Annotated in this window: 55 protein-coding genes (1 of these 55 running past the window's edge); 26 read left to right on the forward strand and 29 right to left on the reverse strand. The window is 40.7% G+C overall.

The genetic code is table 11. From position 1 onward, the window contains the following. Nucleotides 1-297: 297 nt before the first annotated feature. The gene (locus tag ACH63V_RS07830) at nt 298-1,776 is read left to right on the forward strand and encodes a sodium-dependent transporter (protein ID WP_311070136.1); all 1,479 of its coding nucleotides are present in this window, start codon (nt 298-300) and stop codon (nt 1,774-1,776) included. 12 nt (nt 1,777-1,788) lie between these two features. Beyond that, nucleotides 1,789-1,932 carry a methionine/alanine import family NSS transporter small subunit gene (locus ACH63V_RS07835; RefSeq protein WP_151762191.1) on the forward strand — a complete coding sequence of 48 codons (144 nt, stop codon included), beginning with the start codon at nt 1,789-1,791 and terminating at the stop codon, nt 1,930-1,932. 43 nt (nt 1,933-1,975) lie between these two features. Here ACH63V_RS07835 and rsmB read toward each other — a convergent pair whose 3' ends face one another. Beyond that, nucleotides 1,976-3,280 carry a 16S rRNA (cytosine(967)-C(5))-methyltransferase RsmB gene (gene rsmB, locus ACH63V_RS07840; RefSeq protein WP_396463168.1) on the reverse strand — a complete coding sequence of 435 codons (1,305 nt, stop codon included), beginning with the start codon at nt 3,278-3,280 and terminating at the stop codon, nt 1,976-1,978. Further along, nucleotides 3,277-4,239 (reverse strand): methionyl-tRNA formyltransferase, encoded by a 963-nt coding sequence (gene fmt / locus ACH63V_RS07845; protein ID WP_396463169.1) that lies wholly within the window; start codon nt 4,237-4,239, stop codon nt 3,277-3,279. Before fmt ends, rsmB begins: the two co-directional genes overlap by 4 nt. 348 nt (nt 4,240-4,587) lie before the next feature. Between fmt and ilvD the strand changes: the two genes are divergently transcribed. The 3 genes from ilvD to ACH63V_RS07860 all read left to right on the forward strand — a co-directional run bounded on the left by ilvD (nt 4,588) and on the right by ACH63V_RS07860 (nt 8,831). After that, nucleotides 4,588-6,417: a dihydroxy-acid dehydratase gene (ilvD, locus tag ACH63V_RS07850; RefSeq protein ID WP_022576132.1), complete on the forward strand. Its 1,830-nt coding sequence runs from the start codon at nt 4,588-4,590 to the stop codon at nt 6,415-6,417. Between the two features lie 314 nt (nt 6,418-6,731). Then, nucleotides 6,732-8,021: a hypothetical protein gene (locus ACH63V_RS07855; RefSeq protein WP_396463170.1), complete on the forward strand. Its 1,290-nt coding sequence runs from the start codon at nt 6,732-6,734 to the stop codon at nt 8,019-8,021. A gap of 78 nt (nt 8,022-8,099) precedes the next feature. Further along, a complete protein-coding gene (locus ACH63V_RS07860; protein ID WP_019458620.1) occupies nt 8,100-8,831 on the forward strand; it encodes a sulfite exporter TauE/SafE family protein in 732 nt (243 codons plus the stop codon). Here ACH63V_RS07860 and ACH63V_RS07865 read toward each other — a convergent pair. The 4 genes from ACH63V_RS07865 to ACH63V_RS07880 form a co-directional block, all read right to left on the reverse strand. Continuing rightward, complete coding sequence (locus tag ACH63V_RS07865; protein ID WP_311070130.1) at nt 8,828-9,730, reverse strand: LysR family transcriptional regulator; 903 nt, start codon at nt 9,728-9,730, stop codon at nt 8,828-8,830. The two genes, ACH63V_RS07860 and ACH63V_RS07865, sit on opposite strands and share 4 nt — an antisense overlap. A 79-nt stretch (nt 9,731-9,809) precedes the next feature. Then, complete coding sequence (locus ACH63V_RS07870) at nt 9,810-11,105, reverse strand: solute carrier family 23 protein (RefSeq protein ID WP_311070129.1); 1,296 nt, start codon at nt 11,103-11,105, stop codon at nt 9,810-9,812. A gap of 298 nt (nt 11,106-11,403) precedes the next feature. Then, a complete protein-coding gene (gene ppc / locus ACH63V_RS07875; protein WP_396463171.1) occupies nt 11,404-14,088 on the reverse strand; it encodes a phosphoenolpyruvate carboxylase in 2,685 nt (894 codons plus the stop codon). A 171-nt stretch (nt 14,089-14,259) separates the two neighbouring features. Continuing rightward, nucleotides 14,260-14,883 (reverse strand): TetR/AcrR family transcriptional regulator, encoded by a 624-nt coding sequence (locus tag ACH63V_RS07880; protein WP_396463172.1) that lies wholly within the window; start codon nt 14,881-14,883, stop codon nt 14,260-14,262. A 148-nt stretch (nt 14,884-15,031) separates the two neighbouring features. Between ACH63V_RS07880 and ACH63V_RS07885 the strand changes: the two genes are divergently transcribed. From ACH63V_RS07885 to dnaJ, 4 genes are all read left to right on the forward strand, one after another. Continuing rightward, nucleotides 15,032-16,138 carry an efflux RND transporter periplasmic adaptor subunit gene (locus tag ACH63V_RS07885; protein WP_396463173.1) on the forward strand — a complete coding sequence of 369 codons (1,107 nt, stop codon included), beginning with the start codon at nt 15,032-15,034 and terminating at the stop codon, nt 16,136-16,138. Further along, complete coding sequence (locus tag ACH63V_RS07890) at nt 16,135-19,260, forward strand: efflux RND transporter permease subunit (protein ID WP_396463174.1); 3,126 nt, start codon at nt 16,135-16,137, stop codon at nt 19,258-19,260. The genes ACH63V_RS07885 and ACH63V_RS07890 overlap by 4 nt, the downstream gene beginning before the upstream one ends. A 139-nt stretch (nt 19,261-19,399) precedes the next feature. After that, on the forward strand, nt 19,400-19,777 hold the full coding sequence (locus tag ACH63V_RS07895; RefSeq protein ID WP_002053984.1) for a hypothetical protein: 378 nt from the start codon (nt 19,400-19,402) through the stop codon (nt 19,775-19,777). A gap of 104 nt (nt 19,778-19,881) precedes the next feature. Further along, on the forward strand, nt 19,882-20,994 hold the full coding sequence (dnaJ, locus tag ACH63V_RS07900; protein ID WP_263612597.1) for a molecular chaperone DnaJ: 1,113 nt from the start codon (nt 19,882-19,884) through the stop codon (nt 20,992-20,994). A gap of 114 nt (nt 20,995-21,108) precedes the next feature. On the opposite strand, the gene ACH63V_RS07905 is transcribed toward dnaJ, so the two are convergent. Continuing rightward, on the reverse strand, nt 21,109-21,477 hold the full coding sequence (locus ACH63V_RS07905) for a hypothetical protein (RefSeq protein ID WP_396463175.1): 369 nt from the start codon (nt 21,475-21,477) through the stop codon (nt 21,109-21,111). A gap of 184 nt (nt 21,478-21,661) precedes the next feature. Between ACH63V_RS07905 and dapB the strand changes: the two genes are divergently transcribed. Together dapB and ACH63V_RS07915 are read left to right on the forward strand one after the other, a co-directional pair. Then, a complete protein-coding gene (dapB, locus tag ACH63V_RS07910) occupies nt 21,662-22,483 on the forward strand; it encodes a 4-hydroxy-tetrahydrodipicolinate reductase (RefSeq protein ID WP_002053870.1) in 822 nt (273 codons plus the stop codon). Between the two features lie 51 nt (nt 22,484-22,534). Next, complete coding sequence (locus ACH63V_RS07915) at nt 22,535-23,188, forward strand: START domain-containing protein (RefSeq protein WP_396463176.1); 654 nt, start codon at nt 22,535-22,537, stop codon at nt 23,186-23,188. A 41-nt stretch (nt 23,189-23,229) separates the two neighbouring features. On the opposite strand, the gene ACH63V_RS07920 is transcribed toward ACH63V_RS07915, so the two are convergent. Both ACH63V_RS07920 and dkgB read right to left on the reverse strand, forming a co-directional pair. Continuing rightward, nucleotides 23,230-24,420 carry an MFS transporter gene (locus ACH63V_RS07920; protein ID WP_396463177.1) on the reverse strand — a complete coding sequence of 397 codons (1,191 nt, stop codon included), beginning with the start codon at nt 24,418-24,420 and terminating at the stop codon, nt 23,230-23,232. Nucleotides 24,421-24,424: 4 nt separating this feature from the next. Next, the gene (dkgB, locus tag ACH63V_RS07925) at nt 24,425-25,228 is read right to left on the reverse strand and encodes a 2,5-didehydrogluconate reductase DkgB (protein ID WP_396463178.1); all 804 of its coding nucleotides are present in this window, start codon (nt 25,226-25,228) and stop codon (nt 24,425-24,427) included. Nucleotides 25,229-25,348: 120 nt separating this feature from the next. Here dkgB and ACH63V_RS07930 point away from each other — a divergent pair, with 120 nt between their 5' ends. After that, on the forward strand, nt 25,349-26,251 hold the full coding sequence (locus ACH63V_RS07930) for a LysR family transcriptional regulator (protein WP_396463179.1): 903 nt from the start codon (nt 25,349-25,351) through the stop codon (nt 26,249-26,251). On the opposite strand, the gene ACH63V_RS07935 is transcribed toward ACH63V_RS07930, so the two are convergent. Continuing rightward, nucleotides 26,235-26,609: a hypothetical protein gene (locus ACH63V_RS07935; protein ID WP_396463180.1), complete on the reverse strand. Its 375-nt coding sequence runs from the start codon at nt 26,607-26,609 to the stop codon at nt 26,235-26,237. The two genes, ACH63V_RS07930 and ACH63V_RS07935, sit on opposite strands and share 17 nt — an antisense overlap. Before the next feature lie 90 nt (nt 26,610-26,699). Here ACH63V_RS07935 and ACH63V_RS07940 point away from each other — a divergent pair, with 90 nt between their 5' ends. Continuing rightward, a complete protein-coding gene (locus tag ACH63V_RS07940) occupies nt 26,700-28,124 on the forward strand; it encodes a PLP-dependent aminotransferase family protein (RefSeq protein ID WP_396463181.1) in 1,425 nt (474 codons plus the stop codon). Between the two features lie 2 nt (nt 28,125-28,126). On the opposite strand, the gene ACH63V_RS07945 is transcribed toward ACH63V_RS07940, so the two are convergent. The 8 genes from ACH63V_RS07945 to ACH63V_RS07980 form a co-directional block, all read right to left on the reverse strand. Continuing rightward, nucleotides 28,127-29,155 (reverse strand): NAD(P)-dependent alcohol dehydrogenase, encoded by a 1,029-nt coding sequence (locus tag ACH63V_RS07945; protein WP_396463182.1) that lies wholly within the window; start codon nt 29,153-29,155, stop codon nt 28,127-28,129. Nucleotides 29,156-29,193: 38 nt separating this feature from the next. Next, the gene (locus ACH63V_RS07950) at nt 29,194-29,754 is read right to left on the reverse strand and encodes a DNA-3-methyladenine glycosylase I (protein WP_396463183.1); all 561 of its coding nucleotides are present in this window, start codon (nt 29,752-29,754) and stop codon (nt 29,194-29,196) included. Between the two features lie 30 nt (nt 29,755-29,784). Continuing rightward, a complete protein-coding gene (locus tag ACH63V_RS07955; protein WP_001287364.1) occupies nt 29,785-30,030 on the reverse strand; it encodes a hypothetical protein in 246 nt (81 codons plus the stop codon). A 9-nt stretch (nt 30,031-30,039) separates the two neighbouring features. Then, nucleotides 30,040-30,576: a M23 family metallopeptidase gene (locus ACH63V_RS07960; protein ID WP_346800179.1), complete on the reverse strand. Its 537-nt coding sequence runs from the start codon at nt 30,574-30,576 to the stop codon at nt 30,040-30,042. A 47-nt stretch (nt 30,577-30,623) separates the two neighbouring features. Continuing rightward, the gene (gene mutY, locus ACH63V_RS07965) at nt 30,624-31,658 is read right to left on the reverse strand and encodes an A/G-specific adenine glycosylase (protein ID WP_396463184.1); all 1,035 of its coding nucleotides are present in this window, start codon (nt 31,656-31,658) and stop codon (nt 30,624-30,626) included. 139 nt (nt 31,659-31,797) lie between these two features. Beyond that, nucleotides 31,798-32,160, reverse strand: a complete 363-nt coding sequence (locus tag ACH63V_RS07970; protein WP_002053765.1) for an HIT family protein — start codon at nt 32,158-32,160, stop codon at nt 31,798-31,800. Nucleotides 32,161-32,347: 187 nt separating this feature from the next. Beyond that, nucleotides 32,348-33,085: a dienelactone hydrolase family protein gene (locus ACH63V_RS07975; RefSeq protein WP_311087302.1), complete on the reverse strand. Its 738-nt coding sequence runs from the start codon at nt 33,083-33,085 to the stop codon at nt 32,348-32,350. Between the two features lie 171 nt (nt 33,086-33,256). Next, entirely contained in the window at nt 33,257-33,415 is a 159-nt protein-coding gene (locus tag ACH63V_RS07980; protein ID WP_000490267.1) for a DUF1328 domain-containing protein, read from the reverse strand. Between the two features lie 194 nt (nt 33,416-33,609). On the opposite strand from ACH63V_RS07980, the gene ACH63V_RS07985 reads away from it, so the two are divergent. From ACH63V_RS07985 to ACH63V_RS07995, 3 genes are all read left to right on the forward strand, one after another. Continuing rightward, nucleotides 33,610-34,068 carry a YcgN family cysteine cluster protein gene (locus tag ACH63V_RS07985; protein WP_263614890.1) on the forward strand — a complete coding sequence of 153 codons (459 nt, stop codon included), beginning with the start codon at nt 33,610-33,612 and terminating at the stop codon, nt 34,066-34,068. A 111-nt stretch (nt 34,069-34,179) separates the two neighbouring features. Continuing rightward, the gene (locus tag ACH63V_RS07990) at nt 34,180-35,349 is read left to right on the forward strand and encodes a PQQ-dependent sugar dehydrogenase (protein ID WP_396463203.1); all 1,170 of its coding nucleotides are present in this window, start codon (nt 34,180-34,182) and stop codon (nt 35,347-35,349) included. A gap of 105 nt (nt 35,350-35,454) precedes the next feature. Beyond that, nucleotides 35,455-36,720 carry a replication-associated recombination protein A gene (locus ACH63V_RS07995; RefSeq protein ID WP_263614887.1) on the forward strand — a complete coding sequence of 422 codons (1,266 nt, stop codon included), beginning with the start codon at nt 35,455-35,457 and terminating at the stop codon, nt 36,718-36,720. A 14-nt stretch (nt 36,721-36,734) separates the two neighbouring features. Here the strand turns inward: ACH63V_RS07995 and ACH63V_RS08000 are convergent, their stop codons facing one another. The 5 genes from ACH63V_RS08000 to dapA form a co-directional block, all read right to left on the reverse strand. After that, nucleotides 36,735-37,574: a formate/nitrite transporter family protein gene (locus ACH63V_RS08000; RefSeq protein ID WP_396463185.1), complete on the reverse strand. Its 840-nt coding sequence runs from the start codon at nt 37,572-37,574 to the stop codon at nt 36,735-36,737. Nucleotides 37,575-37,886: 312 nt separating this feature from the next. Then, the gene (locus ACH63V_RS08005; RefSeq protein ID WP_263614885.1) at nt 37,887-38,090 is read right to left on the reverse strand and encodes a hypothetical protein; all 204 of its coding nucleotides are present in this window, start codon (nt 38,088-38,090) and stop codon (nt 37,887-37,889) included. A gap of 191 nt (nt 38,091-38,281) precedes the next feature. Next, a complete protein-coding gene (gene purC, locus ACH63V_RS08010; RefSeq protein WP_108679651.1) occupies nt 38,282-39,001 on the reverse strand; it encodes a phosphoribosylaminoimidazolesuccinocarboxamide synthase in 720 nt (239 codons plus the stop codon). A gap of 36 nt (nt 39,002-39,037) precedes the next feature. Further along, the gene (locus tag ACH63V_RS08015) at nt 39,038-39,637 is read right to left on the reverse strand and encodes a lipoprotein-34 precursor (NlpB) (RefSeq protein ID WP_396463204.1); all 600 of its coding nucleotides are present in this window, start codon (nt 39,635-39,637) and stop codon (nt 39,038-39,040) included. A 15-nt stretch (nt 39,638-39,652) separates the two neighbouring features. Further along, nucleotides 39,653-40,546, reverse strand: coding sequence for a 4-hydroxy-tetrahydrodipicolinate synthase (gene dapA, locus ACH63V_RS08020; RefSeq protein WP_311070107.1), 894 nt, complete (start codon nt 40,544-40,546; stop codon nt 39,653-39,655). A gap of 329 nt (nt 40,547-40,875) precedes the next feature. Here dapA and pncA point away from each other — a divergent pair, with 329 nt between their 5' ends. Together pncA and ACH63V_RS08030 are read left to right on the forward strand one after the other, a co-directional pair. Further along, nucleotides 40,876-41,520 (forward strand): bifunctional nicotinamidase/pyrazinamidase, encoded by a 645-nt coding sequence (gene pncA, locus ACH63V_RS08025; protein WP_006581544.1) that lies wholly within the window; start codon nt 40,876-40,878, stop codon nt 41,518-41,520. Nucleotides 41,521-41,574: 54 nt separating this feature from the next. Next, nucleotides 41,575-42,537, forward strand: coding sequence for a bile acid:sodium symporter family protein (locus ACH63V_RS08030; protein WP_396463186.1), 963 nt, complete (start codon nt 41,575-41,577; stop codon nt 42,535-42,537). A gap of 4 nt (nt 42,538-42,541) precedes the next feature. Here ACH63V_RS08030 and ACH63V_RS08035 read toward each other — a convergent pair whose 3' ends face one another. Further along, nucleotides 42,542-43,012: a DUF523 domain-containing protein gene (locus tag ACH63V_RS08035; RefSeq protein ID WP_396463187.1), complete on the reverse strand. Its 471-nt coding sequence runs from the start codon at nt 43,010-43,012 to the stop codon at nt 42,542-42,544. Nucleotides 43,013-43,534: 522 nt separating this feature from the next. On the opposite strand from ACH63V_RS08035, the gene hppD reads away from it, so the two are divergent. Then, complete coding sequence (gene hppD / locus ACH63V_RS08040) at nt 43,535-44,590, forward strand: 4-hydroxyphenylpyruvate dioxygenase (protein WP_396463188.1); 1,056 nt, start codon at nt 43,535-43,537, stop codon at nt 44,588-44,590. A 65-nt stretch (nt 44,591-44,655) separates the two neighbouring features. Here hppD and ACH63V_RS08045 read toward each other — a convergent pair whose 3' ends face one another. From ACH63V_RS08045 to fahA, 4 genes are all read right to left on the reverse strand, one after another. Continuing rightward, nucleotides 44,656-45,435: an IclR family transcriptional regulator gene (locus ACH63V_RS08045; protein WP_396463189.1), complete on the reverse strand. Its 780-nt coding sequence runs from the start codon at nt 45,433-45,435 to the stop codon at nt 44,656-44,658. A 298-nt stretch (nt 45,436-45,733) separates the two neighbouring features. Then, nucleotides 45,734-46,282, reverse strand: a complete 549-nt coding sequence (locus ACH63V_RS08050; protein ID WP_209045337.1) for a VOC family protein — start codon at nt 46,280-46,282, stop codon at nt 45,734-45,736. Between the two features lie 16 nt (nt 46,283-46,298). Then, nucleotides 46,299-46,931: a maleylacetoacetate isomerase gene (gene maiA / locus ACH63V_RS08055; protein WP_396463190.1), complete on the reverse strand. Its 633-nt coding sequence runs from the start codon at nt 46,929-46,931 to the stop codon at nt 46,299-46,301. Continuing rightward, entirely contained in the window at nt 46,918-48,225 is a 1,308-nt protein-coding gene (fahA, locus tag ACH63V_RS08060; protein ID WP_396463191.1) for a fumarylacetoacetase, read from the reverse strand. The genes maiA and fahA overlap by 14 nt, the downstream gene beginning before the upstream one ends. 358 nt (nt 48,226-48,583) lie before the next feature. Between fahA and ACH63V_RS08065 the strand changes: the two genes are divergently transcribed. The 3 genes from ACH63V_RS08065 (at nt 48,584) to zigA (ending at nt 52,225) form a co-directional block, all read left to right on the forward strand. Continuing rightward, a complete protein-coding gene (locus ACH63V_RS08065; protein WP_396463192.1) occupies nt 48,584-49,972 on the forward strand; it encodes an amino acid permease in 1,389 nt (462 codons plus the stop codon). Nucleotides 49,973-50,130: 158 nt separating this feature from the next. Next, a complete protein-coding gene (locus tag ACH63V_RS08070) occupies nt 50,131-50,811 on the forward strand; it encodes a YcbK family protein (RefSeq protein WP_396463193.1) in 681 nt (226 codons plus the stop codon). Nucleotides 50,812-50,959: 148 nt separating this feature from the next. Beyond that, nucleotides 50,960-52,225 (forward strand): zinc metallochaperone GTPase ZigA, encoded by a 1,266-nt coding sequence (gene zigA, locus ACH63V_RS08075; RefSeq protein WP_396463194.1) that lies wholly within the window; start codon nt 50,960-50,962, stop codon nt 52,223-52,225. Between the two features lie 32 nt (nt 52,226-52,257). Here zigA and ACH63V_RS08080 read toward each other — a convergent pair whose 3' ends face one another. Further along, nucleotides 52,258-53,370 (reverse strand): acyltransferase family protein, encoded by a 1,113-nt coding sequence (locus tag ACH63V_RS08080; protein ID WP_396463195.1) that lies wholly within the window; start codon nt 53,368-53,370, stop codon nt 52,258-52,260. Between the two features lie 353 nt (nt 53,371-53,723). Between ACH63V_RS08080 and hutC the strand changes: the two genes are divergently transcribed. The 4 genes from hutC to hutH all read left to right on the forward strand — a co-directional run. After that, entirely contained in the window at nt 53,724-54,476 is a 753-nt protein-coding gene (hutC, locus tag ACH63V_RS08085; protein ID WP_005066641.1) for a histidine utilization repressor, read from the forward strand. Further along, nucleotides 54,473-55,048: a HutD family protein gene (locus ACH63V_RS08090; protein ID WP_396463196.1), complete on the forward strand. Its 576-nt coding sequence runs from the start codon at nt 54,473-54,475 to the stop codon at nt 55,046-55,048. The genes hutC and ACH63V_RS08090 overlap by 4 nt, the downstream gene beginning before the upstream one ends. A gap of 251 nt (nt 55,049-55,299) precedes the next feature. Further along, nucleotides 55,300-56,976, forward strand: a complete 1,677-nt coding sequence (hutU, locus tag ACH63V_RS08095) for a urocanate hydratase (RefSeq protein WP_002054061.1) — start codon at nt 55,300-55,302, stop codon at nt 56,974-56,976. A gap of 87 nt (nt 56,977-57,063) precedes the next feature. Next, nucleotides 57,064-57,671: the beginning of a histidine ammonia-lyase gene (gene hutH / locus ACH63V_RS08100; protein WP_039245890.1), read on the forward strand. Its footprint extends 931 nt past the window's final position; the window shows 608 of its 1,539 coding nt (coding positions 1-608); it begins with the start codon at nt 57,064-57,066; its stop codon lies off the right edge, out of view.

A 57,671-nucleotide genomic window follows, 5' to 3' on the forward strand; every position in this document is an offset into this window, starting at 1 on the left:
GCTAAAAAATAACCAATCTGAATAAAAATCTCTAAAAAACGTAAAATTTCAGACGGAAATTACAGTAAAAATAAATAAAAACAGGTATTGTTCAGTTATATAGGAGCAAAAAATGGACAAAAATCTTTAAGGAAGAATTTTCTATTTTTGCTTGTTTGACATGAAAATAAAAATACTCAAAAGGTGCCTTTTATTCTCTATCAAACGCAAAAGTATTCTTTGGTTCTTTTTTTGCGTGCGGAATAACAATCAACAAAAGCAGTAAAAATAAGCAATCTTTTTAAAATTAGGTGTTCTATGACAGATTCTCGTGAAAACTGGACGTCACGATCTGGTTTTATTATTGCAGCCGTTGGTTCGGCTGTCGGCTTAGGTAATATTTGGCGTTTCCCCTACGTTGCTTATGAAAATGGTGGTGGTGCGTTTCTTATTCCTTATTTACTTGCACTCATTACAGCAGGTTTACCATTACTATTTTTAGATTATGCGGTAGGCCATCGTAGTAATGGGTCACCTCCTAAAGCGTATCGAGCTTTGTTTAAAGGAGGAGAAACATTAGGATGGTGGCAGGTTTGTGTCTGTATCATCATCGGTTTGTACTACGCAAGTGTACTGACTTGGGCTGGTAGTTATATTTATTTCTCTATTGGTCAGATGTGGGGCAGTGACCCGGAAGGCTTCTTCTTCAATACCTATTTACAAACCTCAAAAGCGACTGGTTTTGATTTACAGTTTGTAAGTCATTTATTCTGGCCGATTGTTGGAATTTGGGCACTGACTTTAATCATTTTATATGGTGGAGTGAAAAAGGGTGTTGAATTATCTAACAAGATTTTCATGCCTTTATTGTTTGTTTTATTTACCATTTTAGTGATTCAGTCATTGCGTTTGCCGGGCGCGGTACAAGGCTTAAATGCTTTCTTTACACCGAACTGGTCTGCCATGATGGACTATAAAGTTTGGTTAGCAGCTTATGGTCATACTTTCTTTTCACTCTCCGTTGGTTTCGGGATTATGGTGACCTACGCATCATACTTAAAACCAAAAACCAATTTAACTGGCTCAGGTCTTATTGTCGGTTTTGCAAATGCATCGACAGAGATTTTAGCGGGTATTGGTATCTTTGCGGCGCTTGGCTTTATGGCACATGCTGCAGGTACTGAAGTTAAAGACGTCGTGAGTGGTGGTATTGGACTCGCATTTATTGCTTTCCCTAAAATTATTTCAAGTTTAGGGTCGGGTGCTGACCTATTTGGTCTTTTGTTCTTCTCTTCATTATTTGTAGCTGGTATTTCTTCAATGGTCAGTATTTTAGAAGTGCCGATTGCTGCAATGCAAGATAAGTTGAAGTGGGGACGCAAGAAAGCTGTAACCATTATTGGTGGCGGTAGTGCGCTTGTATCAATTATTTTATTCTCAAGTGTAAATGCAATTAAGCTTGTTGATATTGTTGACCACTTTATTAATAACATTGGGATTATTGGTGGCGCATTATTATCGATTATTAGTGTAGCTTGGTTTAAACGTTCAGCACTTAAAGAGCTTCGTGACCATGTAAACCGCATTTCAACCATTCAATTGGGTAAAGGCTGGGATTTCACTTTAACAGTCATCACTTCTTTAATCTTATTAACAACACTCTCTATGACTGTTTTTAATTTGATCAAAAATGGCTATGATACTTATAGTATGAGCTTACAAGGTGTATTCGGCTGGGGTAGTGTGATTTTCTGTGCAGTCGTAGCTATCGTGTTAAGTAAAATGAAAGATCGCTAGGAGGATAAAATAATGAATACTTCGGCAATCGTGATGTTAATAATTTCGATGGTGTTTGTATGGGGTGGACTGGCTTTATCCATCTTACATTTAGCAAAGCATCCTGAAGAATTAGATGAAGTTTTAGATGAAGTAAAAGATCAGCATACACTTTAAGATACTGATCTAGTAAAAAAGCAGGCATAACGCCTGCTTTTTTTTATGCAATTTTTTGGATTTTACAATAATAGAAACCATCACCAGATTGTGCTTGTGGCAATAATTGTCTGCCATGGGTTTGTTCAATTCCCCAAGCTGCTTCGATTTTCACTTCTTTTGCATCGGTATGTTCTGCAAAGAAGTCGATCATCTGTTGTTCATTTTCAGCTTTTAAAATTGAACAGGTGATGTAGAGCAATGTGCCGCCAACTTTAAGTTGTTGCCACATGTGTTCCAAAATCTGCTTTTGTAGCTCAATGGTTTGCGCTATATCGGTAGATTGACGCAATAGACGTATGTCAGGATGACGTCGAATTACACCTGTCGCAGAACAAGGCGCATCAAGCACGATACAATCTACGGGTTCAGCCGGAGTCCACTTAGTCGCATCCGCAGCCAGAATTTCAGTATGGCTTTGGTCTAGCTGTAGTCGATTTAAGTTTTCAGTCACACGCACTAAACGACTCGCATCCTGATCAATGGCGATTAACTGTGCTGGTTTAAATTTTTCCAGCAAGTGAGCTGTTTTACCACCCGGAGCAGCACATGCATCAATCACCGTTTTATTGTTTAAATTAGGCAATAGGGTTGCACATAGCTGCGCATGTTCATCTTGTACAGAGAACCAGCCCTGTTCAAAACCAGGTAACTGAGTGATTTGTACAGATTGCTCAAGAACAATACCTGCTTCAGACAGAGCACATGCACGTGCCTGAATATCTAAACTTTGTAGTTTTGCTAAATAAGCATCTCGACCAATGTGTCGCTGGTTCACTCGTAAGGTTAAAGGTGCAACTTGTTTTAACGATTGGCAGAGCGCTTCGGTTTGTTCTCCCCAATCCTTTTTTAAGCGTTTAAAAAGCCAACTTGGTAAGCCATGTGCTTGCTGTAAACCTTGTTCAAAGTCATCAGTTTCGCGAGTTGCTCGGCGCAAAATTGCATTAACAATACCACTGAGTGCAGGGAAACCAAGTTGTTTAGTCGCATCGACTGTTTCCGAGATGGCTGCGTGCGCTGCAATACGCGTGCATAAAACTTGATAAAGACCAACGTATAGACAGGTTTCTACTGTCTCATTGTTTAAAGGTTTGCTGAGCAACGGTAAGCTAATTGATTTAAGTGCAAACCATTGGCGTAGCGTACCTAGAACAAGCTCATGAAACAAAGCACGATCACGCTCTGCAACTTGATTGAGCTGTGTATTTAAAATACTAGCAAGTGATTGCCCTTGCTGAACTTTTAGTAACGTTTGGACGACTTGAGCACGTAGGTTAAAACGTGATGAATTTGAATTAACCTGACTCATGGCAGAATCTGTCCTACGTGAAGTTTTTGAGTTTGTGCAATTTGTTGAGCATTTAATGCTTTACCACCCGGCCATTGCACACTCGTCAAACAAATAAATGTATTTTCACCGCAAGCAACATGCACGCCTTGTTTATCAATTGCAATAATTTCACCAGCTTGGGTATTTGCTTTGCTTTGACTAGAAACGGTTGAGTTCCAAACACGCAGCGCATTGTTTTCATCAAGTTGAACAAAAGCGACTGGCCAAGGGTTAAATGCACGGATATTTCGGTCAATTTGAACAGCATCAATTGACCAATCAATACGAGCTTCTGACTTTACGAGTTTATGAGCATAGACCGTTAAACTTTCGTCTTGAACTTCGCGTTCTGCCAAATATTTTTGTAGTGTTTCTTCTGACTCGAGTACCGCACAAATTGCTGTTGCACCTTGATCTGCAAGTTTGTCATGCAAAGTCGCAGAAGTATCTTCGGCAGTGATTGGGCAATAGGTTTTATACATCATATCGCCTGTATCTAAACCGGCAGCCATTTGCATGATAGTGATACCAGTTTCGTCGTCACCTGTTGCAATCGCACGTTGAATTGGTGCTGCACCACGCCAGCGTGGTAATAATGAACCGTGAATATTTAAACAACCATATTTAGGTGTATCGAGCACAGCTTGTGGAAGAATCAAACCATAGGCTGCAACGACCATCACATCGGCACCTAAAGCAGCCAGTTCTTGTTGAGCTGCCAAGCCTTCTTCGGTGGAAGCTTTGAAGTGGAGTGGTTGATAAACAGGAATATTATGTTCAAGTGCAAGCTGTTTTACAGGAGATGGCGTTAGTTTTTGTCCACGACCTGCTTTACGGTCTGGTTGAGTATAAACCGCGATAATTTCATGGGAAGTTTTTAATAAAGCCGCCAATGCTGTTGCAGCAAATTCGGGGGTGCCAGCAAAAATAATTTTCACAAATGCAATCCAAAAAGAGTTTATGGGTAGTATACGTGAAAAACGTTTGAAGCCCTAAACTCATGGCGATTGAGCGTTTTAGTTTTTAAATAGTGAACAAAAAATTATTGAAAAAATTTTATTAATAAAAAAAGGTTATAAAAAAATAAAAAATTATTCATGTAAGTTTTGCTAAATATTGACTGAGTATTATCGTTCTTGGCTTTCCCTATATTATTTGCTTCTATAGAATGGAGAATGATCAAATTATGATGATGAGTCAATATTCCGACTGATCTAACGCTATATCAGTATCATTCAGCCAGAGTGGAAGTCATTTCACTCAAGCACAACTTGTTGGAAACACAAATGCCTGACTATCGTTCAAAAACATCGACACACGGAAGAAATATGGCTGGCGCACGTGGCTTATGGCGTGCAACAGGAATGAAAGATGAAGATTTCGGCAAACCGATTATTGCGGTGGTCAATTCATTTACTCAATTTGTTCCGGGCCATGTCCATCTAAAAGATCTAGGGCAGCTTGTCGCAGCAGAAATTCAGGCAGCAGGTGGTGTTGCTAAAGAGTTCAATACAATTGCAGTAGACGACGGTATCGCAATGGGGCATGACGGCATGCTTTATTCATTACCATCACGTGATTTGATTGCAGACTCGGTTGAATACATGGTGAATGCACACTGTGCAGATGCCATGGTGTGTATTTCTAACTGTGACAAAATTACACCGGGAATGTTGATGGCTGCGATGCGCCTAAATATTCCAGTAGTTTTTGTGTCTGGCGGCCCAATGGAAGCGGGTAAGGTCAAATTCCGCGGTAATGAAAAAGCGATTGACCTTGTAGATGCCATGGTTGTTGCGGCTGATGAAAGTTATACAGACGAAGAAGTTGCAGAATTTGAACGTTCAGCATGTCCAACCTGTGGTTCATGTTCAGGTATGTTCACTGCAAACTCAATGAACTGTTTAACCGAAGCTTTAGGTTTATCTTTACCGGGTAATGGTTCGATTGTTGCGACGCATGCAAACCGTAAAAAATTATTCTTAAAAGCGGGTCAGCTTATTGTTGAATTGGCTAAGCGCTATTACGAACAAGAAGATGCAAGTATTTTGCCTCGTTCGATTGCGACTAAGGCTGCATTTAAAAATGCGATGACCCTTGATATTGCAATGGGTGGTTCAACCAATACAGTTCTACATTTATTGGCTGCAGCAAGTGAAGCTGAAGTTGATTTTACTATGGACGACATCGACGAATTATCACGTCGAGTTCCTGTACTTTCAAAAGTAGCACCTGCAAAACAAGATGTTCATATGGAAGATGTTCACCGTGCCGGCGGTATCATGGCTATTTTAGGTGAGCTTGATCGTGCGAATTTACTTGATGTATCTGTACCGACAGTGCACGAGAAAACTTTAAAAGATGCATTAGATAAGTGGGACATTATTCGTACTGAAGATGCAGATGTTTATGAGTTCTATCGTTCATCTCCGGGTGGCGTACCAACTCAAGTTGCTTTCTCTCAAAACCGTTACTACTCAACTTTAGATGGCGATCGTGAAAAAGGCGTGATTCGTAATGCAGAGCATGCATTCTCTAAAGATGGTGGTTTAGCAGTTCTATATGGCAACATCGCGCTTGATGGTTGTATCGTAAAAACTGCGGGTGTAGATGAATCAATCTTGAAATTTACTGGTACAGCGCGAGTATTTGAAAGCCAAGATGCAGCTGTAGATGCAATTTTAGGTCATGACATTAAAGCTGGTGACGTTGTGGTGATTCGTTACGAAGGTCCACGTGGTGGTCCGGGTATGCAAGAAATGCTTTACCCAACCAGCTATCTTAAATCGAAAGGTTTAGGAAAAGACTGTGCATTGGTGACAGATGGTCGTTTCTCAGGTGGTTCATCAGGTCTTTCAATTGGACACGTTTCGCCAGAAGCTGCGGAAGGCGGTGCAATTGGTTTGGTTGAAGATGGCGACACCATTGAAATTGATATTCCAAACCGTACGATTCACTTGAATGTTGATGATGCGACTATGGCGCACCGTCGTACAGTTCAAGAAGCGAAAGGCTGGCATCCAAAAGAAGAACGTAAACGTAAAGTATCAAAAGCGTTAAAAGTTTATGCAATGCATACCACAAGTGCGGCAAAAGGAGCTGTACGCGTTTTATAAAATATTCAATTTTAATAATTGAGTAGGAAACATGCACCCATTAACACGATGAATTGCTATCATGTTATGGGTGCATTTTTTATATCTGGTAAAAAAAATCCGCTTGTAGGAAAAGGTGTTTTCAGATCATTCTATGGGTTTGCCATAAAATGGTGATAAAATCTTCACCTACGCAGAAACTCGCGAAATAACATGACATATTTTCTGCGCGAACTTAGGTAGTCATTTTTCTATCTCGACTACTGCTTAACCTTGCTCTATGATCAAAATAACTTTTGATCTCGCTTAGGATTTATTTTTTAGAGGCACTACTCATGTCACTGCTACGCCGTTGGTTTGACCCTATCCGATCGAGCTGGTTTTACCAAAAGCCTTCTCGTCAAGCGGTGTTACCCACGGAAAATGGTTTAAGTATTTATTTACGACTTGATGATGTGTATAGCTATCTGGCTGTTCAGCAATTGTCTCAGCTAGATGAAATTTTAAGTGATGAGCTTAAACCTTTAAAAATTATTATTTCTCATACAGCTTCTGAACCTCCAAACAGTATGACGCATGAGGAGTGGCAGCATTATTGTTTAAATGATGCCAAGATTTTAGCAAATCAGCATCGGTTTGCTTTTGATGAGTTCCCAGAAATCCCAAGCCAAGAAGCTTTAAAACAAGCCGCTGTCATATTAAAAAGAACCCCATTACAAGGTCAGAACTTCTTACATTTACTTGAAGATATCTTTCACATGCTTTGGCAACAGCAATATGGAAAGTTACGTACTTTACATGCCATGGCAGTGAAGCATCAGATGCCACAGCACTTCCCAGAACGTATTTTTACAGATGAGCCTGTACAGGCAGCGTACTTTGAATTTGGTGGACGTAAATATCACGCAGTGGATGATTTATTACGTTTAACCCGTCGTTTAAAACAACAAAAGTTACTGACAGGTATTCCGATTTTTTTAATTAATCATATCGAATGGCGTGAACATTTGATTAATGATGCTGAAGCACTTAATGAAATTCAGTCTCTTCATCCTGAGCTTGATGTATTCATTGCTTTAGAAGATCCAATGAGCTGGTTACTTCTTGCGTATATTAAAGAAGAACTCGCAGACTATTATGATATTCAGTTAAAAGTCTATCCGCTCAGTTACCAAGGTCGAGACTGGTTTGACTGGAGCTTGGCAACACGTGTTTCTAAACGTACTGAGGTGGCTTTTACTCCTTTTTGTCGCCCTACAGAAGAAAATACGCTTGAGATGGCAAAGCTTTTTTATAGCGTGCCGGAAAATCAGCAACTCGATACAATTTTTACTATTTTGCAGGCAGTTTGGACGAAAGGAAAAGACTTATCTTTCCAAAGACATTTCCAAGAGTTACAGCAGCAACTTGGTATTGAGCAGTTAACTGAACAAGATGTCCCATCTGTTTTAGAGCAAAATGATGCACTTTGCAAAGACAAGCATCAGCCTGATTTGCCAGTTTTAGAGTTGCGTATTGATGGGCAAAGTTATGTATTTAATAGTTTGTACCGAGTTTGGATGATCGAAAGTATTTTTAGTAATGTTTTAGAAGAAAAATATAAAACGGCCTCAACCTCTAATTGAGGCCTACTCCTAAAAACAAGAATAGGGCAAAACCTGTTTTTTCCGTAGCATAACCATGTAGGGAATCGGAGATAAACAGTGACTTTTTTAGCAATTATTATGATGGTGTTTGCCTTTGCTGGCATGATCAAAGGCATGATTGGCCTAGGTTTGCCCGCAGTATCAATGGGTTTACTCACCATCGCAATGAGCCCTTTTCAGGCTGCATCTCTTTTAATTGTTCCTTCAATGGTCACCAATGTTTGGCAGCTTTTTGCTGAGGGGCATGTTTGGGCTTTTATTCGCCGTTTCTGGACCTTACTCGTAGGCATTGTGGTGGGCTCAATATGGAGCTTTCTACCCACTTTAAGTCAAAGTCATGGGCATAGTAGTGAGATTTTATTAGGCTGTATGTTGGCCTTATATGGTCTTTATGGGCTGTGTGTCAAAAAGCTTCCACACTTAGGGAAACATGAGCGCTGGTTATCGCCGATTATTGGATATATTGGTGGGGCAGTCACCGTAGCCACAGGCGTCATTATTATTCCTATCGTGCCATATTTGCAGTCTTTACATTTAAAACGTGATGAGCTGGTACAAGCTTTGGGATTAACATTTACAGTCTCTACCATTTGCCTTGCTGTTTTTTTACACCATAACCCGATGTCTGGAGTAACACTGGACTATCGTTTATCTTTTGCTGCGTTGTTGGCTGCACTCATTGGAATGTGGATCGGTAAAAAAATCCGTTATCGACTCAATGAGCAGTTATTTCGACGTATCTTTTTTATAGGGTTGGTGTCGTTAGGGCTTTATATGATTTTGCATTAAGCCGTTTTTTCAGGACGATGCTGCAATAAAAAATCTGCAAACTGTTGGTAACTGCTAGGCAGCTGGTTGAAGTTTTGTGTGGCTAAAAGGAGTTTACGATTTGCCCATGCACCTAGAAGTTGGATCGAATGAAAATCATAATCTGATTGCAAACGCTGTGCCGCACGAGCTGGCATAATCGCAATTCCCACACCTTTGGCGACTACTTCAGCAATTGCACTAAAGTTAGGTAAGCGCAAACGGTATTGTATGTTAAAGCCTAATAATTTAGCTTGAGTTTCAATGGACTGTTGCAAAGAGTGGTGGGCTTTAAGGCCAATAAAACCATAACTTAAAGCCTCTACCAAATTCAACTGTTGATATTGAGCTAACTCATGTGTAGCAGGACAAATCAACACTAGAGGATCACTCGCAAATTCTTTCGTTTGCAAATGTCGGGTATCAAAAAAGCTTGAGACCAAGCCAAGGTTTGCAATTCCTTGGGTTAATGCATCTACAATTTCCGAACTTTCTGCTTCGTGCAAATCGATATTCATTTCAGGATGAAGCACTAAATATTGCGGTAATAAACGAGGCAAATATTCGCTTTGAGCTGAAGAGTTACACCAAAGCGTTAAGGCTTGTGTTGTAGAAGACTTAAAGCGCTGCATTTCTTGTTCGAGTTGATCTTTTTGTGCTAAAAGCTGACGAGCATGTTCTACAAAAGCATGTCCCGCTGTGGTGAGTTCTACACCTGTGGTTTGGCGAATAAATAAAGGTGTTTCAAAATACTGTTCGAGTTTTTTAATACGTTCACTCGCTGCTTGAAGAGAAATAGCAGAGCGGTCTGCACCTTTAGTTAGGCTACCTGTAGAGACAATATGAAGAACGAGCTGTAAATCAAAAAAATCAAAACGCATGATAGGAACGTATTGAAGCGCAAAAATTTATCATACTAAATTGGAATGAAAAAAGGCAGCTTACGCTGCCTTTTTGAATTTAAGTTTTATCTTTAAAACTAAATAACCAATTTAGAATAATGGCCGCAAATGTTGCGGTACCAATACCGCCTAAATTGAAATTACCGAACAATAATTCAAAGTTACCGGCACCTAAAATAATCGTGACTGAAGCAACAATCAGATTTTTATTGTTAGAAAAATCAACTTTGTTCTCGATCCAGATTTTTGCACCAGCAATGGTAATTAAACCAAATACGACAATAGATGCACCTGTTAAAACAGCGCTTGGAATGGTACTAATCACCGCGCCAAATTTTGGAGATAGACCTAAGAAAATGGCGAAGACACCCGCAATCACAAAAACAATGGTTGAGTACACACGAGTGACTGCCATCACACCAATATTTTCACCATAAGTGGTCATCCCCGGCGCGCCAACACTACCAGAAAGCGTTGTTGCTAAACCATCTGCAACAAATGCTTTGCCTAATTGTGGCGTTAGGTTTTCGCCAGTCATTGCACCTACTGCTTTAATATGGCCTAAGTTCTCTGCCACTAAAATTAATGCAACTGGCGCAATAATTAGCATAGCTTTGGTATCAAAAGTAGGATGTGAAAAGCTTGGGATACCGAACCATGCAGCCTGTGAGATCTGACTAAAATCGATTGGTTTACCTAGACCTAAACCATTGGTCGTGATGGCATAAATTGCATAAGCCAAGATTAAACCAACCAACAGAAGTAGACGTTGTAATAAACCACGCGTAAAGACTGCAATACTGCCCATACAAAGCACAGTGATTAATGCCATCCACATTTCAAATGGTTGGCCAGCAACGCCTTTAATGGTAACAGGTGCAAGGTTTAAACCAATAATCATCACAATTGCGCCAGTTACTACAGGCGGCATGAGTTTTTCAATCCAGCGCGTACCCGTAAGCATGACAATAAAACCGATGAGTGCGTAAAAGATACCGCACGCTACGATTCCACCTAAAGCCATAGACAGATTTGGATTGGCACCCGAACCTGTAATGTGCCCAGTCGCTGCTGCAACCACACCAATAAATGCAAAACTCGATCCTAAGTAACTTGGAACGCGACCACCCGTAATTAAGAAGAACAGGATGGTACAGATACCGGACATTAAAATAGCGAGGTTAGGGTTAAAGCCCATAAGTAATGGTGCTAAAACAGTGGCTCCAAACATGGCAAATGCGTGTTGGATGCCTAAAATGGCACTTTGAACTGGGGGGAGATATTCATTGGTAGAGACCGGTCGATGGTCAACATCACCTTGGTAAGGCTGCCATTTTGGAAACCAGTTGGACATAAAATGAGCTCATTATTCTTTAATTGGTGCAATGATACTCTTTCTTTGGAAAGCATTTAATCTCTGGTGAGCAGTATGTGAGTGAAAAGTAATTATTTTTTAACGATTGGTATAATTTTAAGAATTCTAAATATAAGGAATTAGTTATTTTTTTATAATAAAACTTAATTTTATGATTTTAAAAAAATATTTAAAAAAATATAAAATCGGGGAAAATTTATGAAAAATGGGGAACTTTGCAAGTAAAAAGCAGCACATCGATGATGTGCTGCTTTGTCAAACGATCGGTAAAAACAGCTTAGCCCGTATTACGTAAACCAGCAGCAATACCCGCAATACTCACCATAAGTGCATGGTCAACAGGGGTATGTTCTGCCTGACGCTCCGCGAGGTAATCGCGGCGGCGTTTCATGAGTTCAGCTTGTAAAAGATGCAAAGGAAGTAAGTACGGTTTACGTACTTGCATAGATTGGTCAAGAACCTCGTTGTTGCTCAAAAGCTTTGATTCATCTTTCAATTTAAGTAACGTTTCAACAGCATCTTTTAGTCGTTGGCGTAACTGATTGCCGAGCACTTTTAAATCTTCATCTTCAGTTAAGTGAGACTCGTAATAGAGAGCAATGTTGGCATCGGCTTTAGACAATACCATTTCCAGCATATCAATGAGCGTCTGGAAATAAGGCCATTGCTGGAGCATTTCATCAAGTGTTGCTTTTTGCTGATCGGCAATCACTTCATTAATGGCTGCACCTGTACCTAACCATGCAGGTAACATCAAACGGATTTGAGTCCATGCAAATACCCATGGGATGGCACGTAAAGACTCGATGCCACCACTAACTTTACGTTTTGCTGGACGCGAGCCTAGAGGCAACATTTGTAACTCAAGCTCAGGCGTGACGGTACGTAAATACTTCACAAAATGTGGGTTTTCACGCACGGTTTGACGATAAACCTTCACTGAATGATCGGTCATACGGTTCATGAGTTCACGCCATTCGGGCTTAGGTTCTGGCGGTGGTAATAAGGTCGCTTCAAGTGTTGCTGCGGTATAGATTTCAAGGTTTTGCATCGCAATACCTTCTAGACCGAATTTGAAGCGGATCATTTCACCTTGTTCTGTCACACGAATTGCACCAGAGATTGAACCTGGTGGCTGTGAGAATAGTGCCTGTTGGGTTGGGGCACCACCACGGCTAATTGAGCCACCACGACCGTGGAATAGAGTCAACTGTACGCCGTGTGTACGAGCAATTGCAGTCAGTTCTTCTTGAGCACGATATTGCGCCCAGTTGGCAGACATGAAGCCAGCATCTTTTGCTGAGTCGGAGTAACCGATCATGACTTCATGTTTGCCCTGAATGTGCTGCTTATACCAATGCATATTGAACAGCGTATTCATGGTAGTGGCAGCGCCATCTAAATCTTTTAAAGTTTCAAACAGAGGCACGACACGTAAAGGATGTTGAATACCTGCTTCTTTTTGCAATAACAACACAGCTAAAACATCGCTTGGATATTCAGCCATCGAAATAATATAAGCTCCTAACGACTCAGGCGGTTGGTCAGCCAAAGTACGCATAGTTGCAAATACTTCTTGAACATCTGGGTGGCCAATCAAACTCCCTTCTGGCTCATTAATATATTTTGGTAGAAGTGGACGTTTGCTTTGTAGTTCCTGAATGAGGAAGTTTTGGCGTGCTTGCTCAGTCCATGACTCAAAATTGCCTAAACCTAAATACTCAGTAATGGCTGAAATGGCTTGACGATGACGACCTGATTCTTGGCGAATATCGAGTTTAAGTAATTCAATACCAAAACAGTTCACACGGTAGATAAAGTCGAGAAGTTGACCATTCGCAATTTCTGGAAGGTTACTGTCAATTAAAGAGCGATAGCACAGCAATAATGGTTGTAACAGCTCATCTTTGCTTTTAATGACATTGCTGTCATCTGCTTCTAAGCCTTGTAAGCGTTGAGCTAACCAGTGTCGAGTTGCTTTTAAACGCTCGCGTGTTGCACGTAAATATTCGCGATAAGGTTCTGCATGTTGGCTACCAATTGCCTGAATCATTTCTTCAGAACACGTCTGAATTGAAAGTTCCCAACGTAAGTTTTCAATATCTCTCAGGTAAAGGTCAGCAGCTTGCCAGCGTGATAACCACAGCACTTCTTGGGTAATTTGATGAGTAACGTTCGGGTTACCATCACGGTCTCCACCCATCCAAGATGCAAAGCGCACTGGCGCAATATTGAGTGGTAAGTTTTGTTGGCAATTGTCTTGAACTAATTCATTTAATTCACGAATAAATTTAGGTACAGCATTCCAAAGCGTTTGCTCAATGGTTGCAAAGCCCCATTTTGCCTCATCGACAGGAGTCGGGCGGTGCTGACGAATTTCATCTGTTTGCCAAGCCGAACTAATTTGTTGTTTTAAGTTCGCAAGTGCGTTTTGGCGTTCACGTGGAGTAAGTTTTTGCTGATCAAGCTGAGATAAACATGCATTGATATCATCATATTTTTGAATAAGGGTACGACGGCTGACTTCGGTTGGATGTGCCGTAAGTACCAGTTCAATATTAAGGTCACAAATTTGCTGGAACAGTTTTTCCGTCGAAATACTTTTATCTTTAAATTTTTGAAATAAGTGGACAAGTGGATTTGGAGAATTAGCCTCCGAATCAAACTCTGCCTGTCTGCGGCTACGCACTACATGGTATTGCTCGGCAATATTGGCAAAATTTAAAAAATGAGAAAAAGCGCGGGTGAGAGGTAATAGCTCTTCATCGGGCAGTTCTAAAAATAATTGTTCTAATTGCTTTTCGGCTTCAGCTTGACCATCACGTGCACCTTTGGCAAGCGCACGGATTTGCTCGATCTGATTAAACAGTTCTTGTCCTGCATGTTGTTTTAGGGTTTCACCTAACAAATTGCCAAGTAAGCGGACATCCTCACGCAGTGGCGCATCGATTTGCTGAACCATGCTATTTTTCTCCTGTTCTTATTCTTATCGAATATAGCGCGATTAACAAACATTCCAAGCTTTGAGCGTAAGAAAATGTGAATTTTTGCTTAAAAAATAACATTTAATTCGCTTATGGTGACTTAAACGATGACATGCACTCAGTGCAACTTTTGGCAATCGGACTTTGATTTAATTCCGATATTTGAGCAGGAATAAATGAATTGCATCTTGAATGATATGGTCTAACTCTTGCGCATTGGGTACAGCAATAATTCTAAGTAGAACCTTATGGTGACGTACACCAAGCAACAACGTTAAAAGAAGCTCTGTTTGATAAACGGGATCATCGGCCTGAATAAAACCTAGCTCAGCTGCTTTTTGGAAGAACGCAACTAACAGATTTTGAAGTCGGGTATGGGATGCCGTGAAAAATTGTTCAGCTAAAGGGCTTTGTTCTGCTGCGAGCTCAAATAACACATGTTCAAGCTTTAATGCTTCAGGTGAATAAATAATTTGTAAGGCACGTGAACACACCGTATAGAGTGTTTGATAAAAATCTGCCAATGCATCTAATTCAAATGGTTTAGTGCCTAGAGTCTCTTCACAAGTTTCTGTAATCGCGCAGATAAACAGGTTTGCTTTGTCTTGAAAGTGGTTATAAACCGTGAGTTTAGTAACTCCGGCTTCCTGTGCAATCTGGTTCATGCTGGTACCGTGATAGCCAGATTTTAAAAAAATAGCTTTAGCGGCTTGTAGGATACGAGCACGCTTTTCCAGATCTTTAGGACGACCACTTTGATTAACTGTTTGCACAAAACCCTCTAATAAAAGTTTAAAAAAATAAATATTTATAAGTTTTTTTTAATTAATGTACCCATGGGTATATTAATTAAAAAATAAACGAACTATGATGCAAACATATTGTGCCTTAAAAAACCAGTTTGAATAAGAGCGATAAGATATGAATCTGTTAAAACCTCTCATCATGAGTATGGTGATTGTTTGCACGGTCACATTAATGGGGTGTAGTAAAGAGGCTCCCAAAACAGAAGAAATACCCTATGTGATGGTGACGCAGCCTTCGACCACACTAAACGAATTAAAAAGCTATGCAGGAGATGTACAGGCTCGACAACAAACAGCCTTGGCATTTCGTGTGGGTGGACAAGTTACAGCTCGCTATGTCGATGTGGGCGACCGAGTTAAAGTTGGACAAGTATTAGCAAAACTCGATGTAGCAGATGCACAGCTACAATTAAATGCTGCCAAAGCCCAATTACAAAATGCACAAGCAGCAGCGAAAACAGCATCAGATGAACTTAAACGTTTTCAACAATTATTACCTGTCAATGCAGTAAGCCGCTCACAATTTGATACGGTTAAAAATCAGTACGACGCGGCGCAAGCAGCGTTACAACAAGCCCGCTCTAACTATGAAGTTTCTGCAAACCAAACTGGTTATAACCAACTCGTTTCTAATAAAAATGGGGTGATTACAGCGCGTAATATTGAAATTGGACAAGTCGTTTCAGCAGGACAAGCGGCTTATCAATTGGCGATTGATGGTGAACGTGAGGTGGTCATCGGTGTACCAGAACAAGCAGTTGCCGAGATTAAAGTTGGTCAGGCGGCTTGGATTACTTTGTGGTCTAAACCGAATGAAAAATTTGCCGGATATGTACGTGAAGTTTCTCCTGCGGCTGATCAGTCTCGCACCTTTACAGTTAAGGTAGCTCTCAAAGAAGGCCAATCTGCTATTCAGCTTGGACAAAGTGCACGCGTATTTTTTAGCTCGACTCAAACTAATGTCATGAGTGTTCCACTTTCGAGTGTTTCAGCTACAGATAATCAAGCTTATGTATGGGTAGTCAATGCCAACCAAACTTTACGTAAAGTACCTGTAACAGTTGGGGCATATGGCAGAGATAGTGTACCCGTGTTAACTGGTTTAACACCAAATGATTGGGTTGTGATTGGTGGGGTTCATTTGCTACGCGATAAGCAGAAGATTCACCCGATTGACCGTGAAAACCGTGCGGTGAAAATTCAGGGAGTAACGAAGCCATGAAATTCAATCTCTCGGAATGGGCACTGAATAATAAAGGCATTATCCTTTATTTCATGCTGTTGCTTGGCATTATCGGTGCAATCTCTTATTCAAAACTATCTCAAAGTGAAGATCCGCCTTTTACCTTTAAAGTGATGGTCGTCAAAACCTACTGGCCTGGAGCGACTGCCAAAGAGGTTTCAACGCTGGTGACTGACCGGATTGAAAAGGAGCTGATGACGACAGGGCAGTATGAAAAGATTATGGCCTACTCCCGCCCAGGTGAGTCAATGGTTACTTTCTTTGCCAAGGATTCATTGAAGTCGGCACAGATTCCTGATGTTTGGTACAACGTTCGTAAAAAGGTCAATGACATTCGCACTGAACTCCCAAGTGGTGTACAAGGCCCTTTTTTCAATGATGAGTTCGGTGATACTTTTGGTAATATTTATGTATTGACAGGCAAGGACTTTGACTATGCACTACTCAAAGAATATGCCGATCGTTTGCAATTACAGCTGCAACGCGTCAAGGATGTTAGCAAAGTCGAATTGGTTGGCTTACAAGACCAAAAAATCTGGATTGAGATTTCAAACACCAAAGCAGTTCAGCTCGGTATTCCTCTTTCTGCAATTCAAGAAGCCTTACAAAAGCAAAATAGTATGGCAAGTGCTGGTTTCTTTGAAACTGGTACAGACCGTATTCAAATTCGTGTAAGTGGGCATTTACAAAGCGTTGATGAAATTAAGAAAACGCCGTTACTGGTAGGCAACAAAACCATTCAACTTGGTGATGTCGCTGATGTCTACCGCGGTTTTAGTCAACCAGCTCAGCCACGTATGCGTTTCATGGGTGAAAATGGTATTGGCCTTGCTGTATCAATGCGTAAGGGTGGTGACATTATTGCCTTGGGTAAAAACCTCGAAACGGAATTTGCCCAACTGCAAAAGACTTTGCCTTTAGGCATGAAACTACAGAAGGTGTCGGACCAACCTGTAGCAGTACAACGCAGTATTCATGAGTTTGTGAAAGTACTTGCTGAAGCTGTCATTATTGTTTTGTTAGTAAGCTTTTTCTCTTTAGGTTTCCGTACAGGTTTAGTGGTCGCTTTTTCCATTCCTTTGGTTTTAGCAATGACCTTTGCCGGTATGAATATATTCGATGTCGGGCTACATAAGATTTCTCTAGGTGCTCTGATTTTAGCTTTAGGCCTATTGGTCGACGACGCGATTATTGCCGTCGAGATGATGGCCATTAAGATGGAACAGGGGTATAGCCGAATTAAGGCTGCCGGATTTGCGTGGAAAACAACGGCCTTTCCAATGCTGACAGGGACACTGATTACTGCGGCAGGCTTTTTACCTATTGCTACGGCACAGTCTAGTACGGGTGAATACACGCGTTCGATCTTTCAGGTGGTGACTATTGCATTATTGGTGTCTTGGGTTGCCGCAGTTTTATTTGTGCCTTATTTGGGTGAAAAACTACTGCCTGATTTTACCAAGACTGGGCATCAAGCACCTTGGTATGTTCGTTTATGGGCAAGATTAACGAAAAAACCGCAACCACAAACGATCGAGATTTCACAGGACCATCATTACGATCCTTATCAATCTAGTTTCTATTTACGTTTTAGGAAAATGGTCGAGTTTTGCGTGACCTATCGTAAAACTGTAATTGCGACAACAGTTGGGATATTCGTACTCTCTGTACTGATGTTTAAAATGGTTCCTCAGCAGTTTTTCCCGCCTTCAAACCGTACCGAGATTTTAGTCGATTTAAAACTTGAAGAAGGGGCTTCGTTAACCGCTACAGAACAAGCGGTGAAAAAGGTTGAACAGTTCCTGTCTAAACAAAAAGGTATTGATAACTATGTGGCCTATGTGGGTACAGGTTCACCGCGTTTTTATTTACCGTTAGACCAGCAATTACCACAAGCCAGCTTTGCACAATTTGTGGTTTTAGCCACTTCACTTGATGACCGTGATGAAATTCGCCGCTCGCTAGAAACTCAAATTAAGCAATTGCTTCCACAAGTTCGTACTCGTGTGTCATTACTGGAAAATGGTCCACCTGTGGGTTATCCGTTGCAATATCGCGTTTCAGGTGAAGATCTCAATCTGGTACGTAAAGAGGCGCAGAAGGTTGCTAAGGTCATTAGTGAAAACCCGAATACCACCAATGTGCATTTGGACTGGGGTGAGCCGAGCAAGATCATTGCAATTCAAATTGATCAAGACCGTGCTCGACAAATGGGTGTGTCTAGTGTGGATTTGGCGAATTTCCTGAATGCTTCAATTACAGGCAGTGCAATTGAACAGTATCGTGAAAAGCGTGAACTGATTGAGATCCGCTTACGTGGTGATCAAGCTGAGCGTGTTGAAGTCGCTTCTCTTGCAAGTTTAGCGGTGCCAACAGCCAATGGAACCACAGTGCCTTTAGCCCAGATTGCGAAAATTGAATATAAATTTGAAGATGGCCTGATCTGGCATCGTAACCGTTTACCAACGATTACTGTGCGTGCAGATATTCGTACCAAATTGCAGCCAGCGACTGTTGTGGACGAGTTAGCTGAATCAATGGACAAGTTACGCGCTGAGCTACCAAGTGGTTACCTCGTTGAAGTAGGGGGAACTGTAGAAGAGTCAGCACGTGGGCAAAGTTCGGTCAATGCCGGTATGCCACTGTTTTTAGCAGTTGTCATGACATTACTCATGATTCAGCTGAAGAGTCTGTCTCGAGCAACCATTGTATTCTTGACTGCACCATTAGGCTTAATTGGGGTGGTTCTATTCTTACTTTTATTCAATAAGCCATTTGGCTTTGTGGCCATGCTAGGAACTATTGCCTTGTCCGGCATGATTATGCGTAACTCGCTCATTCTGATTGATCAGATCGAACAAGATCGGCAAGCAGGGCATCCAACGTGGGAAGCGATTATTGATGCAACGGTACGCCGTTTCCGTCCAATTATTCTGACGGCCTTGGCAGCAGTGCTAGCGATGATTCCACTTTCGCGAAGTATTTTCTTCGGTCCAATGGCCGTTGCAATTATGGGCGGGCTGATTGTAGCGACCATGCTGACATTGTTTTTCCTACCTGCATTGTATGCTGCGTGGTTTAAGGTGAAAAAAACAGCATAAAATACATAAATTTTTTGTGAATAAAGGTGCGAAATATTGAAAAGTCCAATATAGTAGCACCTGTCTTTACACAAAAAATACAGGATTATTTCGCTGCATAAAAAATAGGCATAGTGCAGTGAATTGAGGTGAAATACAGATGGGGCAAGACCATATCGAACAGCATCGCCGTTATATTGTAATTTCTTATGCGTTCATGTTTCTTGCATTGTTTACGGTTATTTTTGCGGCCTTTGCTTATCTGGTCGCTCGTAAAGTAGCTGTTGTGGATGATGCGGAAGTTTGGATTCATGCTCATGCGCTCTGGATTATGCGCAATGGTATTCTATTCCTCTTCATGTCAGTTTTTGCTGTTGTTTGGTTTATTCCTCTCTTCTTTTTTGCATGGAACAGCAACCTTTGGGTAACGGCATCAACAGTTGCTGGTGTTGTTTTTAGCGCTATTGCTTGGTTATTTTTATTAAATGCATGGTTAAAAGGCTTGTCTAAATATTTAAAAAATAAGGCAGTTTTTTAATATATCTGTTTTTTGAAAGTTTTCCCCTTGTAAATTCGGCTAAAGCCCCCCATTTAGTCGGCAATAGAGTATTGATAAAATTTCCGTGAGGAGCACCGCCAAACATGGCTAAACGTGATTATTATGAGGTTTTAGGCGTTTCAAAAACCGCAAGTGATGATGAGATCAAAAAAGCCTATCGTAAATTGGCGATGAAATATCATCCTGACAGAAACCCTGACAATGCCGAAGCAGAAGAAAAGTTTAAAGAAGCTTCTGAAGCTTATGAGATTTTATCCGACAGCGAAAAGCGCAGCATGTATGACCGTATGGGACATAATGCATTTGAAGGCGGCTTTGGTGGCGCTGGTGGTGGCTTTGGTGGTTTCAGTGCAGAAGATATTTTCAGCCAGTTCGGTGATATCTTTGGTGGAGCGTTTGGTGGCGGCGGACGTCAGCAACGCCAACGTCGCGGCTCAGACTTACGCTATGTCATGGAACTTACCCTTGAGGAAGCTGTAAAAGGGGTTAAGAAAACAATTACCTTTACTGCTCCAGCACCATGTGATGTGTGTGATGGTAAAGGCTCTCAAAATCCAAAAGATGTAGAAACCTGTAAAACTTGTCATGGTTCAGGACAAGTACGTATGCAGCAAGGTTTCTTCTCTGTACAACAAACTTGTGGCACTTGTCGTGGCCAAGGCAAAATTATTAAAAACCCATGCCATGCATGTCATGGTTCAGGTGTAGCTGATCGCCAGCAAACATTGGAAGTTACTATTCCAGCGGGTGTAGATAATGGCGACCGCGTTCGTTTAAGTGGTAAAGGCGAAGCGATCCGTGATGGTCAAGCTGGTGACTTGTACGTTGAAGTGGTTGTTCGTGAACACGAAATTTTCCAACGTGATGGCGCCGATTTATATATGGACGTACCAGTAAGCATTGCTGATGCTGCACTTGGTAAAGAAATTGAAATCCCGACTTTGGAAGGCCGCGTTAGTTTGAAGATCCCTGAGGGAACTCAAACAGGTAAATTATTCCGTTTACGTGGTAAGGGTGTTCGCCCTGTACGTAGCAGCATGGTGGGTGATTTACTTTGCCGTATCGTGGTAGAGACACCAGTTAATTTAACGTCTCGTCAACGCGAGTTACTCAAAGAATTACAAGCATCTTTCGATGGCGAAGACAGTGCTTCTTCACCAAAGAAAAAATCATTCTTTGATCGTTTATTCGATTAATGCTTGATTAGATCGTAAATTAAAAAGAAGGCGGATATTGATTAAATATCCGCCTTTTTATTGCGCTGATTCATCTTATTATTTTTATTCTGCTTAAAAGAAAATAACTACCGATTACTCTGTCGGGTGAGCGACATCAATATCGTCAACACTTACAATAAGTTCGCTTGATGCAACTGGAGCTACTACAGCCTCAACAGTAGCTTGAGTAACTGGTTTTACAGCTACTTTTACTGTTTCTACTTCTGCGGCTTTTTCTTCAATGATCGGGTCGATATCTTCAACTTTAACTTCAGCAGTGGTATTGCTTGCTACGCTTGTTTGAGGTGTAGGTGTTGCTGCTTGAGTATTTATTACGTTCGTGGTAATGCGTGCTTTAGATAAGCTTTCTAATGTGTCCCCAGGTTGGATTGCAGGCTCTGCAAATGCTACTGAACTCATCATCCCCATAACGGCTATTAAGCCCATAATTTTCGAATGCATGCTGAACTCCTTATAGTCATCTTTTTTTCATTCGTGGGTCCGTAGTGTGCAGATCAATTCTTTAACTTTTGTGAAAACTGATTAAATTTCGGTGCATCTTAAAAAATATTTTTTACTTTTTATTGTGAGCAAAGAGTTTTGATATAGTAAGCCAATTACGTAAAACACAAGATTGGGAAGGATTATGTCAGCAGCTCCACGCATTGGTATTTTGGGTGCAGGCGGCCGTATGGGTCGTATACTTATTCAGGCAGTTCAACAAGCAGGTTATCAATTGGGAGCCGCTGTTGTACGCCCAGAAAGTACTTTAATCGGTGCTGATGCTGGTGAACTTGCAGGAATTGGTTCAATTGGAGTGAAGCTTACTGGAAGCTTGGCGGAGGTTCTTAAAGACTGTGACGTTGTAATTGACTTTTCGACTCCTGCTGCAACATCTGAGCATCTAAAGCTATGTCGTGAAGCTGGGGTAGCTATCGTGATCGGGACAACGGGAATGTCCGATGAACAAAAAGCTGAGCTTGATGAAACGGCAAAACATATACCTGTTGTATATGCTGCAAACTATTCTGTTGGCGTAAATGTATCAATCAAGTTACTTGAGCTTGCAGCAAAAGTATTTGGCGATACAGTAGATATTGAAGTGATTGAGGCTCACCACCGTCATAAAGTAGATGCGCCGTCAGGTACAGCATTAATGATGGGTGAAGCGATTGCTGATACTTTAGGCCGTAACCTAAAAGAAGTTGCTGTTTATGGTCGTGAAGGGCATACCGGTCCACGTGATCGTCAAACGATTGGTTTTGAAACCATCCGTGGTGGCGATATTGTAGGTGAACATACTGTCATGTTTATTGGTGAGGGTGAGCGTGTTGAAGTCACTCACAAAGCCACGAACCGTATGAACTTTGCTGCTGGTGCAGTACGAGCTGCTGCATGGGTTGTAGGTCGTGAAGCGCACAAATACGACATGAAAGATGTTTTAGGATTGAACGACGTACAGGTGTAAACCATCTGTATACGTCGCATATGTGGCGAGAAAAACAAGATAGAGCAGAACATGAATAAAAAACAAATTGCTTTGACCACTCTTCTTTGCTTAAGCAGCCTCTATGCAGGGGCTGCCTCTACAAACAAGGCGAAACTTAGCCTTGACCGTAATCATATTAAAGTGTGGACCTATCAAAAGGCTGATAACCCAGTCTTTCAATACAAAGCTGAAACAACCTTTGATGTACCTATTGAACGTGCTGTTGCGGTGATTTTAGATGTAAATCGCGCAGCGCAATGGGTGCCTTATATGGGTAAAGTTGAAATGCTGTCTCAGGATGAGAAAAAGGGTGAATTTACGTTATATATGGTTTTAGATTTTCCTTTTCCCCTGAAAGACCGCGATGTTGTGGTGAAAGGAAAAATGAGTAAAGCCGCTAATGGCGTTATTACGATTAAGAACACAGCAATTAATAGTAATTATCCGATTCAACCTGATGTGGTTCGTTTAACTCGTTATGAAGGTGAATGGACATTCCAGAAACTAGCGAATAACAAAGTTAAAGTAACCACCAGTGGCTACGCTGACCCAGCCGGTTCAATTCCTTTAAGCTTTGTAAATATGTTTGTTCAGCAGCAACCGTATCAAATGCTGCTTAAAATGAAGCGGGAAGTAATGAACCCTATTTATGAACAACCTAAATTGCCCGATATTTTAAAATAATAAGCAATAAAAAAAGCGCCTGATTTCAGGCGCTTTTTTTATTAATCTGAACATTGCTGTAAAGTTCGAGCTGGGCTACTTTCATGTTTGATTTGGAATAAAACCAGTAACAAACCTAACCCCGCCAGTAATGCACCAGCAAATGATACTGCGCTATAACCCCAACCTAAATCGAGCACTAACGCACCTGCTGCTGCACCGACTGCGTTACCTAGGTTAAACGCACCGATGTTTACTGAAGAGGCAAGCCCTGGTGCTTCATGAGCAACTGACATTACACGCATTTGTAATGGCGGTACTAAAGCAAAGGTTGCGGCACCCCAGATCACTAAGGCAATCGCTGCTCCAATCTGGCTTTGTGCAAGGATTGGGAAAATTACCATCATCACAATCAACAGAACCAAGAAACCAATCAGAGTTTTGTTAATAGACAAATCTGCAAAGCGACCACCTAAATGGTTACCAATTGAGAAGCCGACACCAATCAACACCAACATAAAAGTAATAAAGGTAGGTGAAGCATGAGTAAACTCAGTCAAACTTGGCGCGATATAGGTATAAAGCGTAAACATTGCACCTGCACCGAGTACGGTGGTAAGTAATGCAAGTACCACAGGGCCACGCGTTAATACTTTCAACTCAGCTTTCACATTTGGTTTTTGGGCAACCATACCTTGCGGTAATGCTTTCCATAAAGCGAGCATGGTAATCACACCAAGCAAAGAGATCGCAAGGAAAGACATACGCCAGCCAATGTTTTGCCCAACCCATGTTGCCAAAGGTACACCACCAATATTGGCAATGGTTAAACCCATAAACATGGTTGCCACAGCACTGGCTTGTTTATGCGCGGGTACAATACTCGCTGCTACAACAGAGCCAATCCCGAAGAAGGCACCATGGTTAAGGCTTGTGATGAGACGTGCACCTAATAAGCTCATATAGCTTGGTGAAAACGCTGCGATCAGGTTACCCACCGTAAAGATTGCCATCAGAAAAATCAGTGCATTACGTCTAGCAAAACCACCAAACCACAGGGTCATGAATGGGGCACCTAGCATGACGCCAAGTGCATAGCCCGTAATTAACATTCCGGCTGTTGGAATTGAAATACCTAAATCATGAGCGATATTCGGAAGTAATCCCATTGGAGAGAATTCCGTGGTGCCAATGGCAAAGGCACCAATTGCCAATGCCAGTAACGAGAACGCCGTATTTGATTGAGTGTTCATGAGTTTAGTCCCAAACTGGTGCCCATGGCTCTGGGCTAACTTCACGACTGTTACGGTCGAGTTCAGCAATCATTTGCATTTCAGCTGAAGTTAACTCGATATCCTGTGCTTTTAAATTGCTAATCAGGTTTTCACGTTTAGTCGAAGATGGAATGACTGCAAAATCACGTTGCAATGCCCATGCAAGTGCAATTTGCGCTGTTGTTGCTTTATGTGCTGCTGCAATTTCAGCTAAAACAGGGTCTTGAAGCACTTTGCCGTATGCAAGCGTCATGTATGAAGTGACATCAATCTTCTTCTCTTGTAAGAAATTCACAAGTTTATGGTTTTGAAGATAAGGACTTAGTTCAATCTGGTTTGTTGCAATATGCTCTACACCAATTGTGTCAATTGCTTGTTGAGTAAGTGCAATATTGAAGTTTGAAATACCAATTTGTTTAGTTAAGCCCTGTTGTTTTGCTTCAAGTAAAAGCTGCATGATTTCAGGAATCGAAACGCCTAAATCCGGTGCTGGCCAGTGAATCAAAGTTAAATCGACATGGTCAGTACGAAGCTTTTCTAAGCTTTCTTTTAAGCTTGGAATAAACTTATCTTGAGCAAAATTATCTACCCAGATTTTTGTAGTTAAAAACAAGTCCTGACGTGATACACCGCTTTCAGCAATCGCTTGTCCAATTGCTGCTTCATTTTCATAAATTTGAGCAGTATCAATGACACGGTAACCTACGTCTAAAGCAGTTTTAACAGAATCAATGACTGCTTGTTCTTTAAGACGGAAAGTACCTAGACCAAAACGTGGGATATTCATGTGTTCACCTAAATTTGAATAATCATTTAACTTGAGGTGCATTTTGCTTTTTTTATTGTTGCGAAAAAATAGATGAATAAGCAAAATATCTTTGATGATTAGTCAATAATAGAATAAGCCATGAAATCAACAATTGAAGAACTGGTTGCCTTTATCACAATTGTTGATACAGGCTCCTTTGTAGCCGCAGCAGAACATTTAAAACAGACACCTTCAGGAATAAGCCGCTCTTTGACACGTTTGGAAGCAAAGTTAGGTGTGACCTTGTTAGAGCGAACAACACGTAAGTTAAAACTCACCCAAGAAGGGCAGCAGTTTCTGATAAAGGCTCGTAAAATTTTAAATGAGCTGAATGCGGCCGAAGAAGAACTTCAAAAGTCTGATCAGGGTACTGCGGGACTGATTCGTATTGATTCGGCAACGCCATTTGTCTTACATGTCATTGCACCATTAATGCATAAGTTTCGTGAGTGTTATCCCGACATTGAAATCGAAATAAATAGTAATGATCAGGTGATTGATCTATTACAACATAAGACCGATGTGGCATTTCGATTTGGGGAACTCAATGATTCGAGTCTTCATGCCAAGTTAGTGTGCAAGAGTCGTTTATATATTGTGGCAAGTCCAGAGTATTTAGCGATTAAGGGCACACCAACACAGCCTGAACAACTCGAACAGCATGATCTGATTGGTTTTACACGACCTGATTATATTAATAGCTGGCCAATTAAAGTTGGTGATGAATATTTTTTCGCACAAGCAAATATTAAAGCTTCTAGTGGTGAGACTGTACGCCAGCTCACAATTAGAGGACATGGTATTGCACGGCTATCTGAATTTGAAATTTGGAAAGATATTCAAGAAGGGCGATTGGTTGCGTTATTTGAAGATCAAATAGAACATCAATATCAAAGCATCCATGCTGTGTATTATCAACAAGAGCATCTACCAAAACGAATCCGTTTATTTATTGAGTTTTTGGCAGATCAATTAAAAGATGGTTTTAAAACCTGTCTCTAAACTTACCATAAGCATCACTTGGAAAATGAACTTCTAAAATTGGAGTCGTTTGTCCTTGTGATGAATGTTGAGACAGAAAATAACTTTTTTGATGTTCTCGGCAGCTAAAATACAAAGTCGAATAAACCGAGTTCACCATTACAACTTCATTTGAGCTATTCCGTTTATATTGATAATGAGAAATCGTATAGGTCTCATTATCAGTACGCTGTTCTAATTTATAGTCCTGTTGGTTGGTCATTTTTAAATAACCTTCAATCAAGCTCTGGCAAACCGTGTGTCTATGCTGCTCATTTTTGGGCTGTGGTTGGCAACCCGCTAAAACAATAGTAAATAACAATATAACTTTTAATTTCATGATTTTACTACTCTTTGAGTTGATTTCCATAGCCTAAAGGTGTTCTATAAACCAGTACAGATACAGAAATTTTTAAAAAAGCAGCACAGAATGACTTTTCAATATCAGGTTCTTGCCAATCAATTAGCACATCGTATTTATCAAGATGAACTTAAACCTCATCAAAAGCTCATTTCCTTACGGGATTTTGCTCGTCAGCACAGTATTAGCTTAAGCACGGCAAAAAGTTGCTATGAATTGCTTGAGGCGAGGGGACTCATTTATGTAAAGCCGAAATCAGGTTATTTTGTGGTTGCTCGTAGTCAATCTAGTCCTATTCCTGATAGCCCAGACTTTTTGTCTTTACCTCGACATGTCTCAAATCTGGAGTTGCATAACCAAATTCAAGAAGCAGCCTTACAAAGCCATCTCGTACCGTTGGGTTCGATTCAATTAACGCCGCACTTTATTCCGGTAGAGGGTTTACGTCGTTCTATTCAACGTGCTTTGAAAAATTGTCAGCCTCAAGACTTTCTTTATTGTAATAAACAAGGGCATGAGCAACTAAGAAAAGCGCTATCCGATCATTGGCGTGAAGATGGTATTTATATCGCTCCAGAAGATATTTTTGTTACCAATGGCTGTATGCCTGCTTTGTCTTTGGTGATTCAGAAGCTCACTGAAGTGGGCGATAGTATTCTTATTCCTACACCTACCTATAATGGTCATTTACAGTTATTAGCAAGTTTAAAACGACAGATTGTTGAGATTCCTGCCGATCATCGTGGCATTGATCTTGAGCGTTTAGAGTCCTTAATGCAGCAAGGTTTAGCTAAAGTTTGCTTAATGACTGCGAACTACCAGAACCCTTTAGGATATTGTTTTAGCAATACAGAGAAAAAGAAGATTGCTGAATTAGCTGCAAAGTATCAATGTTTTATTATTGAAGACGATATTTTTGGTGAATGTGGCTACAGTAGTGAGCGACCATTGCCTATTCGATATTGGGACCGTGAAGGCTATGTAATTTGGTGTGGTTCAGTTTCTAAGTCTTTGTCGAGTGCGTATCGGGTAGGGTGGTTTTGTTTAACTACAAAGTTAGAACATTTAAAGCTTGAGCTGCTAGTAAGTAATATCGGGGTCAATACACCACTACAATTAGGCCTAGCTGATTTTATTTATAGCCGTGCTTACAGAGAGCATTTAGAGCAGTTAAGACCGAATTTGATGCGGCAAGTCGAGGAATATCGTAGCTGTATTTTAAATGCATTTGAAGGCATTCCAATTGCATTGAGCCAGCCAGAAGGGGGCTATGCATTATGGATACAGTTGCCTAAAAGTGTAGATAGCTTGGTGCTCTATTACACTGCACAAGCTCAGGGAATTACCGTGGTACCAGGCCATGTTTTTGGTGAGGATGAACGCTATCGGCACTTTATTCGTTTAAATGCAGGGCATGAGTTAACAGCAGATGTCCGCCAAGCAATTAAAGACTTGGCGAACTGGTCACGACAACAGATGAAAGGGTTGAGTTAGTTTTATTCTGCGAAGTCTGCTTTAAGCACAATACGGTAGCGTGCTTGACCTGAGTGTAGACGTTCAATTGCTTCATTAAGCTGTGACATTGGAAACAGCTCAATTTGAGGCGCAATTTTTTTGCGTGCAGCAAACTTCAAAAGTTGACGTAGTGCAGCAGGTGAGCCTGTAGGTGAGCCAGTTACTGATTTAGCACCGCTAATAAGTGAACCTGCAGAAACAGGAACAGGTTCTAGGGTGAGACCCAAGAAGTGCAAAGAACCATTGGGTGCTAGCGTAGAAATGAAAGCACGCCAGTTTAGCGTCACGTTTACTGTGCTGAGCAATAAATCAAATTTCCCTTTTTGTGCTGTTACCGCGTCTGTATCACGGCTATTCACGACATGATCTGCTCCCATTGCTTTAAGTTCCTCTGTTTTATCAGGGTTGGAACTAAATGCAGTGATCTCACAGCCCCAAGCTTTGAGTAGCTTAATGGCGATATGCCCTAAGCCACCAATGCCAATCACACCGACATGATGTGTTGCTTGAATCTTATGTTTAAGTAGTGGGTCAAAAACGGTAATTCCGCCACAAAGTAAAGGACCAGCACTTTCAGCGTCTAAATCTTCAGGGAGGGGAATAGCCCACTGCCAACCTGCACGGACTTTATCGGCAAAGCCACCAGCATGCCCCACGATTGTTGCAACACTTCCGCCTGTACAAAGTACTTGCTGACCACCAATACACTCATCACAGGCTTGGCAACTTTCAGCTGTCCAGCCAATACCGACACGTTGTCCAATTTGTAGACCTTTGGCTTCTGAACCCAAAGCAACAATTCGTCCAATAATTTCATGGCCTGCGACCACAGGGTAGACAGTCGATCGCCATTCATTGTTTAAAACAGAAATATCAGAATGACATAAACCGCAGTATTCAACTTTTACTTCAACCTGATGCGGTTGCAATTCACCTGCGTCAAATTGGTAAGGAACCAGTTTTTCACCTGCTTGCATTGCAGCATAGGCCTGAATCGTATTATTGCTCATCGGAAACTCCTTAAGCGGATTTGAACCGTTCTGGTAGGTTATGAAGCTTTAAATTGACAATCGTTTTCATGATCATCGACCATGCCTACTGCCTGCATAAATGCATAGCAGGTGGTTGGGCCGACAAATTTGAAACCATTCTTTTTAAGCGTTTTAGAAAGTTTTACGCTCAGTTCAGTTTGAGCAGGGGCCTTACGATAATCTACAACATCATTATGTTGAGGAGCTGCATCTACAAACTGCCAAAGCCATGTAGGGACATCACCGACTTGTGCTTTGAGCGCTTGCCAAGCAATCGCATTGTCACGAATGGCTTTAAGTTTACCTAAGTGACGAATTAAACCTGCATCTGATAATTTTAGTTCTAAAAAATCATCTGTGAATGAAGCAATTTCTGCAATTGGATGATTAAAAAAGTGCTGACGGTAGCTTTCTCTTTTTTTCAGTACGGTAATCCAAGATAAACCAGCTTGCTGACCTTCGAGGCAAAGCATTTCAAATAAACGTGCTTCGTCGTGTTCGGGTTTACCCCATTCTTCGTCATGGTAAGCAATATAGAGTGGATCGTCGGAACACCATCCGCAGCGTTGAGTTTTCATGATGATGCTCCTTATATTTATCTTGGAATTTTAAAGTTTAAATAGCACCCATTCATTTGGGCGAGTATCCCAATAATACAGTTCAGCTTGAGTTAAGTCTTCAAACTTTAGCCAAAAATCTTTGCCAACTTTATCTGAAAAACCGGTACTGATCAGTAGGGCATCATCGCTGATTTCCATGATCCAGCCTTGATAGCTATTGCCATTTAAAATGATCTTTTGCTGGTTGCCAGACTCGGCAAACTCTACTAAGCGATTGATCAGCGCTTCCGACATAAAATGTTCCTAGCGTAAATATGAATAAGGATTAACAGCACCACGTCCTTTACCATTTAGGTAAAGACCATAGTGGAGATGAGGTGAAGTATAACGTGCATTGCCCGTATTGCCGACATAGCCAATTAAATCGCCTTTTTTGACATAGTCACCAACACTTAAGCCACGTTTGTGACCATCAAGATGAGCATAATAATGCCATGTTCCTGCTGGGCCTAAAATCCAGATGACTTTGCCACCCAAGTTATTATTACGAAGATCGGCAACTAGTCCTTCGGTGGTGCTATACACTTTGGTTCCACGTGGAGCCAAAATATCAATGCCTTCGTGACTACGGCCCTGACTGCGTGCTGCACCCCACGTGTCTTTTAGTTCGTCTCGATCGACACCTTTTACCGGAACCGGGAGTCGATTTGGAAGCTGCATACTCTCGAGCTTACTAATTTGAGCGGGTGACAGTGGTGTAGGTTTTTTAGGTGCGCTGGCACAGGCAGCCAATAGAATAATAAGAAAGCCAAGTGAGAAACGAGAAACAAAACGTCGCACGAAATACTCCCTGTCATAGTTATATCAAAATTATTTTGACCACTATGTCATGAACGGCTTGTCGAGATCAATTTTTTCATAGCGGTTGGTATACCTTTGGCAATGGCCTGTTCCGGACTTAGCCACTGGCCTTCAAGTTCAATCGCCAAATGTTCTTTTTGATCAGGTTCCACGTGGAACACGTGAGCATTAAGTAACCATGTGAAGTGAGTGAAGCTATGGCTGATCTGAAAAATTTGCGATTGAGGCTGTAGTTTAAATTGCTGACTTATGCTCAGTCGTTCATGTTCATTTTCTAAAATAGGTAAACAAAATAAACCACCCCATAGGCCATGAGCTGGGCGTTGTTGCCAGAACCACTCATCTTCACACTGAATAATAAGAACATCTGCTGTTTTAACAGGTGGTGTTTTTTTCGGTTTTTTAAAAGGTAATTCTTGTTCTAAACCTTGCTGGTAAGCCTGACAATGAGCTTGCATTGGACAATATAAACACAGCGGTTTTTTAGGCGTACAGATGGTTGCACCCAAGTCCATAATCGCTTGAGTGTAGTCATGATTACGATATGTCGGGCAAAGTTCTTCAGCGAGTTTCCACATTTCACGTTCGTGTTGTGGCTTACTTAAGTCATCTTCAATGGCAAAGAAACGAGCTAAAACACGTTTCACGTTGCCATCCATAATCACGCCGTACTGACGTAAACCTAAAGACATGAGTGCACCTGCGGTCGAGCGACCAATGCCAGGTAGTGCAATCCATTCTTCTAGGGTTTCAGGAAATTTACCTTGCTGTGCTACAAGACCAGCGGCTTTATGTAAATTGCGGGCACGAGCGTAATAGCCAAGACCTGCCCAATAAGGGGCGACTTCATCCCAAGTTGCATGACCTAAAGCTTCTACCGTTGGAAAGCGCTCCATAAAGCGGTCAAAATATTGCAGAACTGTTTTTACCTGAGTCTGCTGTAGCATAATTTCGGAAACCCAAACTTTGTATGGATCATCTGCGACTTGCCATGGCAAATCATGACGACCATGTTGATCGAACCAGTTTAAGAGGGCATCAGAAAAAGAAAATTCAGGCATGAACAGCTATAGAAGAAAAGTAAGGGCTAAATTATAGCTGAAATTGGGGAGAAGTTTTGTTTAAAGCAAGCAATCAGAACGAGCCTGTTCAAGCAGAGACTACTTTAAAACGAGTAGTCTCTGTCCAGCATAGAAAGGATTAATCCTCTTTTACGCCCCAACGTTGATCAAGTTTCAACGGTTGGTTTTTATAGTAAGGAATGACATGAATGTGGAAGTGGTCGGAAGTCTGGCCAAATACTTCACCATCATTAAAGCCAATATGGAAACCAGCTGGTTGATGACGAAGCTGTGTTTCATGACGGGCAATTTCAAGAAGTGTCAGTAAGCTTTCATGTTCTTTAGAGGTAATGTCAAAAAACGAGCTTACATGGCGTAGTGGCGTTACCACACAATGGCCTTTAGACAACGGATTTGGGTCAGGTAAAATTACAGCAAATTCATTCTTATCAATGATGTCATATTCATCAAAATTGCAATACGGACATTTCTTGTCAGTCATTGTTGTATCCTCTCATGTTATTCCATTAAACCCCGAGTGCGGGAAATAAGACTAGGCTTTGCTCTAGCTCAACGGGAGTATATTTATTGAAGTATGATTTAAAAAATACAGGAAAAATATTGCAAAGTCATAAAGATTTAAGGGAGCAAATGCGAAAAAAGAACCATTTGCTCCAAATTTGCTTCTTTTATTTTAAAGTACGTTCTAATAAAGCGTACATTTTAGCAAGGCCTTGTTTTTCCGCTTCGCTGTTGTAGCCAAGGTCGACACCATTCGCTTTAGCTCTTTCATCTGCAAGCGGGTTACTAAAGCCATGTTTAGCATCCTTTAAAACCACTACTTCATGTTTAACCTCAGCAGCTTGCATCTCTTTTTCAAAATTAGCAACATCTTCTAAGGTGACCATGCTGTCTAGTTCACCATGTAGAACTAAAACTTCACCTTGAATGTTGCCTTTTTGAGCAGGAGCCTTAGGTGTTAATGTGCCATGGAATGTCGCAATTGCTTTGAGGGGAGCACCTGAGCGAGCTAGATCGAGTACTACTTTGCCACCATAGCAAAACCCTACCGCTGCAAGTTTTTCACTGTTCACTTCTGGTTGAGCAGCTAAAGTTTGAAGCCCTGCATTAGCGCGGTCAGTCACCGTGTCTAACTCTTCAAATGTCTGCATCATCCATTCGTAAGCTTGAGCTGCAGTCGTAGTCACTTTTTTATCGCCATACATATCGATTGCAAGCGCAGCATAACCGTGTTCAGCAAGTTCACGCGCACGTTGTTCAGTGTATTCGTTACGACCCCACCACTCAGGACCAATAATGACACCAGCTACAGGGCTTTCACTCTCTGGAGCTGCAAAGTAACCAATTAAATGGCTGCCATCTGGTGCAGTATATTGAATTTCACGGGTTTTAATTGCTGTACTCATGACATTAATCCTGAAATTTAACTTGATTTAAATACGCTTGATTAAAGCATAAAAAAATAAAAGTCATATGAATAACTATGTAAAAATCTACATCAAAAGAAAAACATAGAAACAATCAGCCAATAAAAAAGAAGGAACGAGTTCCTTCTTTTTGATATGGTCATAATTAAATTAGGTTCGGCCTCGCGAAATAAAACCAATAACAGCGAGAATTACAGCGATCACTAATAAAATCACGGCAAAGTCTTTAGATAACCCTGCAACACCACCAAACCCTAATAGACTGGCAATGAGTGCAATCACTGCAAAAATTATTGCCCAACGGAACATATGCTGTCCTCCTTATTTTTCATTGTCTTTTTACTATATAGCGTGTTTTTTGCACGAAATGTGTCGTTTATGTGGTTGAAATGTATATTAAACAATCATTTTGTGATGCCAAAAATACGGCTTATTTTCTTAAGCCCAGTGTAGTTCAATGCTATAATCTCACTTTGCTTTATCTATATAGCTGTTAAAAACTTATGTCTACCGAGACCTCACTTCGTCCAATGTTTTGGAAAAATTACACGCTAGAGCAGCTGACACAGGCTGAGTGGGAAGCTTTGTGTGATGGGTGTGGTTTATGCTGTTTGGTTAAGCTAGAAGATGAAGATACCCATGAAGTTGCTTACACCAAGGTAGCGTGTAAGTTACTCGATTGCAGCACAGGGCGTTGCTCGGATTATTCAAACCGTCAGCAGCAAGTACCTGACTGTTTGCAACTGACGCCAGAAAGCTTGAAAACCATTCATTGGTTACCATCAAGCTGTGCTTATAAACGTTTGAATGAAGGCAAGAATTTACCTTCTTGGCACTATTTAAATACGGGTACGAGACAAAGCGTCGTTAAGGCGAAAAAGTCGGTTGCAGGACGTTGTATTCCTGAAACTGATGTACATGAAGATGATTTAGAAGATTATGTCGTGCGTTGGGTGCGTTAATACGCTCCCGATGGGCATTTAAATTACAGCGTATAATAAAGTAACACTTTTATCGTAAATTTTTTAATGATCTCCGTTATATAAAAATAAAAGCAAAAGGAGATAAAAATGATGAGACAACTAGCAGCCCCCTTGTTATGCAGTAGCTTCTTATTATTAATGGCCTGTGGCTCCAATAATACTAATTCAAAAAATCCTGAACAAAATACAACTGCAAAAACAGAGCAAACCAATGCTGCCAAACAAACTTATCAGCTAGAGGCAATTACACATTTTAATGAACCTTGGGCGATTACCAGCTTGCCGGACCAACGGTTACTCGTCACTGAGCGACAAGGCAAATTAAAAATTTTTAATCCCCAAAATAAACAAGTGCTAGATGTTCAGGATGTTCCAGCGGTGAACTATGGCGGACAGGGCGGTTTAGGGGATGTAGCTCTACACCCAGACTTTGCCAAAAATCACTGGATATATCTCAGTTATGCAGCCAAAGGACAAGGTGGATCTGGTGCAGTGATTTCACGTGCGAAATTAGATTTATCTAACCCTAATCAACCAAAACTTATCGATATAAAGCAGATTTGGCAGCAAGTGCCCAAAGTTTCAGGGCAAGGCCATTATGGGCATCGTATGCTTTTTGACGCAGATGGTAAGCTTTGGGTGAGTTCAGGTGAGCGCCAAAAGTTTGATCCTGCCCAAGACATGAAAAGTAACTTGGGAAAAATTCTGCGTTTAAATGATGACGGTTCAGCAGCCGTAGGTAACCCTTTTTATAAGCAAGGCGGCGTCACTGCGGAAATATGGTCACTGGGACACCGTAATCCCTTAGGTATGGCTTTTGACCGCCAAGGACAGCTATGGGTGGTTGAGATGGGGCCTAAAGGTGGTGATGAGCTTAATATTATTACCAAAGGCGAAAACTATGGTTATCCAATTGTCTCAAATGGCGACCATTATTCAGGTCAGCCTATTCCAGATCATCACACTCGTCCTGAATTTAAAGCACCTGAGATAGACTGGACTCCGGTAATCTCACCGTCGAGCTTGATTATTTATCGCGGGCAACAATTTCCTGCGTGGCAAAATAAAGCCTTAATTGGCGGATTATCCTCCGAAGCCATTGTAGTTGTAGATTTAGAGCATAAGCCCGTAAAAGAAGTGCAGAGATTAGAAATGAAGCAACGTATTCGTGGTTTACATGAAGCACAAGACGGTTCAATTTGGGTGATTGAAGACGGTCCAAAAGCCCGTCTACTGAAGCTGAGTAAGAAACTCTCTTAAGGCCTCGAGTTCGCCTGTAAATAAAGGATGTGTCTCATAGATTCAAATTGTAGATTTCTGTGAGACGCAATAGACTATAGTGAAAAGACGATAAAGCTATTTGAGATGTCAGACACCCATATTCCACTTCCTGAACGCCTGCGCCCGAGAGACTTGTCTGAAATTATTGGGCAAGATCATTTGTTAGGTGAACATGCACCTCTACGTCAAATGATTGATCAGGGGCATTTGCCTTCTATTATTTTTTGGGGGCCGCCAGGCGTTGGTAAAACGACGATTGCTTTACTTTTGGCTCAAGCGATAGATCGCCCATTTGTAAGCTTATCTGCGCTGAATACGGGTGTAAAAGAATTACGTGAAGTAATTGCAGAAAGTGGTGATTTACTGACACCAGTCGTTTTTATTGATGAAATTCATCGCTTTAATAAATCTCAACAAGATGCATTATTAGGTGCGGTAGAAAAAGGAAAAATTACCTTAATAGGCGCGACGACTGAAAACCCATCTTTTGAAGTCAATAGTGCACTTTTATCACGTTGTCAGGTCTATACCTTAAATAGCTTAGACAGTGATGCAATTCAGACCTTACTCAACAATGCACTTCAAGCCGATAAATTCTTAAAAGAACGTTATATTCATATTGAAGAGTACGATGCTCTTTTGCAGTTTGCGGCAGGCGATGCTCGTAAAGCGCTTAATTTACTGGATTTAATTGCGAGTACTTTTGAGCCAGAAATTGAAAATACCATTACCAATGCTGTAGTGGTAAAAGTCGCTCAGCAAAATATTGCACGTTATGACAAATCGGGTGAGCAGCATTACGACCTCGTTTCTGCATTTATAAAATCGATTCGTGGTAGTGATCCGGATGCGGCTTTGTACTGGATGGCGCGGATGCTTAAAGGTGGGGAAGATCCGGTTTTTATTGCAAGACGTATGTTGATTGCAGCTTCGGAAGACATTGGGAACTCGAATCCTAATGCGCTATTGCTTGCAGGTGAATGTTTCCGCTCTGTACAAGCGGTGGGTATGCCTGAGGGTCGAATTATTCTGGGCCAAACCGCGGTTTATTTAGCAACAAGTGCAAAAAGTAATAGTACCTATTTAGCGATTAATCGAGCTTTAGAACTTGCTGAGAAAACGGCAAATTTACCAGTACCTTTACACTTGAGAAATGCACCGACCAAGCTGATGAAACAACAAGGTTATGGAATTAATTATCTCTATCCTCATGACTACCCAGAGCACTTTGTGTTGCAAGACTATTTGCCGCCTGAGTTGAAGGGAACCAAACTTTATGAGTCGGCAAGAAACAAGCGTGAAGTTGAAGGTGAGCGCCTCCAGCAACGCCGATGGCAGCAGGAGCAATAGTTTATTGTTTCCTGCTATTGTTCCAATTCTTCAGTCACCTGACCATAAATCAGCAGGGTAAACACGCCTGTACCACCAATAATATTGCCAATGGTGGTTGGGATTAGAAAATTAAATAGATATTCGCCAATAGAAGCCTCTCCTTGCCAGACCAGATAGGACATTTCGGTAGAGCCAACGACAACATGGGTAAAGTCGCCTAGTCCTATCAGATAAGTCATGAAAAAGATGACTAGGAATTTATTGCTAACAGAGGGTAACATCCAGACCAATGCGGCAATTAAAAGTCCCGACATAACCCCTTTAAGCAGGTTCTGGATTGCAGAAAAAGATGCAACATGATGTGCGAGTTCATCTAGTGCTTTATCAATGTCTGGCGTAAACAGATCAGTGGTCAGGAAGAATAAACTCGCCAAAGCTGTTCCAATGATATTACATAGAATCACAATCCCCCATAAACGGCCCACGGCTCTTAATTTGTCCAATGTAAAGGGCTTAAATAAGGGCACAACTGTAGTAATAGTATTTTCAGTAAAGAGCTGCATGTGGCCCAAAATGGCAATTAGAAAGCCAATGGTATAACCGAAATTGGTGATTAAATCTGTCCAGATCGCATCAGTTGGGATATAAGAGGCAATAATCGCTTTAAATACAAATGAAAAACTGATGACCAGACCTGCTGCAATGCCTGAAAAGATCAGTGCAGCTGTTGGGCGATCCAGTTCTTCTGCGCCATCGCGGCGGATAATTTCATAGACCAAACGGGGTGACAGTTTCTCATGTTCTTCTACTGCCATTTTTTCACGCCAGCTTAAGGTTTGCTCGACCTTTTTTTCCTCTATTTCATGATCCATCAGATTTGCTCCTCACTGAATAAATATTTTCTACTTATTATTTTTATTTATTGTTAAGGCAGCATTCGGGATAAATCCAGTTTATTCCTAACAGCTTTATGTGTCTTTTTATAAATTGAATGATACGGTGGTAAACAAAATAATATGCGAATAAAAGCAGTTAACCAGATAGGACGGTTAAATATAAACAGAGATAGAGAGTACTTTGTATAACAAGACTATTTGTTGCCTGAGTTAAAGGCGAGCAAGTTCTATGAATGAGTCCGGAACCGGCGAGAGGTTAGGTCTGTGCGTTTACAGTAAGGTAGATGATTAAAGTAAGGTATATGTTCTCAATGTGCGTATGAGTTTCATATAGTCACCTTGAGAAGCTTCAGAAATGACAGTTTCTACTTCAGCTTCGCTCCAGCCTTGTTTCAAAGCGGAATCGCTAAAATTAGATAAAATCACTAATGGATTTTCACCAAAATGTATCGAGTGATTCATTAATCTCTTTTCAGGCTTAAATAGTTCCATAAAATTCACCATACTTTAAATTTAATTATTGTGATGCAATTAGTGTTTTTTTAGATTTTAGTGCTTTGCTTTTATATTGTGCAAGTCATAATTTAATTAAATATACAAATCTGTCTACTTTTCCTAAATTTTAGGGTTCTGAAAATAAAAAACCGAGCGGAAATGCTCGGTTTTTTAATGAAGCTGGCGAATTAGATGTCAGATAAATCTACACCTAAACGAGAAGCAACTTCTTCATAAGCTTCAACAACACCGCCTAAACCTTGACGGAAACGGTCTTTGTCGAGTTTCTTCTTAGTGTCTTTATCCCATAAACGGCAACCGTCTGGAGAGAATTCATCACCAAGTACGATACGGTCATGGAAAACACCAAATTCAAGTTTGAAGTCCACCAAGATCATGTTGCCTTCAGCAAATAATGCTTTCAATACATCATTTACTTTATAAGTTAACACTTTCATTTGTTCTAACTGTTCAGCAGTCGCCCAACCTAAAGCAATCGCTTGAGATTCGTTAACCATTGGATCGCCTAGGCCATCATCTTTGTAGAACAATTCAAATGTAGGAGGAGTAAGTTCTTTACCTTCTTCAACACCTAAACGACGGCATAAAGAACCCGCTGCGTAGTTACGAATTACGCATTCAACAGGAATCATTTGAAGTTTCTTAACAAGAACTTCAGTTGGAGAAAGCAATTTTTCAAAATGCGTTTCGATACCTGCTTCAGCAAGTTTTTCCATGATGAAGGCGTTAAAACGGTTGTTCACCTTGCCTTTACGATCTAGTTGTTCGATTTTTTCGCCATTGAACGCAGAGGCATCATCACGAAAGACTAAAATCAGATGGTCGGCATTGTCTGTTTCATATACAGATTTTGCTTTACCAGTATAGAGCAAGGTTTGTTTTAACATGAGGGAACCTTTTAAAAAAAAATGCCTAGTAAACGACTAGGCTGGCCAATTTTGGTAAATCTGGTTTAACACTTCCGCAGCAACATCAGGGCTTGCAAAAGTGTTGTCTGGATTAAAGAGAGCAAGGCTATGACTAGAGCCAACACCAGTCAGTTTAAGCACATAAGTTTTGTCATTTACTTTAATCGTCGCTTGATTACTGCCTTGAGCGATGATGTTGTAATTTAACGTGCTTAAGGTCGCTTTGGTGTATTGCCAAATTTCAGCAGTACTTCCATCAATTTTTAACAGTGGGTTTTTATTACCATCTGTCACAAGTTGAGGGCGACTAAGCGCGCTACCTGATTGAGCAGATGTATCTGCTGAATCATCTTTCGTTTGTTCAGGGCGTGGCAATGCAAAACGGTTGCCACGCTTGTTTTCAAACTTCGGTGCGTGATCGATAGCGAGCTGGTCTACTGTTGGTGCAGGATACAAAGGTGTCGCTGGTCGTACAGTTGCATCGGCAGGATACTCAAGCGGGGCGAGTTGCTTTGCTTTTTTATAATCTAAAGAGTGATTATTGAGTGCGAAGCGACCACAGCCAGCTAAACTTAAGGCTGAAACTGCAAGGACTAAACCAAGACTTAATTGCATCATAAATTGCTCTTATTAAATAATTCCCGCATCTTTTAGGGCATTGCGGAGAGGTTCGCGATATTGCTCAGCGAGAGGAGTGAGTGGTAAACGAATACCAGTATCAATCAGTCCCATCTCATGTAGTGCCCATTTCACAGGAATTGGGTTAGATTCGCAAAATAGAATATTGTGTAAATTTGCAATCTTATTGTTAAGCGTCTTCGCTTGTGGCTCATCTTTAGCAATTGCAACCGCGCATACTTCGCTCATTGCCTTAGGTGCAATGTTTGCAGTAACCGAGATATTACCGTCTGCGCCAAGAAGCATAAGTTCCCATGCAGTTTCATCGTCACCCGAGTAAACAGCCATCTTGCCGTTTAAAGCATCGATTAAAGCTTTACCACGAGGTACATCACCTGTTGCGTCTTTGATACCTACAATATTAGGAATTTCTGCTAAACGTACCGCTGTATCGTTTGACAAATCTACGCCAGTACGACCTGGTACGTTATAAAGAATAAGAGGTAATTCAACAGCTTCAGCAACCGCTTTATAGTGTTGGTAAAGGCCTTCTTGGGTTGGTTTGTTATAGTATGGTGTTACAAGTAAAGCTGCATCAGCACCGAGGTCTTTAGCTGCTTTAGTTAATTCGATTGCTTCACGGGTTGAGTTTGCACCAGTACCGGCAATAATTGGAATACGTTTATTGGCTACACGAATAATTTCTTTAATAACCTGTGTGTGCTCTTCCATGCTCAATGTTGAGGCTTCGCCGGTTGTACCGACGGCTACAATACTGTTTGTACCTTGTTCTATGTGCCACTCAACCAGCTTCTCAAGACCCTTCCAATCTACACCGCCATCTTTCAACATGGGAGTGACAATTGCGACGATTGAGCCTTGAATGGTCTGTGCTTGCTGAGTCATTTTAAAAAATATCCTATTTATCCATCCGAATCTGAGGTAAGAAAAACAAAATGTGGGATGGTTGCAGTATTTTGATTGTCCAGTTCTAACAATAACAGATTGTTGAATGACAATTATGCAAATTATGACTGATCAGACGCATAAGAACAATATGCTTAACTGATAAACCCTATGTAAACTTGAGCAAAACATAGAATGCCAATTTGATCATTTCAAGTAAAAGACAGTAAATATTACAATATGGTGCAATTCTGCGAATCCCTACTTGATACAGTCTTTTTTATGGCAAGATAAAATGCATATTTTTCCCGAATGGGACTTAAGATGGCATGAAAATGAAGAAACAACCACAAAATTCGGCTTTAGTCGTAGTTGATGTACAAAATGGTTTTACGCCGGGTGGAAACCTGGCAGTTGTCGACGCCGATACAATTATTCCAACCATTAACCAACTTGCTGGTTGTTTTGAAAATGTCGTCCTCACACAAGATTGGCATCCAGATAATCATATATCTTTTGCAGTCAACCATGTAGGCAAGCAGCCATTTGAAACCATTGAACTCGAGTATGGACTACAAGTGCTTTGGCCTAAGCATTGTGTACAAGGCACGCATGATGCCGAGTTTCATCCAGATTTAAATATTCCGACAGCTCAGCTGATTATCCGAAAAGGTTTTCATGCTCATATTGATAGCTACTCGGCTTTTATGGAAGCAGACCACACCACAATGACGGGTTTAACGGGTTACTTAAAAGAGCGTGGCATTGATACGGTTTATGTGGTTGGTATTGCCACGGACTTTTGTGTTGCATGGACTGCTTTAGATGCAATTCAACTCGGCTTTAAAACTCTAGTGATTGAAGATGCGTGCAAAGGTATTAATCTCAACGGTTCGTTAGAACAGGCATGGCAAACCATGCAGCAACAAGGGGTTATCCGTATTCAATCGACTGACTTGTTAAGTGAATGCTAGAGATAGTGCCCATGATGTTTGGGCTTTAATTGCGATTTGGTATGGATGAACAGCATGTCTGCATTATTACGTTTTACTCAATTTGTTCAGAAAACGTTTGCTTTATGGGTCATCGTTTTTGCGGCATTGGCACTCTGGCAACCTGAATTTTTTGTCTGGCTTAAAGCTTATATTCCATGGATCTTGGGCATTATTATGCTCGGCATGGGAATGACTATGACCGTCGATGACTTTAAAGGGGTATTACAAAGCCCTAAAGCGGTGTTGATTGGGGTGGTAGCACAGTTTGTGGTGATGCCGGGCTTGGCATTTGCTCTATGTAAATTATTTAATTTACCGCCGGAAATCGCTGTTGGGGTTATTTTGGTGGGGTGTTGCCCAGGTGGAACAGCTTCAAACGTGATTACCTACATGGCCAAGGGTAACGTAGCGTTATCGGTCGCTTGTACATCGGTATCAACACTTTTAGCACCTGTGTTAACGCCTGCTATTTTTTATCTGCTTGCTAGCCAATGGTTAAAGATAGATGCAGCTTCGATGTTTATTTCGATTTTGCAGGTTGTACTACTTCCTATTGTGGTTGGTCTGATTTTAAGAACATGGCTTAAACGTCAGGTTGAATCTTATATTCAAGTCATGCCATTAGTTTCAGTGATTGCAATTGTTGCGATTGTGGCAGCTATTATTGGTGGAAGCAAAGCGGCTATTTTACAGTCAGGTTTGCTTATTTTAGCGGTAGTGATATTACATAATGGATTTGGATATTTATTAGGTTTTGCAGCAGCTCGGTTCTTTAAACTACCGTATGCGGACAGTAAGGCAATTGCTGTAGAAGTCGGTATGCAAAATTCAGGTTTAGGCGTGGCGCTTGCAGCAGTGCATTTTGCGGCTTCCCCGATTACTGCCGTACCAAGCGCAATTTTCAGCCTTTGGCATAATATTTCTGGTCCTGCGCTTGCGACTTATTGGGCACGGCGTACAGGTGAAGATAAATCTACTCAAGTAAAAGCAGAGTAATGTACTAAAGAGGATGTGCTGCTAACCAATCTTCAATTTCGTTTTCAGAAATCACTTTAAAACCATGGCGCTGTAACAGTGCTGTGGTAATCCCAACACCCGTAATCTTCTCGCCTTGAAAAGTTCCGTTATAAATTTTTTGACTGCCACAAGATGGGCTATTTTCTTTTAAAACCACACAGCTTGCTTTTATTTGCTGTGCAATTTCCAAAGTGCGGTAAGCGCCTTTTAAATATAAGTCTGTTACATCTAAACCAGATGAATCAGTAATTTTTGCTTTTCCATCAAGCACATCTTGACCTGTTCCTCCTACAATTTCTGCGGGTAAACGAGGCGTGCTAAAACCGCCTAATAACTCCGGGCAAAGCGCATGGGCTTTTTTATTTAAAAATAACTGCTGAAGCGTAGTGTGCAAGCATGATCGGCCGTCATAACGTACAGGTTCACCAATTAAACAAGCACTGATTAAAAGCATGAGTTTTCCGCCTTTAGAACTTTAAAAGCCATGTGAGTGTACCCAATGATTTATAAAATATGAAATCTAAAACAGGCACAAACAAACGGTGTAATTTGATTAATAAATTACACAATTCATAATTAAATTATGTATTGCATAATTTAATTGTTTTTAGTAGCATCTGTTTTAAGGTAAATGGCCATTGGGGGTCCAACAAGGATGTTGGCCTCCATAAATCTAGGAATGACTTTAGGAAAAGGCGATTTTTAAAGGTTTATTGAAAAATCTCAATCGTACTTTTAGATAAGAAAGGACTGTGTGTATGGAAAATAAACACCATATAGAAGGGAAATTAATCATCGGCTTTGTGCTCACTCAATCTTCGTTTTAGTTATTGGTTTTTTTCTCATAGGATGCGTTGGGCTAAGGCATTTTGACGGTTCAAACACTCTCCCAGCAAATGCGTATTCTATAGAGAAAGGAGCTGACCAGATCAGCATGAGAAATAAACGGATCAGGTAATCACCAGAGGGAAACTAGATGGATATTTTAGAGAACCCATTAGAACTATGCGGTTTTGCATTTATTGAGTTTGTTTCAAAAGAAAATGAATTAGATACAATTTTTGAAACAATCGGCTTTTCAAAAATAGCCAAGCATAAATCGAAAAAAGTGTACTTATGGCGTCAAGGAAATATCAATATTATCCTGAATTATCAGCCAGAATCTTATGCTTCATTCTTTTTCAATGAGCATGGCCCATCTGCTTGCGCAATGGGATTCAAAACACGTGATGCGGCAAAAGCTTTTAAAAAGGCTGTTGAGCTTGGTGCAGAACCAATGCAGTCTAGTGTTGGGCCGATGGAGCTTAACATTCCGGCAATTAAGGGTATTGGTGGAATGCCAATCTTCTTGGTTGACCGTGACATTTATGAAAATGACTTTGTTTTCTTTGATGATGCACAGCGTAATCCTGAAGGCGCTGGTTTAAAAGAAATTGACCACTTAACTCATAACGTCTACAAAGGCCGTATGGAGTACTGGGCAAACTTCTATGAGAAGATTTTTAACTTCCAAGAAATTCGTTACTTCGACATTAAAGGCGAATATACAGGTTTAACATCTAAAGCGTTAACTGCTCCAGATGGCATGATCCGTATTCCTTTAAATGAAGACTCAGACAAGGGTAACGGTCAAATTGCAGAATTCTTAGCTGATTTTAATGGCGAAGGTATTCAGCATATCGCATTTATTTGTGATGACTTAATTTCGACTTGGGATAAGTTAAAAGGCTTGGGTCTACAATTTATGACTCCACCGCCAAACACTTATTATGAAATGTTGGAAGACCGTTTACCTGAGCATGGCGAACCGACTGATGAATTACAGCAGCGCGGTATTTTGCTTGACGGTAATACTAAAGACGGTCAGAAGAAGCTTTTATTGCAAATCTTCTCTCAAAACATGATTGGGCCAGTTTTCTTCGAATTCATTCAACGTAAAGATGACGACGGTTTTGGTGAAGGTAACTTCAAGGCATTGTTTGAATCGATTGAACGTGACCAAATTCGCCGTGGTGTTCTCGAAGCAAAATAATTTTTGCTTTGTCTCTAATCTAAAAAAACCAAGAGCATTGCTCTTGGTTTTTTTATGGCTAATGATTAGCGGCTTTTAATATATTGATTAATTAAATTAATCTCATTTTTTAGCGTTTCGATAATTTTACTTTGTGGGTCGACTGGTAAAAACATTTCGCTATCAAGCGCCACAAGACAAAACTCAATCCCTTGGTTTGAATTAAATACAGGTAGACCGACTGCGTTAATACCCGTAAGCAAATCACCTTTAGCTGCCGACATTTGTTGCTGGCGGATCGTATCTTTAAGTTCTAAAAACTCTTGCCAATTGTGTGGTGCGATGTTTAGACCAAGCTCCTGATGCTTTTGCCACTCAGCTTCTAATAAAGGACGAATAAAATGCTCCGGAAGGTAAGAAGCAAATAAACGTCCCGCAGCAGAATTGACTAAAGGCATAATTGAGCCAACTTTGGTCACAATCGAAATAGGGTGGTTAGATTCAATAGACTGGACCACAACAGGGCCTTTCGGTGACCACTTACTAATTTGAATACCACAGCCAATTTTGCTTTGTAGGTCATAAATTAGATGCTGTACCAGCTGTAAAGTGTCACTGTGCTGAATGCAGTTTAAGCCTAAACGCCATGCCTGATCGCCTAGGGCATATTGCCCATCTTCAAGTTGTTTGGCGTAATCCATGCGAATTAAGCTCACCAAATAACGGTGTACTTTGGCAGGGTGCATCTCGAGCTTACTAGATAAGTCTTTGAGAATAATCGGTTGATTGTGCTCTAACAGGGCATTTAGTACGGATAAACCAACTTCAAGTGATTGAACCCCCCCAGATACTTTTTCTTCAATCATTTAAATACCCTTAATCGATTTACTTCAGCAGTTAAACAGTTATGTATAAACATAAATTGGAATTGATGCGTTTTACATCATGCCTGAGCCTATAGAAAAATAGAAATCACCTTTTTCTATTAGCAAAATTCACATGTTTAATAATCAACAATTCTTACAATGACCTTCATCTTTTATTTATAGCGTAAATTGAGAGAAGTTTAGTAGATTTAAACAATATAAATCGGCATTGATATAGAACAGTTCATTCAAACTATTCCCACCAATGCCGACTTTTGAAACGATTGCTTTGAAAGAATTATGCGCCTAATTCTTCTTCATGCAAGAAATGAGTATGGTGTGGAGCACGTTTAGTTTTGCTCCATTCATCTAACATTTCAGTTTTCATTTCTTCAGTAATTTTTGCAATTTTTTCTTCAGCATGGATATCGTTATACGTCAGTTCTAAACGGTGTCCATTTGGATCAAAGAAATAAATTGAGTGGAAGATACCGTGGTTGGTAATGCCTAGTACTTTAACGCCATTTTCTTCCAAATGTTTTTTGGCAGCTAAAAGGGCATTTAAATCTTCAACTTCAAAGGCAATATGTTGTACCCATTGAGGCGTGTTTTCATCTCGGCCCATTTCTGGTTGGGTTGGTAATTCAAAAAATGCCAAAACGTTGCCTTGACCAGCATCTAGGAATAAATGCATATAAGGGTCAAAGGCTTTGGTTGAAGGCACATGGTCTTCAGCAAAAGCTAAGATAAAGTCCATGTTGAGCATTTTTTTATACCACTCAACAGTCTCTTTCGCATCCTTACAGCGATATGCAACGTGATGTATTTTTTTAATGGCAAATGTCATGTTGAAACTCCTTTTACTATTCCCAATCTGGTTGTTGTTCTGGCGCCGCGTTATAGAAGGCTGGGATAGACAAACAATGTTGATAAATTGATTCAATTTTTGGAAACGCAGATAAATCTATCTTGAAGCGTTTCGCGTTGTAGACTTGTGGAATGAGGCAGCAATCGGCAATCGTTGCTTGTTGTCCAAAGCAAAACTGTCCGTTTGAATCTTGAAGTAGCTGTTCGAGACTTTGAAAGCCTTCAATAATCCAGTGCTGATACCAATAATTTTTTTGTTCGTCTGAAACGTTTAAGTCATTTTTTAAATATTTCAAAACGCGTAAGTTGTTTAACGGGTGAATATCACAAGCGATTGCCTGTGCAAAAGCACGGATTTTGGCTCTGTCTTTCACATCATTTGGAAGGAGTTTGGTTTCCGGATATTGTTCATCCAGATATTCCAAAATACTTAATGATTGTGACAAGGTTAAATCGCCGTCTACTAAAGTTGGCACTAAGGCACTGCGATTTAACTTTAAATAATCTTCACTTTGCTGCTCGTTTTTAACTAAATGAACTGGTGCAGTTTCATAAGCGAGGCTTTTAAGGTTGAGGCCAATCCGTACTCTGTAAGCTGCAGAGCTACGAAAGTAACTATACAGCTTCATAGTCAGGCTCCGAAGTCTCTGCAAAATCAAAAGCTAATGCAGGAAGTACAGTATTTCGAACTTCACCAAAGCCAATACGAATACCATTTTTCTCACAGTGACCTTTCATAATGAGCGTATCGCCGTCTTGTAAGAAACCACGAGTTTCACCATTCGCAAGTGTCAGAGGTTTAGTGGTATTCCAAGTCAGCTCAAGCAAGCTGCCATACGAGTCCGGTGTAGAACCTGAAATGGTACCTGAGCCCATTAAGTCACCGACCTGAACGTTACAGCCTCCAATGGTATGATGAGTCAGCTGCTGAGCCATAGACCAATACATATATTTGAAGTTGGTTTTACAGATCACGTCAGTTTGTGCTGATTTTGGTGTTTGAATTTCAACACTCAAATTAATGTCGTAACTGTTGGCGATATTTTCTTGTAAATAAGCGAGTGGTTTCGGTTCTTGTTTCGGGCCTTCAACTTTAAATGGTTCAAGTGCTTCCAGAGTTACCACCCAAGGTGAAATAGCGCTAGCGAAAGATTTTGAGTTGAATGGACCTAAAGGCACATATTCCCATTGTTGGATATCGCGTGCTGACCAGTCGTTTAGCAGAACCATTCCAAAAATATGGTCCCAAGCATTTTCAATCGAGATCGGCTGCCCCAACTGAGTTGGTTTACCCACAATAAATGCTGTTTCAAGTTCGAAATCGAGTTTACGCGTTGCTGAGAAAACTGGACGTTCTTCATTTGGAAGTTTGATTTGACCTGATGGGCGTACCACTTGAGTTCCGCTCACTACAACAGAGCTAGCACGACCGTTATAACCTACAGGTAATTCGGTCCAGTTTGGCAGCAAGGCATTTTTAGGGTCACGGAACATACAGCCGACATTGGTTGCGTGTTCTTTAGAAGAATAGAAATCGGTATAGCCAGATACGCGAACAGGTAAATGTAAAGTTACGCTGTCTTGCTTAACTAGAACTTCCTGACGTAATGCTTCGTTTTCTTGAAGTGTTAAATTTTCAACTGAAAGAAGAGACTGTAATGTTTTGCGAACTTTAGACCAGTTGGCTTTGCCTGATTCAATAAATTTATTCAGTGTAGGCTGGTTAAAGTATGTGTCTTGATCTGAAAGTTTTAAAAGACCATGCTTTTCAAGAGCAGCGAGATCAATGACCCAATCACCGATAGCTACACCGACCTGACGCTCGCCTTCGGCTGTTCTACTAAAAATACCATAAGGCAAATTATGAATAGTGAAATCAGATTGAGGTGAAACTTCAATAAAAGAGTTTAGTTTTTGTTCCATTTTCGCTTCCTTGTCTTCATCTCGCGTCTTATACAAATAAAAGTTCGGTCTAGGGACTGAGCTACTCAATAAGTTTTAACCTTTATTCAGGTCATCTTTTTACTTATGAGTTTGATATAGACCGAGAACAACCAATTGCTTCATGGTTCTTATAATACTGAATTCATAAAATTACGCAATACATAATTTAATTACACATTGCATAATAATTGTTATTTCTTGCATTTTCTGCTTACATGCGCGGTTGTGAGAAAAGTAACGCAATTATTTTTTCATCAATCTCTATGAAAATCTGATCAATTTATGATATACGTAATTTATTGGAAAAAAATTACGTGACAAGGATGAGAATAATCATATGTCAACACAAGAGCAAGGAAACCTGAAACACGGTTTGAGTAATCGTCACATCCAGCTGATAGCATTGGGTGGAGCGATTGGTACAGGGCTGTTTCTTGGTATATCACAATCGATTAAATTGGCAGGTCCGTCGGTAATCTTGGGTTATGCGATTGCAGGATTTATTGCTTTTTTAATGATGCGCCAGCTCGGTGAAATGGTAGTAGAAGAACCAGTAAGTGGTTCTTTTAGTCATTTTGCTTACAAATATTGGGGGCCTTTTGCAGGCTTCATGTCAGGATGGAACTACTGGGTACTCAACGTACTGGTATGTATGGCGGAGTTAAGTGCAATTGGTCTTTATATTCAATATTGGTGGCCGCAAATCCCAACGTGGGCATCCGCTCTAACGTTCTTTATTCTCATTAATGGTATTAATTTATTGCATGTTAAGTTTTTTGGCGAAATGGAATTTTGGTTTTCCATTGTCAAAATCTTAGCCATTTTAGCCATGATCGGTTTCGGTTCGTATTTACTTGCAACCGGTACGGCAGGGCCACAAGCCAGCATTTCTAACCTTTGGGCATTAGGTGGTTTCTTCCCATATGGTATTAAAGGCTTGGTGATGGCCATGGCAGTCATTATTTTTGCTTTTGGTGGTATTGAGCTTTTCGGTATTACTGCGGCTGAAGCACGTGACCCAGACAAAACCTTACCTAAAGCGGTCAACCAGATTATCTATCGTATTTTGATTTTCTATATTGCGACGCTTCTTGTTTTATTCGCATTATTTCCGTGGAATCAAATGGCACAAGGCGGCAGTCCTTTTGTAATGGTATTTGCTTCTTTAGACAGCCAAGGTGTTGCGACTTTACTTAACTTCGTTATTTTGACTGCTGCAGTTTCAGTTTATAACGGTACAAGCTATTGCAGTAGCCGTATGTTGCTCGGTCTTGCTCAGCAAGGAAATGCACCAAAATTATTTGCACGCATTAATAAGCGCGGTATTCCAACCAATGCAGTGATCCTTTCTGCGGCAGTCACTATTTTATGTGTGTTGTTAAATTACATTTTCCCTGAAAAAGCATTTGGTTTACTCATGATGCTCGTGGTTGCAGCGATTGTGATTAACTGGGTAGTCATTTCATGGACACATTTAAAATTCCGTAAATTCATGATCCGCCAAGGTCAAACCACTAAATTCCCAAGTTTCATGTATCCATTTAGCAACTATCTTTGTATCGTGTTCATGCTTGGAATTTTAGTTGTCATGTCGCTAACACCAGATATGCGTGTGGCGGTGATGATGATTCCGGGTTGGATTTTGTGCTTAATGGTGGCTTATCAATTTAAACGCCGTAAGTTAAAAGCTGAGCAGCCTGTACATGCTTTAGAAGCAGATATGTAATCAGGTCTGAGTTAGAAATTAAAAAGGACGTATTAATGCGTCCTTTTTAATTTTTAAAATTTACAACAGAAATTAAAGGACTTTGTAATTGTTATATTATAACATCTCTTAAATGAATAACTAAGGCTTCCCGATGTTCAGGGAGGAACAACATATTTATGAAATATTCCTATTTAGGTTTAATCTTACTTTCTCTTACCGCGTGTACGACTCAAACACCTAAGCCAACGGTTTCTAAGCATCCACACTCTTTGCCTCAGCCATCTAAAACAGTGGTAAGAATAAAACAACAACCTGAAGATTATATTGCTTGGGTTGCAACCGCAGATCACGCACATTCTGTGCAGGCTTATAAGCAATTTCTTAAGCAGAAAGGACTTGCCAATTTAGTCCCAGATTATGAGTTATTACGTTCAGCTCGAGACTGGCAAAAATGTGGAGTGGAGCCTTATGCGGTACCGCCGAGAGAGGTTTGGTCCAATATTGTTCCGACGCTTAGCATTTTAAAAGCATTGGTTGACGATGGTGTGATTAACGATTTTGAAGTGACATCGGCCTATCGAGCTTTATCTTTAAACCGCTGTGCCGGTGGTGCAGATGCTTCCCGACATGTCTTTAATGCAGCACTTGATTTTCGAATTGGGCCAGAACAGCCTAGCGACTTAGACCAGTTTAATATTCAACAAACCAAAACCAAGCTTTGTCAGTTCTGGGAAACCAAAGGACAAGCACTTAACATGGGTCTGGGTGTTTATGCCTCGGGACAAATCCATATTGATAGCCAAGGCTTTCGTTCATGGGGACCTGACCACCACTATAGAACCTCGATTTGTCAGTGACTATAAAAGCAATTTTTTCAAAGAATAAATGAATTGGCTTGAATAAAACTAGAATAAAAACTTGATCAATAGTTATGTTATAACATAACATTATTGTGGTTTAGAAATAGATTACGCCTGTGATCTGGCCATATTTAAATGGCCAGCCATGATCAGTTTAAATATTATTCAAAGAGATCAAGCCATGCACACTGCAATCGCCAACTCATTTGCCAAGCTTCCCGTCACTGTTTTATCGGGCTTTTTGGGTGCAGGAAAGACCACATTGCTCAACCATATTTTAAATAATCGTGAAGGCCGCCGTATTGCCGTGATTGTTAATGATATGTCAGAGGTGAATATTGATGCGGCATTAGTACGCGAAGGTGGGGCAGAGCTTTCAAGGACAGATGAAAAACTGGTTGAAATGAGTAATGGCTGTATCTGCTGTACGCTACGAGAAGATTTACTGGTTGAGGTGAGACGCTTAGCCGATGAAGGGCGCTTTGACCAATTGGTGATTGAGTCAACAGGTATTTCAGAACCACTGCCTGTTGCAGAAACCTTTACCTTTGAAGATGAAAATGGAAACTCTCTCAATGAGTTTGCTCGACTCGACACCATGGTCACGGTAGTCGATGCTTTTAACTTTCTTAAAGATTACAGTTCAGTCGACTCTCTGCAACAACGTGGTGAGTTCTTAGGCGAGCAAGATGAGAGAACCGTAGTCGACCTTCTTATCGATCAGATTGAGTTTTGTGATGTAATCGTGCTGAATAAAATTGATTTGATTGATCAGGCGCAGCAAGACCAGCTCATCGCGATTTTAAAAACGCTAAACCCGCGTGCTCGAATTGAAATTGCTCAATTTGGAAAGATCGCTTTAGATAAAATCTTAAATACACAATTATTCGATTTTGATGAAGCCGCACAAGCACCGGGATGGTTAAAAGAATTACGTGGTGAGCATACGCCAGAGACTGAAGAGTATGGAATCAGTAGCTTTGTTTACCGTGCCCGCCGACCTTTCCATCCAGAACGTTTTTATGATTTGGTACAAGCTGAATGGCCGGGTGTCGTTCGTTCTAAAGGCTTTTTCTGGTTGGCTGCTGAACCGACATTGGCTTATTCATGGTCACAAGCGGGGGCCATGGCACGACATGGCTTAGCTGGTTATTGGTGGGCCGCCGTTGCAGAAGAAGACTGGCCGAGTGACTTAGACAGCATCGAAAAAATTAAAAAGGTTTGGGACGCTCAAACAGGTGATGCACGTCAGGAGCTGGTTTTAATTGGTATGCAAATGGATGAGCAAGCCTTAATACAACGCTTAGATAGCTGCTTATTAAGCGATGAAGAAATGGCTTTAGGACCACAAGTTTGGCAGAACTGGTCGAACCCTTTTAAGCAAGATGATGAAACTATGTTGATCGCTTAATTAAATAAGCCCCTATTTAAAAGGGGCTTATTTTATGATTTGTCTTTAATAAAAATCTTTCGAATGTAGTTGTTGAGTGGGCTGGAATAATATTTTTCAATCGCTGCGCTAATGATGAAAGTCAGAACCAAATAGCCAATTAAAAGCATAATTTTGATGCTAGCGTCGGTTTGAGCCGGAATAAAAGCAACTTTCATAAGGCCTAGTACTACCAGATGGAACAAATAAGTCTCATAACTTCTTTGCCCCAACCAGACCATCACTTTGTTAAATAGGTTATGTGCTTGTGTTTTGGAAGGATGCTGAAAACACAAAATGAGTAGACCTGTAGCAAAAGCAAATAGGCTAATACCCCATGTACTCACTTCTTTAATTGGTGCATATAAATATAGAGTGACCATGCTCAAAATAATCAACCACGAAAGAGGTTTTTTATAGGCCCAATTTGGCTGGTATTTATGAGAAAAGATAGCTGTTAAACAGCCAATTGCTATGCCGTCAAAACTTGAAAAATAATGATATAAATAAGCGCCGCTTTCTTCTCCAAAATGCAGAGATCTAAAATAAGGCCCGTATAAAATGACTCCAACAAGTACAGCAATAAAGACCTTATTACTACGCGTGAACAGGCACAATAATGGAAAAACAAAGTAAAAAACTTCTTCCACAGAGAGCGACCACAACATGCCCAAAGCGTAGTTTACCCAACCAAATTTAATAATCAGGATATTCATCCAGAAGGTTAAAGCTGCAAATATGGTTAAAGGATAAGAAACCTCAATGCCGTTCGGTGCTTGGTTCATAAAGGGTTTTAAGTCAAATGAACCAAGTATGCTTACCCCTAAAATGAGTAATATCAAACACGGTAAAATACGCGCTGCCCGTCGGATATAAAAATGTTTGAGGTTAATTGCGGAAAATTGTTTGTCTCTTTTTAAGGTGTGATGGGTAATTAAAAAACCCGAAATCACAAAAAACATGGTGACGCCATAATTTCCGTTTCTTGCGATGACTGTGCTAAATGCTTCACCTAAGAAATCAAAACCTAACCATGTATCTTTAAGTTTATAGGGAATATTAAAATGATGTAAAAGAACCAAAAGGATAGACATTCCTCGAAGAATATCTATTTTATAATTACGCATTCGATGTGCTTCCAGCTTTATTAATATACTGTGTGGCAGAAGAATACTATCGATCAGTTATTTTAAATAAAAATTTTAAGCAGCATTTCGTAAATCAGAAAAGACGATACTTTTTACATCCTTGAATTGAGCACAGGCATAGCAGAAATAATTATTAAATAAATATTGATAAAGCCTTTATATATTTGAATTTCTTTACATAAAACTTTAAATTAGCTCTTATCGAGCTATGTTTATTTTTTAAACTTTTTAAAATCTATTTAATTCATAAATTAACATGTTGTATGTGGTTGTATATACATAGCATGTCAACTAAAATACCTTTTTGCCTGCCGCCTTTTTGAGTATTTGTTATGCCCAGAACATCAAAACAAGAACATGCTGAGCTTTCGATTGAAGCTGATAGTCCAGTTCCTTTATACCAACGCGTAAAACAACTGATTTCACAAAAGATTTATGAAGGTTCATGGGCTGTAAATAAAAAAATTCCTTCGGAAAGTGAACTGGTTAATCAACTCGGTTGTAGCCGTATGACTGTAAACCGTGCGCTTCGTGAGTTAACGACTGAGGGCCTACTAGTTCGAATTCAAGGCGTTGGTTCTTTCGTTGCTGAAGGGCAAGGCCGAACTGCACTTTTTCAGATTAATAATATTGCCGATGAGATTATTGCACGAAACCATAAGCACCACGCTGAAGTTTTAGTCTTAGAACAAATTTATGCAAATGCAGAGCAAAGCGTGTTAATGCAGACTCGTGAAGGGCAAAGATTATTTCACTCGATTATTGTGCATTATGAAAATGATGTCCCTGTTCAGGTCGAAGATCGTTTAGTCGATGCAGCGCTTATTCCAGATTATCTACAACAAGATTTTAAAACCATTACCCCAAATGCTTACCTCATGGCAAAAGCGCCTGTGTCAGAAGGTGAGCATATTGTTGAGGCAGTTTTAGCATCACCGCAAGAGTGTAAATGGTTAAAGATTACTAAAGCTGAACCATGCTTACTGATCCGTCGCCGCACATGGTCAAACAAACAACTCATTTCAAGTGCGCGTTTGATTTATCCGGGTAGTCGCTATTATCTCGAAGGGAAATTTAACCCATGATTAAATTGATCAGGGCCGATCAATATACAAAAATGCTTTGGAAAAACGGTGCTGGCTTTACTTTAGAAATTGCTCGAAGCCAAGGTGATGCCGACTTTGAGTGGCGTATTTCGATGGCAGATGTGACCACTTCTGGGCCATTTTCGCTATTTCCCAATAAGCAGCGCATTATTAGCGTACTTGATGGGCAGGGCATGGTATTGCATGTCGATGATCTTCCAGCCAAAACGCTGAACCAAGGAGATATTTTTGCTTTTCATGGTGAGAGTCAGGTTCAAAGTGAACTGGTAGACGGTGCAATTCGAGATTTAAATTTAATTTATGATCCTGCAAAGTTTCATGCCCGTTTTCAGTGGTTGAATGATGCAGCGGAGCAGGTATTTATTAGCTCGGCAGACCTGATTTTCATTTTTAATCAGGGTGGTGAAACACAAGTAAAGGTGGATGATCATTCCGTTCAGCTTGCTGCTCACGAGACGCTAAAAATTGAGAAAAAATCTGGTATCACATCGATCAGTTTTCCCAAAAAACAACTCAAAAGCTGCTATGTCATTGAGTTAATTCAACGATAAAAAGACATCATTTACGACTTAAAAAGCACATGTCTTCTTAGAGGATATGTGCTTTTTTTATGCCTAATATAAAAATAAATTAATTTAATTCATAAGCTTATTCAATTTTTTCAAAAAAATATGAGTAACCCTCTTCACGCCGAAAAATATTTGTGTAGTATATGGATGTATATACAAGTTAATACATTACTATACAAATGCAGAGACAAGTGATGTTCTGCTGATGTAAGCTCAAAGGAAGGAGTCCGACTGTGACAACAACGACAACAAAATTTCGTGATGTAGAAATTCGTGCACCACGCGGCACTGAATTAACGGCTAAGAGTTGGTTAACTGAAGCCCCATTACGTATGTTGATGAATAACCTTGATCCGGACGTTGCAGAAAACCCGAAAGAGTTAGTTGTATACGGCGGTATTGGTCGTGCAGCACGAAACTGGGAATGTTTCGACAAAATTGTAGATACGCTAAAAAATCTTGAAACTGACGAAACTTTATTGGTTCAATCAGGCAAACCAGTAGGTGTATTTAAAACTCATAAAGATGCACCACGCGTTTTAATTGCAAACTCAAACCTTGTACCACACTGGGCAAACTGGGAACACTTCAACGAGTTAGATGCAAAAGCTCTTGCAATGTACGGTCAAATGACAGCAGGTTCATGGATTTACATTGGTAGCCAAGGCATTGTACAAGGTACTTATGAAACTTTCGTTGAGGCAGGCCGCCAACACTACAACGGTGATTTAAAAGGTCGTTGGGTTCTTACCGCTGGTTTAGGTGGTATGGGTGGCGCTCAGCCTCTAGCTGCAACACTTGCAGGTGCGTGTTCTTTAAATATTGAATGCCAACAAGCAAGTATCGATTTCCGTTTACGTACCCGTTATGTAGACGAACAAGCGACTGATTTAGACGACGCTTTAGCGCGTATTGACCGCTATACAAAAGAAGGTAAAGCAATTTCAATTGCGCTTCATGGTAACGCTGCTGAAATTTTACCTGAGCTTGTTCGCCGTGGTGTACGTCCAGACATGGTGACAGACCAAACAAGTGCACACGATCCACTTAATGGTTACTTACCAGTAGGTTGGACTTGGGACGAATACCGTGAACGTGCGAAAACTGAACCAGAAGCTGTGGTAAAAGCTGCAAAACAGTCGATGGCGAAGCACGTACAAGCGATGCTTGATTTCCAAAAAATGGGTGTTCCAACATTTGACTACGGCAACAACATCCGTCAAATGGCGAAAGATGAAGGCGTAGCAAACGCTTTTGATTTCCCAGGTTTCGTACCTGCGTACATCCGTCCATTGTTCTGTCGTGGTATTGGTCCATTCCGTTGGGCTGCACTTTCTGGTGACCCAGAAGACATTTATAAAACAGATGCCAAAGTTAAAGAGTTAATTCCTGATGATGAACATTTACATCATTGGTTAGACATGGCTCGTGAACGTATTAGCTTCCAAGGCTTACCAGCGCGTATTTGCTGGGTGGGTCTAGGCTTACGCGCAAAACTTGGTTTGGCATTTAACGAAATGGTTCGTAGCGGTGAATTGTCTGCACCAGTTGTGATTGGTCGTGACCATTTAGACTCAGGTTCAGTTGCGAGTCCAAACCGTGAAACTGAAGCAATGCAAGACGGCTCAGACGCAGTATCAGACTGGCCTTTATTAAACGCGTTGCTAAATACAGCAGGCGGCGCAACTTGGGTGTCTTTACATCACGGTGGTGGTGTAGGTATGGGCTTCTCTCAACACTCAGGCGTTGTAATTGTGTGTGATGGTACAGATGAAGCTGCTGCACGTATTGCTCGCGTACTGACCAATGACCCTGCAACAGGTGTTATGCGTCACGCCGATGCAGGTTATGAAATTGCGATTAACTGTGCCAAAGAGCAAGGCTTACACTTGCCAATGATCACGCAATAAAAATACATGGAAGAACTAGCGGTGCTTTTTGCAATTGTGAAAAGCACCGTCTCAGCAGAATATAGTGCAAAAAATTAGGAAGCCAACATGGAATTACTTATCCAACCGGGAAAATTGACCTTAGCCGATTTACGTCAAGCGTACCTCAACCCGATCAAAGTTAAATTGGATGAAAGTGCTTCATCTGCAATTGATGCAAGCGTGGCTTGCGTTGAGAAAATTGTAAATGAAGGGCGTACAGCTTACGGTATTAACACGGGCTTTGGCTTACTCGCATCAACCAAAATCGCTCCTGAAGATTTAGAAAAGTTACAACGTTCATTGGTTCTTTCGCATGCAGCAGGTGTAGGTGAAGCACTTGATGACGCAATGGTTCGTTTAATTATTCTATTGAAAGCAAATAGCTTGGCGCGTGGTTTCTCTGGTATTCGTCGTAAAGTAATTGATGCTTTGTTGGCTTTAATTAATGCCGAAGTTTACCCACACATTCCACTAAAAGGTTCAGTAGGCGCTTCAGGTGACTTGGCACCACTTGCACACATGTCTTTAGTATTACTTGGTGAAGGTAAGGCGCGTTATAAGGGCGAATGGTTACCAGCAGTTGAAGCTCTAAAAGTTGCAGGTTTAGAACCAATTTCTTTAGCTGCTAAAGAAGGTTTGGCACTTTTAAATGGTACACAAGTGTCAACGGCTTA

Source organism: Acinetobacter sp. ABJ-A23_2, from assembly GCF_044538765.1.
Lineage (GTDB): Bacteria > Pseudomonadota > Gammaproteobacteria > Pseudomonadales > Moraxellaceae > Acinetobacter > Acinetobacter nosocomialis_A.

What these genes read in the sequence shown, in the direction of transcription:
- ACH63V_RS07830 (WP_311070136.1), top strand. Translation starts at nt 298, where the DNA reads ATGACAGATTCTCGTGAAAACTGGACGTCACGATCTGGTTTTATTATT.
- ACH63V_RS07835 (WP_151762191.1), top strand. Translation starts at nt 1,789, where the DNA reads ATGAATACTTCGGCAATCGTGATGTTAATAATTTCGATGGTGTTTGTA.
- rsmB (WP_396463168.1), bottom strand. Translation starts at nt 3,280, where the DNA reads ATGAGTCAGGTTAATTCAAATTCATCACGTTTTAACCTACGTGCTCAA.
- ilvD (WP_022576132.1), top strand. Translation starts at nt 4,588, where the DNA reads ATGCCTGACTATCGTTCAAAAACATCGACACACGGAAGAAATATGGCT.
- ACH63V_RS07855 (WP_396463170.1), top strand. Translation starts at nt 6,732, where the DNA reads ATGTCACTGCTACGCCGTTGGTTTGACCCTATCCGATCGAGCTGGTTT.
- ACH63V_RS07865 (WP_311070130.1), bottom strand. Translation starts at nt 9,730, where the DNA reads ATGCGTTTTGATTTTTTTGATTTACAGCTCGTTCTTCATATTGTCTCT.
- ACH63V_RS07870 (WP_311070129.1), bottom strand. Translation starts at nt 11,105, where the DNA reads ATGTCCAACTGGTTTCCAAAATGGCAGCCTTACCAAGGTGATGTTGAC.
- ppc (WP_396463171.1), bottom strand. Translation starts at nt 14,088, where the DNA reads ATGGTTCAGCAAATCGATGCGCCACTGCGTGAGGATGTCCGCTTACTT.
- ACH63V_RS07885 (WP_396463173.1), top strand. Translation starts at nt 15,032, where the DNA reads ATGAATCTGTTAAAACCTCTCATCATGAGTATGGTGATTGTTTGCACG.
- ACH63V_RS07890 (WP_396463174.1), top strand. Translation starts at nt 16,135, where the DNA reads ATGAAATTCAATCTCTCGGAATGGGCACTGAATAATAAAGGCATTATC.
- ACH63V_RS07895 (WP_002053984.1), top strand. Translation starts at nt 19,400, where the DNA reads ATGGGGCAAGACCATATCGAACAGCATCGCCGTTATATTGTAATTTCT.
- dnaJ (WP_263612597.1), top strand. Translation starts at nt 19,882, where the DNA reads ATGGCTAAACGTGATTATTATGAGGTTTTAGGCGTTTCAAAAACCGCA.
- ACH63V_RS07905 (WP_396463175.1), bottom strand. Translation starts at nt 21,477, where the DNA reads ATGCATTCGAAAATTATGGGCTTAATAGCCGTTATGGGGATGATGAGT.
- dapB (WP_002053870.1), top strand. Translation starts at nt 21,662, where the DNA reads ATGTCAGCAGCTCCACGCATTGGTATTTTGGGTGCAGGCGGCCGTATG.
- ACH63V_RS07915 (WP_396463176.1), top strand. Translation starts at nt 22,535, where the DNA reads ATGAATAAAAAACAAATTGCTTTGACCACTCTTCTTTGCTTAAGCAGC.
- ACH63V_RS07920 (WP_396463177.1), bottom strand. Translation starts at nt 24,420, where the DNA reads ATGAACACTCAATCAAATACGGCGTTCTCGTTACTGGCATTGGCAATT.
- dkgB (WP_396463178.1), bottom strand. Translation starts at nt 25,228, where the DNA reads ATGAATATCCCACGTTTTGGTCTAGGTACTTTCCGTCTTAAAGAACAA.
- ACH63V_RS07930 (WP_396463179.1), top strand. Translation starts at nt 25,349, where the DNA reads ATGAAATCAACAATTGAAGAACTGGTTGCCTTTATCACAATTGTTGAT.
- ACH63V_RS07935 (WP_396463180.1), bottom strand. Translation starts at nt 26,609, where the DNA reads ATGAAATTAAAAGTTATATTGTTATTTACTATTGTTTTAGCGGGTTGC.
- ACH63V_RS07940 (WP_396463181.1), top strand. Translation starts at nt 26,700, where the DNA reads ATGACTTTTCAATATCAGGTTCTTGCCAATCAATTAGCACATCGTATT.
- ACH63V_RS07945 (WP_396463182.1), bottom strand. Translation starts at nt 29,155, where the DNA reads ATGAGCAATAATACGATTCAGGCCTATGCTGCAATGCAAGCAGGTGAA.
- ACH63V_RS07950 (WP_396463183.1), bottom strand. Translation starts at nt 29,754, where the DNA reads ATGAAAACTCAACGCTGCGGATGGTGTTCCGACGATCCACTCTATATT.
- ACH63V_RS07955 (WP_001287364.1), bottom strand. Translation starts at nt 30,030, where the DNA reads ATGTCGGAAGCGCTGATCAATCGCTTAGTAGAGTTTGCCGAGTCTGGC.
- mutY (WP_396463184.1), bottom strand. Translation starts at nt 31,658, where the DNA reads ATGCCTGAATTTTCTTTTTCTGATGCCCTCTTAAACTGGTTCGATCAA.
- ACH63V_RS07970 (WP_002053765.1), bottom strand. Translation starts at nt 32,160, where the DNA reads ATGACTGACAAGAAATGTCCGTATTGCAATTTTGATGAATATGACATC.
- ACH63V_RS07975 (WP_311087302.1), bottom strand. Translation starts at nt 33,085, where the DNA reads ATGAGTACAGCAATTAAAACCCGTGAAATTCAATATACTGCACCAGAT.
- ACH63V_RS07980 (WP_000490267.1), bottom strand. Translation starts at nt 33,415, where the DNA reads ATGTTCCGTTGGGCAATAATTTTTGCAGTGATTGCACTCATTGCCAGT.
- ACH63V_RS07985 (WP_263614890.1), top strand. Translation starts at nt 33,610, where the DNA reads ATGTCTACCGAGACCTCACTTCGTCCAATGTTTTGGAAAAATTACACG.
- ACH63V_RS07990 (WP_396463203.1), top strand. Translation starts at nt 34,180, where the DNA reads ATGAGACAACTAGCAGCCCCCTTGTTATGCAGTAGCTTCTTATTATTA.
- ACH63V_RS07995 (WP_263614887.1), top strand. Translation starts at nt 35,455, where the DNA reads ATGTCAGACACCCATATTCCACTTCCTGAACGCCTGCGCCCGAGAGAC.
- ACH63V_RS08000 (WP_396463185.1), bottom strand. Translation starts at nt 37,574, where the DNA reads ATGGATCATGAAATAGAGGAAAAAAAGGTCGAGCAAACCTTAAGCTGG.
- ACH63V_RS08005 (WP_263614885.1), bottom strand. Translation starts at nt 38,090, where the DNA reads ATGGAACTATTTAAGCCTGAAAAGAGATTAATGAATCACTCGATACAT.
- purC (WP_108679651.1), bottom strand. Translation starts at nt 39,001, where the DNA reads ATGTTAAAACAAACCTTGCTCTATACTGGTAAAGCAAAATCTGTATAT.
- ACH63V_RS08015 (WP_396463204.1), bottom strand. Translation starts at nt 39,637, where the DNA reads ATGCAATTAAGTCTTGGTTTAGTCCTTGCAGTTTCAGCCTTAAGTTTA.
- dapA (WP_311070107.1), bottom strand. Translation starts at nt 40,546, where the DNA reads ATGACTCAGCAAGCACAGACCATTCAAGGCTCAATCGTCGCAATTGTC.
- pncA (WP_006581544.1), top strand. Translation starts at nt 40,876, where the DNA reads ATGAAAATGAAGAAACAACCACAAAATTCGGCTTTAGTCGTAGTTGAT.
- ACH63V_RS08030 (WP_396463186.1), top strand. Translation starts at nt 41,575, where the DNA reads ATGTCTGCATTATTACGTTTTACTCAATTTGTTCAGAAAACGTTTGCT.
- ACH63V_RS08035 (WP_396463187.1), bottom strand. Translation starts at nt 43,012, where the DNA reads ATGCTTTTAATCAGTGCTTGTTTAATTGGTGAACCTGTACGTTATGAC.
- hppD (WP_396463188.1), top strand. Translation starts at nt 43,535, where the DNA reads ATGGATATTTTAGAGAACCCATTAGAACTATGCGGTTTTGCATTTATT.
- ACH63V_RS08045 (WP_396463189.1), bottom strand. Translation starts at nt 45,435, where the DNA reads ATGATTGAAGAAAAAGTATCTGGGGGGGTTCAATCACTTGAAGTTGGT.
- ACH63V_RS08050 (WP_209045337.1), bottom strand. Translation starts at nt 46,282, where the DNA reads ATGACATTTGCCATTAAAAAAATACATCACGTTGCATATCGCTGTAAG.
- maiA (WP_396463190.1), bottom strand. Translation starts at nt 46,931, where the DNA reads ATGAAGCTGTATAGTTACTTTCGTAGCTCTGCAGCTTACAGAGTACGG.
- fahA (WP_396463191.1), bottom strand. Translation starts at nt 48,225, where the DNA reads ATGGAACAAAAACTAAACTCTTTTATTGAAGTTTCACCTCAATCTGAT.
- ACH63V_RS08065 (WP_396463192.1), top strand. Translation starts at nt 48,584, where the DNA reads ATGTCAACACAAGAGCAAGGAAACCTGAAACACGGTTTGAGTAATCGT.
- ACH63V_RS08070 (WP_396463193.1), top strand. Translation starts at nt 50,131, where the DNA reads ATGAAATATTCCTATTTAGGTTTAATCTTACTTTCTCTTACCGCGTGT.
- zigA (WP_396463194.1), top strand. Translation starts at nt 50,960, where the DNA reads ATGATCAGTTTAAATATTATTCAAAGAGATCAAGCCATGCACACTGCA.
- ACH63V_RS08080 (WP_396463195.1), bottom strand. Translation starts at nt 53,370, where the DNA reads ATGCGTAATTATAAAATAGATATTCTTCGAGGAATGTCTATCCTTTTG.
- hutC (WP_005066641.1), top strand. Translation starts at nt 53,724, where the DNA reads ATGCCCAGAACATCAAAACAAGAACATGCTGAGCTTTCGATTGAAGCT.
- ACH63V_RS08090 (WP_396463196.1), top strand. Translation starts at nt 54,473, where the DNA reads ATGATTAAATTGATCAGGGCCGATCAATATACAAAAATGCTTTGGAAA.